This window comes from Nostoc sp. (assembly GCF_036919575.1).
GTDB lineage: Bacteria > Cyanobacteriota > Cyanobacteriia > Cyanobacteriales > Nostocaceae > Nostoc.
The window spans coordinates 57,672-105,545 of sequence record NZ_JBALBY010000052.1 but is presented as its reverse complement, the minus strand read 5'-3'; the positions used below and the strand labels follow the sequence as shown (position 1 = coordinate 105,545).

50 protein-coding genes and 1 pseudogene (1 of these 51 cut by a window edge) are annotated in these 47,874 nt (G+C 43.3%); 34 read left to right on the top strand and 17 right to left on the bottom strand.

Annotated features, from left to right (window positions below; all coding sequences use genetic code 11):
- Positions 1-243 precede the first annotated feature (243 nt).
- Positions 244-642: a VOC family protein gene (locus V7K27_RS15390; RefSeq protein WP_334948590.1), complete on the bottom strand. Its 399-nt coding sequence runs from the start codon at positions 640-642 to the stop codon at positions 244-246.
- A 553-nt stretch (positions 643-1,195) separates the two neighbouring features.
- On the opposite strand from V7K27_RS15390, the gene V7K27_RS15385 reads away from it, so the two are divergent.
- The 16 genes from V7K27_RS15385 to V7K27_RS15310 all read left to right on the top strand — a co-directional run bounded on the left by V7K27_RS15385 (position 1,196) and on the right by V7K27_RS15310 (position 14,532).
- Positions 1,196-2,143 (top strand): zinc-binding dehydrogenase, encoded by a 948-nt coding sequence (locus V7K27_RS15385; RefSeq protein ID WP_334948588.1) that lies wholly within the window; start codon positions 1,196-1,198, stop codon positions 2,141-2,143.
- A 15-nt stretch (positions 2,144-2,158) separates the two neighbouring features.
- On the top strand, positions 2,159-2,506 hold the full coding sequence (locus V7K27_RS15380) for an inorganic diphosphatase (RefSeq protein WP_334948586.1): 348 nt from the start codon (positions 2,159-2,161) through the stop codon (positions 2,504-2,506).
- A 29-nt stretch (positions 2,507-2,535) separates the two neighbouring features.
- Positions 2,536-3,336, top strand: a complete 801-nt coding sequence (locus tag V7K27_RS15375) for an SDR family oxidoreductase (RefSeq protein WP_334948584.1) — start codon at positions 2,536-2,538, stop codon at positions 3,334-3,336.
- 85 nt (positions 3,337-3,421) lie between these two features.
- Positions 3,422-4,336, top strand: coding sequence for a TauD/TfdA dioxygenase family protein (locus V7K27_RS15370; RefSeq protein WP_334948602.1), 915 nt, complete (start codon positions 3,422-3,424; stop codon positions 4,334-4,336).
- Between the two features lie 430 nt (positions 4,337-4,766).
- Entirely contained in the window at positions 4,767-4,952 is a 186-nt protein-coding gene (locus tag V7K27_RS15365) for a hypothetical protein (protein ID WP_334948582.1), read from the top strand.
- Positions 4,953-5,021: 69 nt separating this feature from the next.
- Positions 5,022-5,174: a hypothetical protein gene (locus V7K27_RS15360; protein ID WP_334948580.1), complete on the top strand. Its 153-nt coding sequence runs from the start codon at positions 5,022-5,024 to the stop codon at positions 5,172-5,174.
- A 107-nt stretch (positions 5,175-5,281) separates the two neighbouring features.
- Positions 5,282-5,893 (top strand): glutathione S-transferase family protein, encoded by a 612-nt coding sequence (locus V7K27_RS15355; protein WP_334948578.1) that lies wholly within the window; start codon positions 5,282-5,284, stop codon positions 5,891-5,893.
- 68 nt (positions 5,894-5,961) lie between these two features.
- Positions 5,962-7,344, top strand: a complete 1,383-nt coding sequence (locus V7K27_RS15350; protein ID WP_334948576.1) for an LLM class flavin-dependent oxidoreductase — start codon at positions 5,962-5,964, stop codon at positions 7,342-7,344.
- A 224-nt stretch (positions 7,345-7,568) separates the two neighbouring features.
- Positions 7,569-8,531, top strand: a complete 963-nt coding sequence (locus tag V7K27_RS15345) for a DMT family transporter (RefSeq protein WP_334948574.1) — start codon at positions 7,569-7,571, stop codon at positions 8,529-8,531.
- Between the two features lie 372 nt (positions 8,532-8,903).
- Positions 8,904-9,560: an HAD family hydrolase gene (locus V7K27_RS15340; protein ID WP_334948572.1), complete on the top strand. Its 657-nt coding sequence runs from the start codon at positions 8,904-8,906 to the stop codon at positions 9,558-9,560.
- Between the two features lie 23 nt (positions 9,561-9,583).
- A complete protein-coding gene (locus V7K27_RS15335; RefSeq protein ID WP_334948570.1) occupies positions 9,584-10,360 on the top strand; it encodes a sulfite exporter TauE/SafE family protein in 777 nt (258 codons plus the stop codon).
- Between the two features lie 359 nt (positions 10,361-10,719).
- Positions 10,720-11,973 (top strand): MFS transporter, encoded by a 1,254-nt coding sequence (locus V7K27_RS15330; RefSeq protein ID WP_334948568.1) that lies wholly within the window; start codon positions 10,720-10,722, stop codon positions 11,971-11,973.
- Positions 11,974-12,223: 250 nt separating this feature from the next.
- Complete coding sequence (hpxZ, locus tag V7K27_RS15325) at positions 12,224-12,610, top strand: oxalurate catabolism protein HpxZ (RefSeq protein ID WP_334948566.1); 387 nt, start codon at positions 12,224-12,226, stop codon at positions 12,608-12,610.
- A gap of 46 nt (positions 12,611-12,656) precedes the next feature.
- A complete protein-coding gene (locus V7K27_RS15320) occupies positions 12,657-13,235 on the top strand; it encodes an O-methyltransferase (protein WP_334948564.1) in 579 nt (192 codons plus the stop codon).
- A gap of 39 nt (positions 13,236-13,274) precedes the next feature.
- On the top strand, positions 13,275-13,838 hold the full coding sequence (locus tag V7K27_RS15315) for an NUDIX hydrolase (protein ID WP_334948562.1): 564 nt from the start codon (positions 13,275-13,277) through the stop codon (positions 13,836-13,838).
- Between the two features lie 154 nt (positions 13,839-13,992).
- Complete coding sequence (locus tag V7K27_RS15310; protein ID WP_334948560.1) at positions 13,993-14,532, top strand: GNAT family N-acetyltransferase; 540 nt, start codon at positions 13,993-13,995, stop codon at positions 14,530-14,532.
- A 117-nt stretch (positions 14,533-14,649) separates the two neighbouring features.
- On the opposite strand, the gene hisC is transcribed toward V7K27_RS15310, so the two are convergent.
- Positions 14,650-15,720, bottom strand: a complete 1,071-nt coding sequence (hisC, locus tag V7K27_RS15305; protein WP_334948558.1) for a histidinol-phosphate transaminase — start codon at positions 15,718-15,720, stop codon at positions 14,650-14,652.
- A 217-nt stretch (positions 15,721-15,937) separates the two neighbouring features.
- Here hisC and V7K27_RS15300 point away from each other — a divergent pair, with 217 nt between their 5' ends.
- Both V7K27_RS15300 and V7K27_RS15295 read left to right on the top strand, forming a co-directional pair.
- On the top strand, positions 15,938-16,558 hold the full coding sequence (locus V7K27_RS15300; RefSeq protein WP_334948556.1) for an rRNA large subunit pseudouridine synthase E: 621 nt from the start codon (positions 15,938-15,940) through the stop codon (positions 16,556-16,558).
- A 35-nt stretch (positions 16,559-16,593) separates the two neighbouring features.
- Complete coding sequence (locus tag V7K27_RS15295; protein WP_334948555.1) at positions 16,594-17,268, top strand: gamma-glutamylcyclotransferase; 675 nt, start codon at positions 16,594-16,596, stop codon at positions 17,266-17,268.
- Positions 17,269-17,442: 174 nt separating this feature from the next.
- On the opposite strand, the gene V7K27_RS15290 is transcribed toward V7K27_RS15295, so the two are convergent.
- The 5 genes from V7K27_RS15290 to priA form a co-directional block, all read right to left on the bottom strand.
- Positions 17,443-17,670 (bottom strand): hypothetical protein, encoded by a 228-nt coding sequence (locus V7K27_RS15290; RefSeq protein ID WP_334948553.1) that lies wholly within the window; start codon positions 17,668-17,670, stop codon positions 17,443-17,445.
- Entirely contained in the window at positions 17,654-18,043 is a 390-nt protein-coding gene (locus V7K27_RS15285; RefSeq protein WP_334948551.1) for a DUF120 domain-containing protein, read from the bottom strand. The genes V7K27_RS15290 and V7K27_RS15285 overlap by 17 nt, the downstream gene beginning before the upstream one ends.
- A gap of 28 nt (positions 18,044-18,071) precedes the next feature.
- Complete coding sequence (locus tag V7K27_RS15280; protein ID WP_334948549.1) at positions 18,072-18,704, bottom strand: TetR/AcrR family transcriptional regulator; 633 nt, start codon at positions 18,702-18,704, stop codon at positions 18,072-18,074.
- Positions 18,705-18,948: 244 nt separating this feature from the next.
- Complete coding sequence (locus V7K27_RS15275) at positions 18,949-19,446, bottom strand: GNAT family N-acetyltransferase (protein WP_334948547.1); 498 nt, start codon at positions 19,444-19,446, stop codon at positions 18,949-18,951.
- A gap of 338 nt (positions 19,447-19,784) precedes the next feature.
- A complete protein-coding gene (priA, locus tag V7K27_RS15270) occupies positions 19,785-22,385 on the bottom strand; it encodes a primosomal protein N' (RefSeq protein ID WP_334948545.1) in 2,601 nt (866 codons plus the stop codon).
- A 798-nt stretch (positions 22,386-23,183) separates the two neighbouring features.
- On the opposite strand from priA, the gene V7K27_RS15265 reads away from it, so the two are divergent.
- The 3 genes and pseudogenes from V7K27_RS15265 to petJ all read left to right on the top strand — a co-directional run bounded on the left by V7K27_RS15265 (position 23,184) and on the right by petJ (position 25,558).
- Positions 23,184-24,356, top strand: coding sequence for an RpoD/SigA family RNA polymerase sigma factor (locus tag V7K27_RS15265; protein WP_334948543.1), 1,173 nt, complete (start codon positions 23,184-23,186; stop codon positions 24,354-24,356).
- A 272-nt stretch (positions 24,357-24,628) separates the two neighbouring features.
- A pseudogene (locus tag V7K27_RS15260) lies at positions 24,629-24,886 on the top strand (GNAT family N-acetyltransferase); the annotation flags it as partial.
- A 336-nt stretch (positions 24,887-25,222) separates the two neighbouring features.
- Complete coding sequence (petJ, locus tag V7K27_RS15255) at positions 25,223-25,558, top strand: cytochrome c6 PetJ (RefSeq protein WP_334948600.1); 336 nt, start codon at positions 25,223-25,225, stop codon at positions 25,556-25,558.
- 149 nt (positions 25,559-25,707) lie between these two features.
- On the opposite strand, the gene V7K27_RS15250 is transcribed toward petJ, so the two are convergent.
- Positions 25,708-25,893: a hypothetical protein gene (locus tag V7K27_RS15250; protein ID WP_334948541.1), complete on the bottom strand. Its 186-nt coding sequence runs from the start codon at positions 25,891-25,893 to the stop codon at positions 25,708-25,710.
- Between the two features lie 357 nt (positions 25,894-26,250).
- Here V7K27_RS15250 and V7K27_RS15245 point away from each other — a divergent pair, with 357 nt between their 5' ends.
- The 10 genes from V7K27_RS15245 to V7K27_RS15200 all read left to right on the top strand — a co-directional run bounded on the left by V7K27_RS15245 (position 26,251) and on the right by V7K27_RS15200 (position 33,096).
- Complete coding sequence (locus V7K27_RS15245) at positions 26,251-26,976, top strand: pyridoxine 5'-phosphate synthase (protein ID WP_334948598.1); 726 nt, start codon at positions 26,251-26,253, stop codon at positions 26,974-26,976.
- 25 nt (positions 26,977-27,001) lie between these two features.
- Positions 27,002-27,160, top strand: a complete 159-nt coding sequence (locus V7K27_RS15240; RefSeq protein ID WP_334948539.1) for a hypothetical protein — start codon at positions 27,002-27,004, stop codon at positions 27,158-27,160.
- Between the two features lie 32 nt (positions 27,161-27,192).
- Entirely contained in the window at positions 27,193-27,912 is a 720-nt protein-coding gene (locus V7K27_RS15235; protein WP_334948537.1) for an ester cyclase, read from the top strand.
- Between the two features lie 65 nt (positions 27,913-27,977).
- Positions 27,978-28,307, top strand: a complete 330-nt coding sequence (locus V7K27_RS15230; RefSeq protein ID WP_334758664.1) for an MgPME-cyclase complex family protein — start codon at positions 27,978-27,980, stop codon at positions 28,305-28,307.
- A gap of 535 nt (positions 28,308-28,842) precedes the next feature.
- Complete coding sequence (glyA, locus tag V7K27_RS15225; RefSeq protein ID WP_334948533.1) at positions 28,843-30,126, top strand: serine hydroxymethyltransferase; 1,284 nt, start codon at positions 28,843-28,845, stop codon at positions 30,124-30,126.
- A 124-nt stretch (positions 30,127-30,250) separates the two neighbouring features.
- A complete protein-coding gene (locus V7K27_RS15220) occupies positions 30,251-31,501 on the top strand; it encodes a competence/damage-inducible protein A (RefSeq protein WP_334948531.1) in 1,251 nt (416 codons plus the stop codon).
- Between the two features lie 30 nt (positions 31,502-31,531).
- Complete coding sequence (locus tag V7K27_RS15215; RefSeq protein WP_334948529.1) at positions 31,532-31,816, top strand: CopG family transcriptional regulator; 285 nt, start codon at positions 31,532-31,534, stop codon at positions 31,814-31,816.
- Positions 31,803-32,219, top strand: a complete 417-nt coding sequence (locus tag V7K27_RS15210) for a type II toxin-antitoxin system VapC family toxin (protein ID WP_334948527.1) — start codon at positions 31,803-31,805, stop codon at positions 32,217-32,219. Before V7K27_RS15215 ends, V7K27_RS15210 begins: the two co-directional genes overlap by 14 nt.
- Positions 32,220-32,452: 233 nt before the next feature.
- Complete coding sequence (locus V7K27_RS15205) at positions 32,453-32,674, top strand: hypothetical protein (RefSeq protein WP_334948525.1); 222 nt, start codon at positions 32,453-32,455, stop codon at positions 32,672-32,674.
- Complete coding sequence (locus V7K27_RS15200) at positions 32,671-33,096, top strand: type II toxin-antitoxin system VapC family toxin (RefSeq protein ID WP_334948523.1); 426 nt, start codon at positions 32,671-32,673, stop codon at positions 33,094-33,096. Before V7K27_RS15205 ends, V7K27_RS15200 begins: the two co-directional genes overlap by 4 nt.
- Positions 33,097-33,209: 113 nt before the next feature.
- Here the strand turns inward: V7K27_RS15200 and V7K27_RS15195 are convergent, their stop codons facing one another.
- A complete protein-coding gene (locus tag V7K27_RS15195) occupies positions 33,210-34,922 on the bottom strand; it encodes a DUF262 domain-containing protein (protein WP_334948521.1) in 1,713 nt (570 codons plus the stop codon).
- A 399-nt stretch (positions 34,923-35,321) separates the two neighbouring features.
- Between V7K27_RS15195 and V7K27_RS15190 the strand changes: the two genes are divergently transcribed.
- Entirely contained in the window at positions 35,322-36,116 is a 795-nt protein-coding gene (locus tag V7K27_RS15190; protein WP_334948519.1) for an LmeA family phospholipid-binding protein, read from the top strand.
- A gap of 712 nt (positions 36,117-36,828) precedes the next feature.
- Here the strand turns inward: V7K27_RS15190 and V7K27_RS15185 are convergent.
- The 6 genes from V7K27_RS15185 to rodA form a co-directional block, all read right to left on the bottom strand.
- The gene (locus tag V7K27_RS15185; protein WP_334948517.1) at positions 36,829-38,220 is read right to left on the bottom strand and encodes a UDP-glucose dehydrogenase family protein; all 1,392 of its coding nucleotides are present in this window, start codon (positions 38,218-38,220) and stop codon (positions 36,829-36,831) included.
- Positions 38,221-38,343: 123 nt separating this feature from the next.
- Positions 38,344-39,294 carry a UDP-glucuronic acid decarboxylase family protein gene (locus tag V7K27_RS15180; protein WP_334948515.1) on the bottom strand — a complete coding sequence of 317 codons (951 nt, stop codon included), beginning with the start codon at positions 39,292-39,294 and terminating at the stop codon, positions 38,344-38,346.
- Between the two features lie 528 nt (positions 39,295-39,822).
- Positions 39,823-41,961 (bottom strand): cation:proton antiporter domain-containing protein, encoded by a 2,139-nt coding sequence (locus tag V7K27_RS15175; RefSeq protein WP_334948513.1) that lies wholly within the window; start codon positions 41,959-41,961, stop codon positions 39,823-39,825.
- 138 nt (positions 41,962-42,099) lie between these two features.
- The gene (locus V7K27_RS15170; protein WP_334948511.1) at positions 42,100-42,756 is read right to left on the bottom strand and encodes an HAS-barrel domain-containing protein; all 657 of its coding nucleotides are present in this window, start codon (positions 42,754-42,756) and stop codon (positions 42,100-42,102) included.
- A gap of 79 nt (positions 42,757-42,835) precedes the next feature.
- Positions 42,836-43,033, bottom strand: coding sequence for an NAD(P)H dehydrogenase subunit NdhS (locus tag V7K27_RS15165; protein ID WP_334948509.1), 198 nt, complete (start codon positions 43,031-43,033; stop codon positions 42,836-42,838).
- A gap of 530 nt (positions 43,034-43,563) precedes the next feature.
- The gene (gene rodA / locus V7K27_RS15160) at positions 43,564-44,892 is read right to left on the bottom strand and encodes a rod shape-determining protein RodA (RefSeq protein WP_334948507.1); all 1,329 of its coding nucleotides are present in this window, start codon (positions 44,890-44,892) and stop codon (positions 43,564-43,566) included.
- A 36-nt stretch (positions 44,893-44,928) separates the two neighbouring features.
- Here rodA and V7K27_RS15155 point away from each other — a divergent pair, with 36 nt between their 5' ends.
- Positions 44,929-45,072 carry a hypothetical protein gene (locus V7K27_RS15155; protein WP_334948505.1) on the top strand — a complete coding sequence of 48 codons (144 nt, stop codon included), beginning with the start codon at positions 44,929-44,931 and terminating at the stop codon, positions 45,070-45,072.
- 46 nt (positions 45,073-45,118) lie between these two features.
- Here V7K27_RS15155 and V7K27_RS15150 read toward each other — a convergent pair whose 3' ends face one another.
- Positions 45,119-46,189, bottom strand: a complete 1,071-nt coding sequence (locus V7K27_RS15150; RefSeq protein ID WP_334948503.1) for an Mrp/NBP35 family ATP-binding protein — start codon at positions 46,187-46,189, stop codon at positions 45,119-45,121.
- A 240-nt stretch (positions 46,190-46,429) separates the two neighbouring features.
- Positions 46,430-46,954, bottom strand: coding sequence for an SRPBCC family protein (locus V7K27_RS15145; protein ID WP_334948501.1), 525 nt, complete (start codon positions 46,952-46,954; stop codon positions 46,430-46,432).
- Between the two features lie 452 nt (positions 46,955-47,406).
- On the opposite strand from V7K27_RS15145, the gene hemF reads away from it, so the two are divergent.
- Positions 47,407-47,874, top strand: the 5' portion of a protein-coding gene (hemF, locus tag V7K27_RS15140) for an oxygen-dependent coproporphyrinogen oxidase (protein ID WP_334948498.1). Its footprint extends 576 nt past the window's final position; 468 of the gene's 1,044 nt are visible here — the first part of the coding sequence; it begins with the start codon at positions 47,407-47,409; its stop codon lies off the right edge, out of view.

The window sequence follows — 47,874 nt, the reverse complement described above, 5'->3', positions numbered from 1 at the left end:
GGTTAGGGTGGGGTAACGCGGATCGTGATGAGAAGCCAAAGAATTGAATATCACGTCTTGGCAAGGGTTTCACCTTAAGTTGACACCTATGAGCACTGCTGTGCCCCTACCCGCGTGGTCTATTTACCTGAAAATAGCTGTAAACCCACGGCTGCTAATAAAAAATCAAGAGTTTCATAACCTGCGGAGGCAGGTTTTGTCTGTATAGCCGCGATTTCTAATCGCCAGGATACTTCTTTTTTGTTAAACTTCTCTACCGCCTGTATGTGAGGAAGTTAATGTTAATAGATAGCCGTCCGGTGCAGTCAAAGTAAATGAACTGTGGATTCTGCCTGCTTCGATCTCAGAAACAGTCAGTCCCCACTTCTTAAAAGTATCTCTGGTGGCAGAAACATCATCTACCATCAGATCAAAAGGCGCATTGATTCCAGGCGCGATCGCCTCTGAACTTGTTCTCAAAACTAAGTGCGTTCCTCCCCGTAATTCTAAAACAGCTAATTGTTCTGATTGAGCGATCGGTCGCAGCCCTATCTTGATAAAAAAATCGCTAGCCTCCGGTACATTACTCACATATAATCTCACATGACCAATCGCTACAGGAGGACGGGTATCCTTTTCTTTTGCAATAGTTTCTGGTGACATAGCTTTAATCCAAAAATATTTAGTTACCGTTTAGGGATTTCCAAGAAATAAATTATCCATCTTGTGGGGTGGGCATCTTGCCATTGGTGTCAACTTAACATTAAAAGGGCGGTTAGAAACCGCGTCTACACAAGCAAAACCCACCTCCGTGGGTTAAGAACCCTTGATTTTGCATTAATCCACGAACGCGAACAGCGTCTCGAAGAGAAGGTGGACGAGAGTTTGTGTAGCCGCGTTCTATTCCATTCGCCAAAGCTTGAGTTGACACGTATGGACAGCGACTAGCTTACTACGTAGCAATAAATGCAAGCATTGATGAAACAAATCTTTTCGCGGGATGCTTGATTCTTTTGTCTATATTGTGATAGTTTTCTTTCTACACCCTAAAATTACTATAAGTCTATCGAGTTACAGTAGATTGTTAAATATCATTAACCTAGTTGTGGGAATTTGGGGTTAAGAAGGACTAGCGAAATCTATCGAGTTTATTATTGTAGGCAGTACATCGTGAACCACCGATCTAGAAATTCATTTCTAAGCCAGGGCATTCTCTATGAGTAAAATACGTGCTGTGATTGTTGATCCGAATGTGGTTGGACGTTTGGCACTGAGTGAAGTGACTGCACCAACACCTGCGCCAGATGAGGCACTAGTCAGAGTGGCCGCGATTTCTCTCAATCGGGGAGAGGTGAAACGTTCAACTTCTGCTGAGGCTGGTTGGCAGCCTGGTTGGGACTTGGCAGGTGTAGTAGAAACCCCGGCTGCCGATGGTTCAGGGCCTGCCCAAGGGACGCGTGTAGTTGGCTTGCGCCGCGCCGGTGCTTGGGCAGAACTCGTATCTGTTCCCACCAACGCCTTAGCAGAAGTGCCGCCATCGGTATCCTTTGCTCAAGCTGCCACACTGCCTGTAGCGGGTTTAACCGCGTATCATGCAGTACTAAAAGGTGGTTCACTGTTAGGTCGTCCAGTTCTAGTTACAGGTGCATCAGGAGGCGTTGGTTACTTTGCGATCCAATTGGCGCAACTGTCAGGGGCGCACGTCGTAGCATACATTCGTCAAGCTGGCTATGAGACTCTAGTTAGAGAAGCAGGGGCACAATCGGTGGTGATTGGCGAAGACCTCTCACCCGCCAGCGAATATGGCCCCTATGATCTAATTATAGAGTCAGTGGGTGGCAAGACTTTGGGGGTAGCCCTTAGCTTACTGGCACAGGATGGAAAAACTGTGCTGTATGGAGTATCTGGGGGAGCAGAAGTAACATTCAACGCCGCTCAATTTTTTGGGACTGGTGGCGTGAGTTTGTATGGTTTACGTCTGTTCGATGAACTGAGATTTGAATCAGCCGCAGTCGGTCTCAAACGGCTTTTGAGTCTAGTAGAAGCAGGTAAGTTGCGTCCTCACATTGATTTAGAAGCTTCTTGGACACAAATAGCTGATGTAGCGCAACAACTACTCGACAGGCGTTTTCCTGGTAAGGCTGTGTTACACATTTCCAATTGAGTATTAGCTGATGGCATGGGGAATAGTACTGACTTCTGGTTCAAACTAGATCAACTTGTAGCCGCTAGTAATCTCAAGATAGATCGTCCAAAAGGGACATCACATCCACGTTATCCATACTTCGTTTATCCACTGGACTATGGATACTTGGAAAACACTAGCTCTGGAGATGGAGATGATATTGATGTTTGGATAGGTAGCTTGTGTAGTCAAACAGTAACTGCCGTCATTTGTAGTGTTGATTTGGAAAAGCGAGATACAGAAATCAAGATACTTCTGGGTTGTACATCAGGGGAAAGTCGAACCATTTTCGATATCCATAATACAGGCTCTCAATCAGCAATGTTATTGGTTCGCAAGTAAATTACTTAGATTTTTGAGGGTAACTTTGTATGAGCTTAGAACTAAAACTATCAGGTAAAACAGCGATCGTTACAGGAGGAAGTGCGGGAATTGGTTTAGCCACCGCCAAAGCTCTCTATAGTGAGGGTGTGAGTGTTGCGATCGCAGCCCGCAATCAAGAACGCTTAGATCAGGCAGTAGCTGACATCCAATCCCTACCCACTCCAGGCGCGAAAGTTATTGCCATCAGCGCCGATTTAACAAAAGCAGAGGATATTGAAAAAGTTGTCTCCACAACATTGGCCCAGTTTAATCAGATTGATATCTTGATTAATAATGCAGGTTCAGCCCGTGCTGGGTCTTTCCTAGAATCCACTGATGATTTATTTTTGGATGCTTGGAACTTAAAATTATTGGGCTATATCCGCCTAGTTAGAGCCGTCGTCCCCCATCAAAAAAGTCGCGGTGATGGCCGGATTGTGAATATAGTCGGCGGTGCAGGACGTACCCCTCGTCCTAACTTCCTAGCTGGTGGCACAAGCAATGCGGCTCTGCTCAACTTCACAAAGGGCATTTCTAAAGAGTTAGCTGAGTACAAGATTCGGATTAATGCCATATCGCCCGGTGCTACAGCTACTGGGCGTGCTGAACGTTTAGCCCAGCAGAACGCCCAAGCGCAAGGGATCACTGTTGAGCAAGTGAAGGCACAAAGCATTCAAAGTATTCCTTTAAAAAGAATCGCCCAGCCAGAAGAAATTGCTGCCCTGGCTCTATTTTTGGTGTCTGATCTAGCTGCATCAATTACAGGAACAGAGATTATCGTTGATGGCGGATCTACCCCTGGTGTTTAGCAGACGAGATGAATCGGTGTTTAGCAGACGCGATGAATCGCGTCTCTACTTTTGTCAAAACATAAACTTCTTGGAGATCAAAAACATGGGTTCTCAACACTTTGACATCAAACCAGTTGCAGGACGTATCGGTGCTGAAATCATTGGTCTTAATCTGAGTTCTAACCTCAGCGATGACATCATCAGCGATATTCGCAAAACTCTAGTCAAATACAAAGTGATCTTTTTCCGTGGTCAGCAACAACTCGATGCTGATGGACAGGTCGCCTTCGCTCGTCGTTTCGGTGAAGTCACTACAGCCCACCCCACCGTACCAGCGCTTCCAGAAAACCCAGAAGTCTTAGACCTGAATTATGGTCGCACCACTTCCCGCGCCAATAGCTGGCATACCGATGTGACATTTGTAGACCGTCCTCCTCTCGGCTCTATCTTACGAGCGCTTGACATTCCCCCAACCGGAGGCGATACAATCTGGGCAAACTCTGTGACTGCATACCAAGATTTACCTACCCATCTGCGTAATCTCGCAGACCAACTTTGGGCAGTACACAGCAACAAATACGACTATGCAACTGGATTCGACCTACCTGAAGATGTCAAAGCTTACCGGGCTGTCTTCACCTCGACTGTATACGAGACTCTGCACCCAGTTGTACGCATCCATCCTGAATCCGGCGAGCATGGGCTATTCATCGGCGGATTTGTGCGCCAGTTCCGTGGCTTATCAACAACTGAATCAGATGACATTCTGCGACTATTGCAAGCGTATGTAACACGTCCTGAGAATACAGTCCGGTGGCGTTGGCAAGTTGGTGACGTCGCCTTTTGGGATAACCGAGCTACTCAACATTATGCGATCGCAGATTACGGCGACCAGCCCCGCCACGTTCAACGCGTCACAATTGTCGGCGACCTCCCAGTGGGCATCGATGGTAAACAAAGTCAGGCCATCAAGGGAGACGCTTCTGAGTACAATCGACGTGAGGCAGTGACTGCCTAATAGGGACTCGCCTTAAAAATAAAATACCAGCTAGACAGAATGGCACTAAGAAAAGCCCAAACACTTGTGTAACCTCGTTCCCAGTCTTCAGACTGGGAATGTATTCCCAGAGGCTCTGCCTCTCGTCAAGAAACAGGAGGCGGAGCCTCCCAGAGTGGTTTCCCAGCCTGGAGGCTCTTAACCAGTCACGTCTATATCGTCAGCGATACCATGCGGCACAACAAATCTACTTTGCAGAATCTAATCCTGTGCAGTATGCCGATGCTTTATTGAAAAATAATAATTTGGCAGAACCGATTCTCTTCTTCAGAGCAAATCATCCTAATTCGTAATGGGCTTACGTCCCGCTTCTCTACTCTATCGTGTATACACAAGTCTTTTAGAGTTGCTAGGTAAACGTAGGGTAGGTTAATTTTTACAAGCCGATGCAATGGGATTGTCAGCCGATGCAATGGCATTGTTAGCCGATGCAATGGCATTGTTAGCCGATGCAATGGCATTGTCAACCGATGCAATGGCATTGTCAACCGATGCAATGGCATTGTTAGCCGATGCAATGGCATTGTCAGCCGATGCAATGGCATTGCAAGTCAAGATACCTGTGTGTACACCGTAGCTTTTCTACGAGAGGCTGTGCCAACGGGACACTACGCGAACGTAATTAAGACACACTGTAAACAGGAGAATGAGAAGACAATTAGCCCATGCCCTCGGTTTTTCCGCAGCCGAATTGCTTGCTGTTACCCGTAATGCCATCAAGGTAGCGTTTACATCACCGGAGCGCCGAAACGATCTACTAACCAAGTTGAGCCAATGGAGTGATGCTGATTCAGCTTAGATCGAGACTCAAAGTAGATGCCACTAAAATATCTTTCACACATTTCCTAATTTATTGACCAGATTTTTTCAAATGTTAAAACGATAGACATTTGAACCCAGTATCTAATGACGATCGCGCTTTTTATGAAACTCTTCTATACACCTAACTCGCCCTATGCACGCATTGCACGGATAGCAACACTAGAATTGAATCTCAGCAATCAGATCGAAACGCAAAAAGTCATTGCACGAGATCCGAACAGCGACCTACTGAATTACAACCCTACAGGTAAAGTGCCAACGCTAGCGACTAACGACGGATTTATTTTGAGTGAAACACGTATAATATGCGTCTATCTGAATCACTTAAATCCTGAGATCAAACTAGTTGCTGACATTTCTAATGGCTTTTTACAGCAACTTGAAGGTATGACTGGCGGGTTTATAGATGGCATTGCTGTTTGGGTACGGGAGTTAAGGCGTCCCCTGAGTGAGCAGTCTTTTGGGGTGATCGAGTTTGAGCGATCGCGGGCGTTGAGAATTTTGGACTACTTCGAGAAGATATCAGATAAACTCGACCAAACTCCGAAACTTGCTCATATAACTCTCGCCTCTGCACTTGGACTAGAGATCCGTCTTCCTGATTTGCAATGGCGACAGAAATATCCAAAACTTGCCCATTGGTACGATGAATTCTCTAAACGATCCTCCATGCAAGTAACAATACCAGAGTCCTAATAACTAACACTTTCTTGTTCCAAACAAGAGAACGAAAAAAGCATGAGTACGCCCTCACAGATAGAAATATGAGTACGAAAAAACAACTTAAACTCGGAGCATTTTTACCCGGTAGTGGTCATCACGTCGCAGCATGGCGGCATCCCAACACCCCGGCTGATGGAGGTCTGAACTTCCAACATTACAAGCAGCTGGCACAGACGGCTGAACGGGGCAAATTTGATATGCTTTTCCTCGCGGATGGTTTAGCCGTCTGGGATCGAGGGCAAGGGACTGAGGCTTTTAGCCGTTCGGGACAATTCAGCGTCCACTTTGAACCTTTAACCTTATTGTCGGCTCTGTCTGCGGTGACAGAAAATATCGGATTGGTGGCGACATCATCAACGACCTATGATGAACCTTTTCATCTCGCTCGTAAGTTTGCGTCACTGGATTATCTGAGCGGTGGTCGGGCTGGATGGAATCTTGTAACCTCTGCTGCTGAAGCCGCAGCGCAGAATTTCAGCCAAGAAAACCACCTAGAACACTCGCTGCGCTATGAACGGGCGAGGGAATTTGTGGATGTTGTCACCAAACTTTGGGACAGTTGGGAAGACGATGCTTTCCTTCACAATAAAGAGTCAGGTATTTACTTTGATGCAGAAAAGTTGCATATTCCCCACCACAAGGGTAAATATTTCTCGGTGCGCGGGCCGCTGAATGTGGCGCGTCCACCGCAGGGGTATCCAGTAATCGTACAAGCTGGATCTTCTGAGGCTGGCCAGGATTTGGCTGCTCAAACAGCAGAGGCGATCTTTACTGCACAACAGACATTGGCAGAAGCTCAAGCGTTCTATGCCAACGTCAAGGGGAGATTGGCTAAATACGGACGTTCCCCTAATCATCTGAAGATTATGCCAGGGGTATTTCCGGTAATTGGTAAGACTGAGCAGGAAGCTAAGGATAAATATGAACAACTTCAGGAGTTGATCCATCCTCTGGTAGGATTGGGACTGCTTTCTGGGCTAGTGGGCGGTCATGATTTATCTAAGTATCCCCTAGATGGGCCACTGCCTGATCTGCCAGATACCAACGGTGGCAAAAGCCGCTTGCAGCTGATCACCGATCTGGCCCGCAGAGAGAATTTAACAATCCGGCAACTGTATTTGTGGATTGCAGGAGCGCGAGGACATCGAACGATTCTCGGAACACCAGAACACATTGCCGATCAGTTAGAAGATTGGTTCGTCAATGGTGGGGCTGATGGATTCAACATCATGCCGCCGTGGTTGCCTGGAGGTTTAGATGAATTCGTGGATTTGGTAATTCCCGAATTGCAACGCCGAGGAATATTTCGTACTGAGTATGAAGGTCGAACGCTGCGCGAAAATCTCGGTTTACCCCGTCCGGTAAACCAGTTCAACGCAAATACTGCTACTCCTGAACCTGTGAGCGCCGGTTCCTTGGCATAGTTTTGATTGAACAACTGGCAGTGTTTTTGAAGGACGGCTTTGATTTCCTCAAACTTTATCTGGTTTGTTAATCCAGTGGTTTCAGTTATAAGTTGTTCCACATTCAACTTGCATAATTAGGGCGCTCATGTTGCCCACCCCACAAGAGTTATGTTTAATTCGGTTATGCAAATTAGATGTTTTTCAGCTTACAATCTAAGTCGTCTCTAAGGAAACTTTTTATCGTGTTGGGCATCTTGACGGTTCTTCTATCCTCCTTTGTTTTGACGTTTCACAACGTTACTGTCCGAGTTTTGTTTTCAGAACATCTCGTACTAGGTTTATTTTTACTTGGTGGATACGTTAAACCGGATTTGCAGAATTCCTTCTTGCTGATGTTCATGCGAATGCTGCTAGTGGTTCCACTTATGGCATCTCTATCATTCAAGCTATATCCATCTGCTGGAAAAGAATTAAAAGACTTATTCAATCGCGATCGCAGGGATATTCTGATTCAAGCTTTTGGCTGTGGAGTGCTGATGTTTGTCTATATTGCCTCACTCTACGTTGCCATTGGCTTGATTCCCACAGGTATTGCCTTGACACTCTTCTTCACCTATCCCGTATTTACAGCACTGCTGTCTTGGAGGTTTTTTGGCGATCGCCCCACATTGTTCCGTTGGCTGGTGATGGCTATTATCCTAGTAGGAAGCGCTCTCACAATTCCCCAATCTTCTGCCACCTACAGCAGTCATACCATTGCGATCGGCATTTTCGCTAGTTTTAGCGCTGGGATCGTTTACGCCTTTTATTGCATCATTGCTCAAAAATGTTTAGAAAAATTCCATCCAATTCCCTTTACCTGGATCAGTTTTGCCTCCACTTTACTGCTTTCCGGTATTAGCTTACTGTTTTGGCCAGGTGCGATCGCCCAACTTGACTGGACACCCCTATGGATTGGCAGCATATTTTCGGGTCTTGTCAGCTTTATCGGACACACCCTCAACAATGTGGGGATTCGGATGGTTGGCGCATCTACCGCCTCCATAATCGGTTCTAGCAGTCCAGCATTGACAGCGCTAGTTGCATGGATAACCATTAGCGAAACTTTAAACGTGATTCAGAGTGTGGGGATTGGTGTTGTCACATTGGCGATCGCGTTACTTAGTGCCGAAGGCTTTCTTAAATCGCTCAAAATTAGGAGTTAAATTGGGCGTGGGGAATTTTAGAATACTTTACAGCGCTTCTGTGTTGAGTCGAATACAGACCTAACAAGAACAGCCCCTTCCCTACTAGCGTTGGGGAGTAAGATTCAAAGCCTCTCTCCTTTGAGGAGAGAGGTTTGGAGAGAGGTCAAAATCTATTGTATATAAACGAGAACCGCTTTATTTACAGCTATTTTCAGGTAAATAGACCACGCGGTAAGGGCACAGCAGTGCTGTGCCCCTACGACAGATGTGGTTCAAATACATGAAAACTGCTGTAATACCAATTATCCCAAATAAAGCTAGAGATATAAACCTATAAACCCCGATTAAAATTGACTTTCTTAATTACGAATTACGAATTAATAGTAATATATGCCTTTCTCCGCTATCCTTTTTGATTTAGATGGGACATTAACAGATCCTAAACTTGGCATCACTCGCTGCATTCAGTATGCGCTCTCTGAACTCGGTTACAAACCACCGGATGCTGATGAATTACATTGGTGTATTGGCCCACCACTAAAAGACAGCTTTTCGCAGTTACTCAAGACCTTAGATAACACAGTAATTGAACAGGCTATTTCACTGTATCGTCGTCGCTTTGCCACCATTGGATTATTTGAAAACTCCCTTTATCCCCAGATTCCAGAAATCCTAAAAACTATTCGTTTTGCTGGTTATAAAACTTTTGTTGCGACTTCTAAACCATATATTTATGCTACGCAAATTATTGAATATTTTGGCTTATCGTTGCTTTTTGATGGGATTTATGGTAGTGAACTTGACGGAAGTCGGAGCGTTAAAGGCGACTTAATTAAGCATATTTTATTAACAGAAAAACTTTTACCCTCTACTGTGGTGATGGTAGGCGATCGCTCGCATGACATCATTGGAGCCAAGCACCATCACATTACTTCAATTGGCGTTACCTATGGTTATGGAACTGAGGAGGAATTAAAAGCTCATGGTGCTGACTTAATTGCCCATTCTCCAAGTGATATTCCTAGATTAATAATTCGTAATTCGTAATTCGTAATTCGTAATTCAAAATAATGCCGCCATCTTTAACACTTTTTCATGGCTTACTTCTGTTTAGTACCGCTTTCATTGCAGGCGGGTTAAATGCTGTGGCGGGTGGTGGAAGCTTTATCACGTTTCCAACTCTCATCTTTACAGGTGTACCCCCGATCGCAGCTAATGCCACCAATAATACTGCAATTTGGGTGGCGGCTCTAGCCAGTGCTGGAGCATATCGTCAAGATTTAGGCATCGAGCGACGAGATTTTTTAGTTCTATGTGGTGTCAGTTTAGTTGGTGGCATGATTGGCTCCATAGCTTTGTTATATACATCGCCAGACGTTTTTCAAAAATTGATTCCCTATCTGTTACTGCTGGCAACACTTGTATTTACCTTTGGCGAACCTTTCAAAAAATGGTTGCAGCGTCAAAGTCAAAATACATCGCCTGAGTCTGTACCCTTGTTTAATTTGGTACTGGCTCAACTAGCGATCGCAATCTATGGCGGTTTCTTCGGCGCAGGTTTAGGAATTTTAATGCTGGCAACTCTGACATTTTTAGGAATCAAAAGTATTCACAAAATGAATGCTTTTAAGACATTTTTGGGGAGTTGTATCAATGGTATTGCGATCGTTCCATTTATTTTTGCAGGTGTGATTGCTTGGCATCAAGCTATTTTGATGGCAGTTGGTGGCTCTCTTGGTGGTTACTTAAGCGCTCATTATGCTCGTAGACTTGAACCCCACTTAATTCGGAAATTTGTGATGATTGTTGCCTTCAGCATGACTACCTACTTTTTTATTCACGGTTAAAACCATTTCTTTGTGAGGCTGCGCCAAGCCTTTTTAACTTCTTTCTTTCTTTCTTTCTTTCTTTCTTTCTTTCTTTCTTTCTTTCTTTCTTTGTGTCCTTTGCGGTTCGTTTTCTTTCTTGTACTTAAATATGGTTTAGCGCATCTTGATACAGAACTGGTATAAGAGGATGTTTGAAAAGTCCTCTTCTCGGTAATAAAACGTTCTAGATCCCCCTAAATCCCCCGATAAATTGGGGGACTTTAATTCCAGTTCCCCCCTTTTTAAGGGGGGTTAGGGGGGATCAACAAGTGCCTAAAATCACAGCTAACTACTTTTCAAACAACCTCTAAGGACTGGAAACTACTCAGGCGTGATATATGGAAGCATCAAAAAAATCACAAGTTATGCTTCGTGCTTTTGGTTCCAGAAATTTTCGCCTGTACTACACAGGTCAGGCAATTTCTCTGATTGGTACGTCGATGACTCAAGTGGCTACTAGTTGGTTAGTATATCGCCTCACCGATTCCGCTTGGTTGCTGGGTCTGGTGGGCTTTGCCAGCCAAATTCCCACGCTTGTGTTGATCCCTCTGGGTGGAATCGTCGCCGATCGCTGGAATCGTCATCAAATTCTGCTGGTTGCCCAAATTCTAGGGATGCTTCAGTCTTTAGCTCTAACGTGGCTAGCCCTAAGCGGTACGATTAATATCCAGTACATTGCAATTCTTGGCGTGCTGCAAGGGATTATCAACGCCTTCGATATTCCAACTCGGCAGGCATTTCTTCCAGAAACAGTTGCTAAGGAAAATCTCGGTAATGCCTTTGCCTTGTACTCTTCTCTGGTGAGTGTGACGAGTATGGTGGGGCCTGCGATCGCGGGCTTATTAATTGCGGCCATTGGATCGGGGCTGTGTTTCCTAATTGATAGCATCAGTTACATCGCTGTAATTATTGCCCTGCTAGCAATACGGCTGACATCCAGAAAAGCCGTCATTTCCACACGCAAACCATTAGAAGAATTAAAAACTAGTTTTAACTATGCCTTTGGATTTTTGCCAATTCGATCAGTCTTGATTGGTTCAGCTTTAGTCTGTTGCGTGTGGGGATTTTACTTAGCTTTGGGTCCGATTTTTGCCAAGGATATTTTGCAAGGCGGTCCTAACACCTTCGGCTTCTTGATGACAGCTTCGAGTTTGGGAACCTTAGCTGGTGGTATCTATTTAACTAAACATAGCAATGTACTGGAGTCGGGTAAAGTTCTAGCATTGGGCATAGGTTTTATGGGAGTAAGCTTGATTGTCTTTGCCCTATCCCGTGTGTTCTGGCTTTCACTGATCTCATTATTTACAGCTGGTTTCGGCTTTATTTTGCAGATAATTGCTGGACGCACTTTGCTTCAGTTGTTGGTGAGCGATCGCAATCGCGGACAAATTACAGGTCTTTACGTAATGGCATCTACAGGCGCAGTACCTATAGGAAACTTAATAGCTGGCGCACTAGCAAGTAAAATTGGTAGTAGCAATACTGTCATCCTTGGTGCAAGTATTTGTGTTGCAGGCTCAATTTTCTTTAAACAACAAATCTCCGCTTTCAGTAATCTGGTTCGTCTGAATCTACATACTGAAGGATCTTAAAAGAAAAATAGCTCTGACTATTTGAAAGAGTGCAAAATCAGGAACATCTCACTTTTGTAAAAACACACCTGCCCTGGCGAATGGAATTCGCGGCTATACAGACAAAACCCACCTCCGTGGGTTTGAAATTCTTTTAGTCCGCGTAGGCGGACTTCGTTTGTGTAGCCGCGATTTCTAATCGCCTGGTATATTTGCAAAGGTGAGATGCTTCCTGCATAATCAGCCATAATACCAAAAATTGGTAACAACAATGACTACTATAAATGACCCTACTGTTGTAACTGAAGTAACCGATTTGTACCTCAAATATGAAAAAGCTCTTGGTAATAACAATTTGGAGGTGATGGATAGCTTGTTTTGGGATGCGCCCGAAGTAGTTCGGTTTGGGATCACAGAAAACCTCTATGGCGGCGAGGAGGTTCGTAACTTTCGTCAGAATCGACCAAACCCAAAAATAGAGCGAGAAATCTCGAATCTCAAGGTTGTGACTTTTGGAAAAGATGCAGCAACAGTGACTTTAGAATTTCGCCGCAATATTAATGGTGTAGAACGTTTCGGGCGACAAAGCCAGACTTGGTACAGGTTTACCGAAGGATGGAAAGTGGTTTCAGCCCATGTTTCATTATTGCCAGTGTGAATTTCAATATGACTAGCATTACCGAAATTGCCCCAGATATCTATCGATGACAACCTATCCCATCACATCTAGTCCATCATTAGTGCAACAAGCCGAATTTCTGGCTGCACAACTTGAGTTTACCCAATCCTCACTTCCAGAAGTTGGTCGCCTGTTGCATATCCTCACTAGGCACATCACACAGGGTCAAATTGGCGAGATTGGTAGTGGATGCGGGGTTGGTGCAGCTTGGATTGTGAGTGCATTACATCCAGATAGTACATTGATTACTATTGAAAGCGATCGCCACCTTGCCAAACTTGTACAACAGCTATTTGCAGATAAGTCTAATGTCCGCGCACTTCTAGGTGACTGGCGCGATTTACTCATCTATGCTCCCTTTGATTTGTTATTTGCCGATGGCGGAAAAGCAAAAGTTACAGAACCTCAGACATTGATAACTGCCCTCAAGCCTGGAGGCTTAATTTTATTGGACGATCTCACACCCGAAGAATACTGGCCTCCAGAATGGCACGGAAGAACAGATCCAATAAGGGAATTTTGGCTCAAAGATCCTCGGATTGCTGCCACAGAAATCCGCGTCACAGCAAGAAATTCAGTGATTCTAGCAACACGTATTCAATGAAATAATTACTGCCAAAAGCAGAAAAATAGAGGTTTAAATATGGTACATTCATTTAATTGGATTGTATTAAAATCTAGACATATAGTAAAAGATAGATGGATTTCAGTACGGTCTGATATTTGCCAAATGCCTAATGGAACAATAGTTGACCCCTATTATGTTCTTGAATATCCAACATGGGTCAATGTTGTAGCTTTAACAAAAAATCAAGAAGTTATTTTAGTAAAGCAATATCGCCACGGTCTGAAAAAAACAATTCTAGAATTGCCTAGCGGTGCTGTAGAAGCTGAAGATATTTTACCAGTGGAAGCTACAAAACGCGAATTATTGGAAGAGACTGGTTACACTAGCAATAATTTTATTGAAACTGGTATATTATCACCAAACCCAGCTAATCATAGCAATTTAACACATTGCTTTTTAGCAACAGATGTAGAACGTGTATCTGATTTAAAGTTAGACGTTACCGAACAAATTGATGTAGTTTTATTACCACTAAAAAAGGTAATTGAAGGTATTGATAATGGTATATTGCTGCAAACATTACATATTAGTTCATTATTCTTTGCTCTAAAAAAACTTGGTAAAGTGCAATTTTATTAGTCATTTAGCTATAGTTGCCTTTTTCAATAACCATCATGAAAGGATAAAAGATATATGACTGTAACAATTTCATTTGATCGCGCTATAAACACTGAAGTGCTTACTACATAGCAGGCAAAGATAAACTAGACAATGGCTAAAGGAGGATTCACCAATGATATTGGAAACCCAACGCCTATTCTTGCGGGAAATGACGCTTTCTGACCTCGACGCGCTACTGCTTGTCCTCGGCGATGCAGAGTCGATGCGCTACTATCCAAAGCCCTTTGACCGCGAGATGGTGGAAAAGTGGATTGATTGGCATCGCCGCAACTACGCACAGCACGGCCTCGGCTTGTGGGCGATGGTTCTCAAGACAACGGGCGAGGTAATCGGCGACTGTGGATTGGTTTGGCAGGACGTAGAGGGACACCAAGAACTCGAAATTGGTTATCATGTCCGCCGTGACCAACAAATGCAAGGTTACGCAACTGAAGCCGCATCTGCTTGCCAGGAGTATGCCTTGAACGTTCTGGATAGCGCTCGCGTCATTTCCCTGATTCGCCCTGAAAACATCCCCTCTCGGCGTGTAGCTGAGAAGAACGGCCTCAAAATCGTTCAGGAGACACTCTGGCGCGATATACCGCACTATATATATGCTGTGCAGCGCTCAGAAAGTAAACTTCTTACAACAAGCAATTTCTCAGAAGCATAGAAGTCACACAATTTTGGATTTTAGATTTTAGATTTTAGATTGACCCCATGCTTAAAGTCACTAGCTCTGTCATTTAAAATCTAAAATTCGGTCAAAATTTAAGGCGTAGTCGAGGTTTTAGATTTTCTCCTCGCCACTCTCTAACAAATAAATCAACGCCTCCACTAAAGCCTGATTTTGTTCATTAGTACCAACAGTAATGCGTAATTTATCATCTAATCCTGGCTGCTTGAAGTAGCGGATTAAAATTCCTCGTTTCTTCAGTTTTTGATAGAGATATTCTGCGTTTACTTCTCTTGGCTGCGCCAACAAAAAGTTAGCTTGAGAATCCCAAATATGAAAACCTAATTGTTTTAAGTCTGTTGCTAACTTAGTCCGTGATGCCTTAATCTTTGCTACACAAGCATTTTTATAAGCTTGGTCGGTAATAGCAGCCGTGCCAATTGCACAAGCGATCGCATCAATGTTATAGCTATCTTTCACCTTAAACAATCCCTGCAACAGTTTGGGATTCGCCACCGCAAACCCCAGCCGCAATCCCGCCAATGAGTACCCTTTAGAAAGTGTGCGAATTATGATGACGTTTTCGTAATCCTTTACCAAAGCCAATGCATTCTCTTCGGTAAAATCTACATAGGCTTCATCAATCACTAAAACTCCAGATAAATGGCTGGCTAATTTTCGCAGATCATTTGTTGCTACCACATGCCCTGATGGACTATTAGGCGACGCAATGAATGTCACAGAACCATCGACAGCAACCAGTTCTTCCAAAGGTAAACTGTAGTCCTCACTGTAGGGAATCTCAATAATTTCCGCAGCTTGCATTTCTGTTAATGTGCGATATAGCACATAAGTTGGCATCGGATAAACTACCTTCTTCCCAGGTTCTGCACAGGCTCGAATTATCACGCTCAACAATTCGTCACTGCCATTTCCCACAATTATCCAATCACTAGGAACTCCTAAAACTTTACTTGCAGCTTCCCGGAACTCTCCCCCGAAAGGTTCTGGATATCGCCGCAACCACTCGCCATCGATATTTCGCAGCACAGCTAATGCCGCAGGGGAAGGAGGATAGGGATTTTCGTTGCTGTTGAGTTTAATAATCTGTGTACCGCGTTGGGGCTGCTCACCGGGAATGTAGCTAGCCATTGCATTAACATTGGAACGAAAGTAATTGTTCATAGGGCATGGGGTATGGAAAAAACAGATTTTTATAAGTTAGGAGTTAGGAGTTTGGAGTTGACTAGGCATTCAATCCTTTTTATTTTTATATGATGCCTAAATCCTTGCATAATTTTGCCCAGCAAGCACTCGTCAGCCCCTATGGGGAAAAGTGAGAAGCAAGAGAAGAATAACAATGACAAATGACAAATGACAAATGACAAATGACAAATGACAAATGACAAACCATTACCGATATATTATTTTTTACAAACCCTATGGCGTTCTCAGCCAGTTTACAAAAGATGCTCCCACACATAGCACCTTGAAAGATTATATTAATGTACCTGATGTGTATCCTGTGGGACGCTTAGACTGGGATAGTGAAGGGTTGCTGTTATTAACGAACGATGGGCAATTGCAACATCGTCTCGCCCATCCGCGTTTTGGTCATAAACGTACTTACTGGGTACAGATAGAGCGAATTCCAGATGCAGATGCGATAAAAAGGTTGCAAACAGGTGTGGAAATTCAAGATTACCGCACTCAACCAGCAGAAGTTAGGCTCTTACCAACAGAGCCACAGCTACCTGAACGCACCCCGCCGATTAGATTTCGCAAAAATGTACCGACAGCTTGGCTGGAAATGACCTTGACAGAGGGAAAAAACCGCCAAGTACGGCGCATGACTGCGGCTGTAGGGTTTCCAACTTTACGGCTGGTCAGGGTCAGCATAGCCCACCTACAATTAGATGACTTGCAATTGGGTCAATGGCGCGACCTCACCACATCTGAACTCCAATTTCTGCATAATTTCAATAAATCGAAAAGTTTTCCTCCAAAGGCAAATGCTCTTTAACAGTAATTATTAAAGATTTATAGAAAATCTACATTATGTCACTCAGTCGTAGCGATCTCGAAGCCGGAAATGAACAGACAAGACTCTTAGATGCATCACACTCTGGAATCAAGCTAACTACCCTGAGCGAAGATGAGTTACAGCGATCGCTCGATGATATACTACAACAGCAACCAGCAAAATCTGATATTTGGATATTTGCCTACGGTTCGCTGATTTGGAATCCTCTAATCACATACGTTGAGCGCCGTGCTGGGATCATTTATGGTTGGCATCGGTGCTTCTGTACATGGATGATCCTTGGTCGCGGCACTCCAGAGAATCCCGGATTACTCTTAGGACTTGATCGGGGCGGTAGTTGTCGTGGAATTATTTATCGAATTGCTGCTGCTGATGTACCATCGGAATTACTGCTGATTTGGCGACGAGAGATGGTGGCTGGTGTCTACGTTGCTCGTTGGGTAAAAGTGTTTGATGGTACGGAAGAATTCCAAGCGATCGCCTTTGTTGCCAATCGCCAACATCCCAGGTACGCTGGTAAAATACCATTAACAACCACTGTTAATAGTATTGCCACCGCATCGGGAAAATTGGGTTCCTGCGCTGATTATCTCATGAAAACTGTCGATGGATTAATCGCAGAAGGCATTAAAGATAGACAATTACTTTTGTTACGCAAACAAGTGCTGGCAAAACAACAAGCCTTTTAGTTAATAGCGATCGCTCTACTTTACCGAATTTTAGATTTTAAATTTTAAATTTTGGATTGAAGATTCAAAATTTAAAATTTAAAAAAGTCTGAGAGCAAACAAATTTATTTGTGGAACAAATCCAAAATCTACAATTCTTTATTTAAAGCCCCTGCATTGATGCATCGGGTCAATCTAAAATCCAAAATCTAAAATCCAAAATTGATAATAGACGCCAGCGCCACCGCCAACATCGAAAATCACTGCGGGTGGAGGTGGTAGGTAACGGCTAATAAGTTCTTGGCTTCGGGCTAATTCCAGCAAACCTGCACCTTTTGATAATCGCTTTTGCTCCCGACCACTCGCGTAATGGATTAACGCTTCATCTGCAAGCAGATTGTTTAATTCAGATAAATCTGACATCGGAAATCTCAACTTCAATCAAGTCATTATCTTTAAGATTATATAGTTCACGAAGTTTAACATCGCAAGCGATCTCAATAATTGTTTTCGGATGATCTCCACTCTCAGTATTGTTTTTGTCTGTTCTTAAGATAAAAGCATCTCTTCCAAATATCTCACAGGGAACAATGCTAACAGAAACAGTCCCTTCATATTCTTCCTTTTCCAGACGAATTACATTTTTCGGGAGATGGTAAGGTTGATCTAGCTGAATATTTAAAGTTCCAGGGAAAAATTTCATTCCCGTTTTTCTCAAGTAATATTCCTGGAGTTTCTCAATCCAGTAAGAAAAGTTTCCTAAACCACTGACAACTTTACCTTTCAAGATTTTCATATATCTTAATTATTGTCTAATTTGCCTTCTAGCTTAGAGGCTGTTTGACAACTGAGAGTGGAGTGGCACTGATACCGCGCACAAAAATATTTACACAGGTTTCAATATAGTCCTCACAACTATAGCTGCCTTGATTGAATTTTGCACTGCGGCATAGCATTCCAGCTAACAGCATTCCTTTAAACATATCGACTGCTGGAAATGGATCAAGGTCTGCTCTGACGGTGCCTCGTTTCTGACTAGATTGCAGGTAAGCTACCAGTTTTTCTCCTAAGAGCTTGGCAGCTTCTTGAATCACTTGTTTGGCTTCTTCTGGATGACGTTTAGCTTCTCCAATGAAAGTACGAATTAAGTCTTCCTGTGCCTCTAACATCGTATTATAAAGATTGGCATAGTGTCTTAAATCAATTTTTAGATCTTGCGTCCACGCTTCGGGGTGTGCAAGGGCTTCTGTCTGGAGTGCAAAGGCATTTTCGATTACTGCTGCCAGAAGTTGTTCTTTGCTAGCAAAGTGGCGAAATAAAGTCACCTCATTCACACCAGCAACACGAGCTATTTCACGGGTAGTTGCTCCTTGAACACCTAAACTAGCAAATACCTGCGAGGCGGCTTCTATCAAACGTGTACGGGTGAGAGTTGATGAACGGATGCTTTTATTCATTTATGCTGGCAAGTACTTACTTACATCATAGGTTATCGAACAGAATTCAGAATTCAGGAGTCAGAATTCAGGAGTCAGAATGAATTTTGACCGAAAAAGCGGATAGCGTGACGGAGAGCGAGTCCGCATATGCCTGCGGGGAAACAAGCTACGCGCAGCATCTGGTAGAGAGCGTCTTGATTCTGACGCTTCGGCGGAGCGTCTCCGGTTCCTGAATTCAGAATTCTGACGAATGTATTCTTCTTCAATTCGGTTCGGTAGCTAATGTTTTACTCATTTGAGTAACTGGGACAACTACCCCACTTCTTAAATAAAGAGGCGCTCTTTTGATGGCAGTAAATCCCAGTCGTAAATAAAACCCTTCGGCATAAAGACTAGCAATTGTAATTACCTTATCTATACCTTGCTCAGTTGCTTGATCGCAAAAATGTTGAACTAAAGCACGCCCAATCCCTTTGCCTTGATATTTAGGATGGACATACAGCCCGATGAGTTCATCAACAAAAAAACTAGCAAAACCTATAACAAAATCTCCCTTGATCGCAACCCAGAAAGTTTCTACTTTCATCCTCTTCAAGATATTTGAACCATCAGGTTTATCGCGGTAATTACGCCAAGCTAAAAGTTCTTTTTGGGTGTAGAAAGTTGCAGGCAAAGTTTTGATAGCAGCAATATGAATTGCACTCAGCACCCACGCATCTGTTTCCTGGGCAGGCCGAAGAGATATTTCGTTATAGCTCATAGGTTCAGGGCTGGCATTCAGATTAAATACCTGTTTGACTTTTTAGTATGTTATATGAAATTTTAATTGGGATTGCAACACATCAACTAGCCAAATTCTCAACTACTTTACCGAACAGAATAAAGGCGCCAGTCGTCAGAATTCATGTTAGGTATTCTGAACGAAAAAGCGGATGAATAACCGGAGTTTTTGCACCCCCACAAAATCGTAGATTTTGTGGTGCAACAATTCAGCGACGGGTCCCAATCCCCAACTGATTGATTCTGAATTCTGAATTCTGAATTCTGGATTCTGGATTCTGCATTCTTCTTCAATGATATTAGCCGTTTGCAATTGAGTTACATAATATTGATGGGGTCTACATCAATGGTCAAGCTAACAGATTGGGGACAAAGCGATCGCACTTGTTCCCAATCTGGCAATTGTGGCAATGCATCGGGAGCAAATTTAATCAATATCTGCCAGCGATAACGATTAGCTACCCGTAAAATACTCGCTGGTGCTGGGCCTAATATCTCGAATTCTTCTTCTGTACTCAAAGCTGTGGCAATAATTTGCGCCGTATTCTGCACTTGAATAGGGTCAAGACTACTTAAACGTAACAAAATTAACCGCCCATAAGGAGGATAATTGAGTGCTTGGCGTTGTTCTAACTCAGCTTGAGAGAAAGACAGATAATCGTGCGATCGCACTGCTGTAATTACCTGATGCTCTGTAGTATAAGTCTGCACAATTACCCTACCAGGATCATCACCTCTACCAGCACGTCCGGCTACTTGAGTCAAGGTTTGAAATGCCCGTTCACTGGCGCGATAATCTGATAAATTTAGCAATCCATCGGCAGCAACGACGCCCACAAGTGTCACCTGCGGTAAATCTAAACCTTTGGTGAGCATTTGCGTTCCGACTAATAAATCTGCTTCGCCGTTGGCAAACTGAGTGAGTAGGGTACGATGTGAACCTTTGTTGCGGGTGGTATCGCTATCAAAGCGAATCAAGCGCAATTCTGGGAATTGTCGCGCTAGTTCCTGCGTGACTCGTTGAGTACCGCTACCGAAAAATTTTAGGTAAGGGGAACTACAATCAGGGCAGAATTTGGGATGCGATCGCGCATAGTTACAATAATGACAGCGCAATAATTCCGGTGCTTTTTCTTCGGTGTGGTGATACGCCAGCGATACATCACAGTGCGGACATTCCAACACATATCCACAACTGCGGCAAGATACAAAAGTACTGTGTCCCCGGCGATGGATAAATAAAATTCCCTGTTGTTTTCGCTCTTGCAACTGTTGCAAAGCTGCTTGCAGCGATCTACTAAATATAGAACGATTTCCCTGCTGCAACTCTTGCCGCATATCGACTATTTCCACCGGCGGTAAAGGGCGCGAGTTGATGCGTTCAGGGAGGGAGAGGTAGTAGCAGGGATGAGGGGGATGAGGGGGATGAGGGGGATGAGGGGGATGAGGAAGATTTTGCTCCCTCATCTCCCCCTGCTCCCTCATCTCCCCCTGCTCCCTCATCTCCCCCACACTTACCCAACTTTCCAACGAAGGGGTAGCGGAACCCAACACCAAGGGGCAATTTTCTAATTCGGCTCGCCACTGGGCGACAGTACGCGCGTGGTAGGTGGGTATGGGGGAATCTTGCTTAAAACTGCTGTCGTGTTCTTCATCTAAGATGATTAAACCTAATTTAGGCAAAGGGGCGAAAACGGCGCTGCGGGTACCAATGACAACTTGGGGTTCCCCGGCGAGCATTTGTCGCCAAGTGTCGTAACGTTCGCCGTCTGAGAGGGCGCTGTGATAGACGCTGACTTTATTCCCAAAACGGGCGCGAAAACGGTCAGTTAGCTGGGGTGTGAGTCCAATTTCTGGGACTAAGACAAGGGCGGATTTGCCGACTTTGAGGAGGGGTGCGATCGCTTGCAAATATACTTCGGTTTTTCCCGAACCTGTCACCCCATGCAACAAAACTTGAGCAAATCCATCTAGTGTCTGGATTGTTTCTAAGGCGCTAGCTTGGGCAGTAGTTAAGGATTTAGCGCTATCACCTGCTAATGCTGGCCCCTGTTCTGTTCGTAATACTTCCCGTTCTTCGATGACGATGTAACCCTTTTGAGCGATCGTCTTGAGGGTAGAGGAACTAGCATTACAAATTTGCAATAATTCATTTTGCCATAACTCACCACCACGCCGCCGCAGCACTTCTAAAATCTCTCTTTGGCGAGTCGTTAAATCGTGGTCAATTGTACCGATAAGCGTGACTGCTTTTTGCAGCTTTGGTCGAGTTAGTCGTGGTGGTTCTAAGTAGCTTTCTACTAAACCAAATCGCAATAACTCTCGAATTCCCCGATAAGCAGATTTGACTTTTTGTTGGAGGTAGACGAAACTGTAGTCTCCTGCTGGCTGTGTTTGTAAAAGTTCCCAAATTTGCCGCGCAGTTGGAGTCAGGAAAGCTGAAGGATTGGAAGATGGCAGTAAATAATTACTTCCCTGTGCCCCTGTGCCTCTAATGACGCGGATACGACGCTGCGATCGCCCCAGCAACCCTGGTGGCAGAGCAACCCGGATCACTTGAATCAGGGGCGTATAGTAATATGCAGCAACTCGATTGAGTAATTCCCAATAACCACTTGGGAAAAATCCAACGCTGACTATATCTTCTACTTCCCGGATTTTTTCTGGTGGTAAATCAACATTTGGTTGTGACAGTAACCGAATAGCGATCGCTCCTAATTGTTGTGCCCCAAATGGCACGCTCAGAATATCCCCTGGTTTTATTTCTAACTGGGCTGGCAATCGATAAGTAAATAGTCCTATATTTCCTGGACAGTCTACCAGTACTTCAACCCACCGATTAAGAATTGCACCCGACTGGTAGGATTCACTAGCTTGGGCTACCACTAAACGAGATAACTTTACGTCATTAATATACATATTTGCTGACTTTATAGTTAGACATTTTACTCACATAGCTGGTCAAAATTAGCCTAGCTAACTAAACTCTATTTTTTCGCTTTTTTGGACTCAAATGGTATTTCCCAATACTGTTATTATTCATAATACTTGATAAGTTTCCTCTTATGTAATCTACTAGACAATTTTGCCTCTTCTATACGTGCAATAAATATTTTGTGCCTACCTTACAAATAAAAGCATCTGGGCTAAATCTACAAAAGTTACTCCAACTACTAAATAGGGAGTAGCCTTTTTCCGCCTATCGATAGATATTCAACCCTTTCTGTATATGGGATTATTTTATACAAATAAGATCATTCCGAAATCAAGCTGCCATTATTGTAATTTCTATCATTTCGGTAACTTTAAATCGGGAATGCATAACCCCAGCAGCAGGTTTTCGATTTATCTAGTGACTTCCAACCCCTAAACATTAAAATTATTTAGAAAAATATATGAAAGTTTAGGAAATTGGGATGGTTAGCTGAGATTTTTATATTTGTTAAGGTTGAGAAAGTTTGAGGAGGATTTGACATATTTGATAATTTAGAAAAAAATGAAGAATATATATGCTGTGAGCCTGAGAAAAAAGTTTTGTTGGATGCTAACTGGAGTTTAGTTATAGGTTGTATCTAACTGTAACCTATAGTTGGTAGGTAGATACGTATTTTTATTTCTGAAGAGAATTAGCAGAAGCTTGTATTTCGCTATATAAACGGGTGCATTCGTCCATTAGGGAAAACTACCAAGCCTCAAACGAGTAGCTGTAACTAAATTATGTACCAAACAAAACAACAATCCCTAAAGGAAACTATGAATATTGTTGAATTAGGAAAAATGGAAATACTGGAGAACACTGCTGATAGCGAAGAAGCATCACTCGAAAGTTTAGATCCAGTAGCAGATGAAGAGTCTCCAATTGTAGTAGAAAATCTGGAATCAGACGAACGGGATGGAGATGAGATGGGGGCGGCTCGTCCTTCGGGATATAATAAAACCGAACATGATGATGCTGTAGGCGCATTTTTTAAAGAAATGGCGCGTTATCCGCTTCTAAAAGCTGATGAAGAGGTAGAGTTAGCGCGGCGAGTCAGGTTTCTAGAAGAAGTTAGGGAATTACAAGCTGCCTTACACTTAAAACTGGGACAGGAACCTAGCAAACTAGAAGTGGCTTCCGAGCTAGAAATGACAGAAAAGCAATTAGAAAGTCGCTTGTATCAAGGTAGAGTAGCGAAACGCAAAATGATTCGCTCGAACCTGAGATTAGTAGTTTCTATTGCCAAGCGATATCTAAATCGGGGAGTGCCTTTTCTGGATTTAATTCAGGAAGGAGCAATGGGTTTAAATCGCGCCACAGAAAAGTTTGATCCAGATAAAGGATATAAGTTTTCTACTTACGCCTATTGGTGGATTAGACAAGCGATTACCAGAGCTATAGCTAATGATGCGCGGACAATCCGGCTACCTATTCATATTGTTGAAAAGCTTAACAAGCTGAAAAAAGCCCAACGGGAACTCAAACAAAAACTCTCTCGTAATCCCACCGAAGCTGAAATGGCAGAAGCTTTGGAAATGAGTGTGCAACAACTACGCCAGCTACAACAACTACGGCGTCAAGCACTTTCTCTCAACCACCGCGTCGGTAAAGAAGAAGACACGGAATTGATGGATTTGCTAGAAGATGAAGATAACCTATCTCCAGAAGCAAAAATGAATGAAAACATGATGCGTCAGGAGATTTGGGAAGTCTTGGGTGACGTCTTAACTCCACGGGAGAAAGATGTGATTTCTCTGCGTTATGGTTTGACAACCAGCGAACCATGTACTTTAGAAGAAGTTGGCAATATGTTCAATCTTTCTCGTGAGCGAGTGCGACAAATTCAAAGTAAAGCTATGCGAAAATTGCGGCGTCCTCACATAGCTAAACGTTTAAAAGGTTGGTTGATTTAATGAAGATACAGATACAATAGCTGATCTAATTAGCTTCATTAACGAACATAGATCAAATAAAGTGCAAAACTTTAAATTTAGTCGGGCTACACTCACTCTCATTGGGAGTGTGTGGAGTACGTCACAGAGCTTGTATCTGTATATTTCTTGAGCTTCACCGACTGCAAGTTGCAAAAACCGGACGTTTTGTACCTTTTTTCGGCTTTTATTTAGTTATTACTCCAAAAAAATGCACAGTTGCCTATAGACTATGGACTATGGACTATAGACTAATGACTTCGCGTAGCAATTTGATTGTGCGTTTTGCCCAAGCAGCCGATTACAGCGTACTGTTTAAATTAATTCAGGGGCTTGCAGAGTATCAAAAATTATCTCACGCGATCGCAGGCAATGCTCTGGCACTTAAGGAACATTTATTTGGTTCACGGACGTATGTAAAGGCAATTTTAGCAGAATCTGGGGGTCAAGCTGTTGGTTTTGCCCTATTTTTTCATAATTATTCAACATTTCTGACTAAGCGAGGAATTTATTGAAAGCGGCGGGAAACTCCATCCCCAGGTGTGTGTAGAGGGATAGCCGCCCCGCCGCATTAGTCATTAGTCATTAGTCATTGGTCATTGGTACTAATGACTAAAAACTCCATCCACTCTTGGGATGGAGTTTTTTATTTTTGTAGGGGTTTTAAACCCGATTCTTCATCCGCTTTTTCGGTCAGAATACCTTTCCTGTATTCTGACGACTGATGCCAATATTGCTGTTCGATAAAACGAAGTTTGACAGCTTGTCATTTGACTATGGTAACGCCTCAACTGACAATTATGGAGGACATTGTACCGAATAAGCCGTTATTGCAGAGGGAACACGAAATGAAAAAAATGATTACAGTGATGCTGTTAGGCATAGCAATCTTCACCTTTGCCTTCAGTAGTCCAGCATTGGCAGCAGATGCTGTTAGTGGAGCTAAAGTCTTTAGTGCCAATTGTGCTTCTTGTCACGCGGGAGGTAAGAATCTGGTTCAAGCTAACAAAAATCTGAAGAAAGATGCTTTGGAAAAGTATGGTTTGTACTCAGAAGAAGCGATTATTGTCCAAGTGACAAAAGGTAAAAATGCCATGCCTGCTTTCGGCAGTCGTTTGAAACCTAACCAAATTGAAGATGTAGCGGCTTATGTGCTTTCACAAGCAGATAAGGACTGGAAGTAGACTAAAATCTAACTTCAAGAATTAACAATTAGCGGGGCTTTTTGTCCCGCTAATTTTAGGCTTGCCAAAACTGTCAAATAAGATACTTATATAGGAATCATATTTGATTTCTGAAAAAATCTCGGTAGTCTTGTAGTAGACTGTCATGGCTAAAATGATTGCAAAAAAATTGCTTTGTTGGGGAGCCACTGCGTTGCGCGGGTTAAGAGCGTTGTCGCAAGTGGCGTTGGAGGCTTTGCCAAAGCCAACATCCTGATAATCAGTTGGGTTGCGCTCCGCTCCACCCAACCTACGTCTAATGCACTATTAAAGCCTTGAGAGTCCACTACGTGCATTTCACTAATCTTATACTAGTCCTATAGTTGCTAAAAATATAGACAAATGTCTAACTTAATTAGTTTAGAAGTTTTATTCTTTGGAAGTTCCATTATACCATTATATAGGTATATTTTTACAGACAATCACTACTGTCAAAGTAAATTAGGACTTACGCCCAACTACACGCGCTCAGGGGCAATTCATGAATTGCCCTAAGAAGAAAATCACTCTTTTCGGCTATTGTTTGCGTAAGTCCTGTAAATATTGGAATCCGGCGTAAACGCATAGCTGTACAGAGGTTGTTAGTACAGATAATATGGATAAGGAGAGTGTCAAGAAATTTGGCATATACATCGATTCGGGAGAAATTTGGGGTGCCTACACTTGGCGTTAATATTGACCACATCGCCACTATCCGGCAAGCACGGCGGACGGTGGAACCAGACCCGGTGGCGGCGGCAGTACTGGCAGAATTAGGGGGTGCAGATGGGATTACGGTGCATCTGCGCGAAGATCGGCGGCATATCCAAGACAGGGATGTGCTAATATTGCGGCAAACAGTGCGATCGCATCTTAATTTAGAAATGGCCGCTACAGATGAAATGCTGGCGATCGCACTCGATATCAAACCAGATTACGTGACTTTAGTCCCCGAAAAGCGCGAAGAAGTCACAACAGAAGGCGGACTAGATATTATCGGTAAAATTGCTAGAATAGGTGAGATAGTCGATAAATTGCAAAGCGCTAGCATTCCAGTTAGTTTATTTATCGACGCGGAACTAGCACAAATCGAAGCATCTGTCAAGGTGCAAGCGCGGTTTATTGAGTTGCATACCGGGCAATATGCCGAGGCTAAGGATGAAACAAATCGCCAGCGAGAATTGGCCGTATTAGCTAAAGGCTGTGAACAAGCGATAAAAGCTGGATTGCGAGTTAATGCTGGTCATGGACTCACCTACTGGAACGTCTATCCGGTGGCTGCGCTTCCAGGCATGGAAGAACTGAATATCGGTCATACTATCATCAGTCGGGCAGCATTAGTAGGTATGGAAAGGGCAGTCCGCGAGATGAAACAAGCTATAAGAGGGAATGGGGAATAGGGAATAGGGAATAGGGCATTGGGCATTGGGAAGAAATTTGTTCAATAATTCTCCCTCATCTCCCTCATCTCCCTCATCTCCCCACTCCCCACTCCCCACTCCCCACTCCCCACTCCCCACTCCCCACTCCCCACTCCCCACTCCCCACTCCTTTAAACTGAGGGATTGTCACTGCGAAATCTAGAAATTGGGATCAAATCTTCAGCAAAAACTTCTATGAGCGCAACACAATCTAACGATCTGCCGCTTTGGGTACAGGATAGAGATCAGGTAATAGCAGAAAGCACTGATGTTGAGTGGCGCTATCAGACACCGCCTGATTATTCCCGTTCAAAAGAGAATCTCGCCCAAGAAAGTATCTATAATCACCTTGAAGGTACATTGGAAGCGATCGTGCAAAACTTGGTACGAACCTTAGAGATGGAGGTATCCTTCAAAGCTAACCCGCAAGAGTGGTTATCTATTGCAAATGACAAGTTTCGCGTGAGTAGCAATGGCGGAGTCGAGTACACAGCAGCAGATTTATCAGCCCAAGGTACTTACAATCTATTTATGGCTGATTCAGAACATTACAAGGCTTCAGAAGAAAGTTTTGAATCATCCGCAAAACTCTTCCACACAACATTTCCCCAAGGATTCCCTTGGGAAGTGGTGGAAGTTTTCTCAGGGCCACCAAATGTCACATTTAAGTGGCGGCATTGGGGACATTTTAACGGAGAATACAAAGACTATGCACCGACTGGAGAGACAGTAGAAATTATCGGCATGACCATTGCAAATGTTACCGATGACTTGAAGATCGTTTCCTTAGAACACTACTTTGACAATAGTCTGTTCTTGGAAAAGCTAACATCTGGTGGCAAACAGACAAAAGCTGAAAACCGGGGAAGTGCTTGTCCGTTCAGTTCTTGGTTCAAGAAATCCCCCAAAAGTTAGTTCTTAGGGGTACAGTGCAGCACTCTGTACCCTTGAATTATTCACATAGCAACTAAAGGATGAAAATGCAAACATACTATTACGTTTTGGCTAGTCAACGCTTTCTTCTTCAAGAAGAACCGATACAGGAAGTTATCAAAGAGCGTACCCGTCACTACCACGAGCAAGAAAAACAAATAGATTTTTGGTTGGTTGAGCAACCAGCTTTCTTGGAAACACCTCAGTTTACAGAGCTAAAAGCGAAGTGTCCCCAACCAGCAGTAGCAATTATTTCTACAAATCCCCAATTTATTACTTGGTTAAAACTGCGTTTAGAGTACGTCATCACTGGTGAATTCCAGGCTCCTTCTGAGACAATACCAGATGCTTTGGCATCGTTGGCGACTGTTTCATGATCTTAATATTGGGTTAGGGGACAGGTAATATAGAACGCGAACCGCCAAGCCCTATTAACTCAAGAGTATTTGGTAATTCGGCTTTCTCAGATACAGGACTTACGCAAACAATAGCCGAAAAGAATGATTTTCTTCTTAGGGGCAGTTCTTCCAGGAAGAACTGCCCTTTTTCTCTTGCCTTCCTCGATAAATTAGACTTTATAAACATCCTCTTAAGTTTTCTGGCGTAGAACTTCGCAGTCATGTTCTGCAAGCGTTGTATTACGCACAGTGAATTGGCTCTCGCTTTTTGTCCCATAGAGGCATAGCGATCGCAATTACCCTCTATTTAGCGCAGCTTCAAAAAGCAACGTCCTTATAATAAATAAGTTGGTACAAATAAACCTCAATACTACGGAGACGATTAATCGCCTTTGTAGAGCAGTCAAAATCATTGAACTATAGACTTTGGGCTATAGACTCTTGAAAATCGACTGTTAGGTGCTGTATCCAACTAAAATCAGCCGTTGTACAAATTTCCACAAGGATAATTGAAGTGACTAGGACTAATTCAGATTTTCTTACCTCCAGTGATCCAGCGATCGCGGAGTTAATCAACGACGAACTACAGCGTCAGCGAGATCACTTGGAGTTGATTGCTAGTGAAAACTTTACCTCTGCTGCTGTACTAGCGGCTCAAGGTTCGGTGCTGACAAATAAATATGCCGAGGGATTACCTGGTAAACGCTACTATGGCGGTTGTGAGTTTATCGACAAAATCGAGCAACTAGCGATAAATCGCGCTAAACAGATATTTGGTGCTGCTCATGCGAATGTGCAACCTCATTCTGGCGCACAAGCTAATTTTGCAGTTTTCCTGTCCCTGCTGCAACCAGGGGATAAAATTATGGGGATGGATTTGTCTCATGGGGGACATCTCACCCACGGTTCACCTGTAAATGTCTCAGGTAAGTGGTTTCAAGTTAGCCACTACGGTGTCAGCCAACAAACAGAACAACTTGACTACGACCAAATTCGGGAGCTGGCGCTAAGGGAGCGTCCTAAGCTACTGATTTGTGGTTATTCAGCTTATTCCCGGATAATTGACTTTGAAAAGTTCCGTAGCATTGCTGATGAAATCGGCGCTTACTTACTTGCCGATATTGCCCACATTGCTGGTTTAGTTGCCAGTGGTCTTCATCCCGACCCCATTCCTCATTGTCATGTAGTCACAACAACTACACATAAGACTCTACGCGGTCCTAGAGGTGGTTTAATCTTGACCAGCGACGTAGAACTAGGTAAAAAGCTAGATAAAGCCGTTTTTCCTGGCAACCAAGGCGGGCCATTAGAACACGTCATTGCTGGTAAGGCAGTAGCTTTTGGAGAAGCCTTGAAGCCTGAGTTTAAAACCTATTCTGCCCAAGTGATTGAAAATGCTCGGACTTTGGCAGAACAACTGCAAAATCGGGGTTTAAAGCTAGTGTCAAATGGCACTGATAACCATTTAATGCTCGTGGATTTACGGTCTATTGGTCTAACTGGTAAGCAGGCGGATCAGCTAGTCAGTACTGTGAATATTACTGCTAACAAAAATACAGTCCCCTTTGATCCGCAATCGCCATTTGTTACTAGTGGACTGAGGTTAGGTTCACCGGCAATGACGACGCGGGGCTTAGGAGTAGCAGAATTTACTGAGATTGGAAATATTATTAGCGATCGCCTGCTTTCTCCAGATTCCGACATAGTAACCAAAGATTGTCGGCAACGGGTAGCAGCATTGTGCGATCGCTTCCCCTTATATCCTCACCTGGAAATTCCAGTACCAGCCCTAGCATAAGGGCAATTCAATTTTAGATTTTGGATTGACGATTTTGGATTAAATTTCAATTCTTTAATCCAAAATCTAAAATCTAAAATTCTCACTCCCCACTCCCCACTCCCTACTCCCCTTCCCCAATCTAATGAGTGCAGAAATTATTTGTGTTGGTACTGAACTGCTGCTTGGAGATATCCTCAACGGTAATGCTCAATATCTCGCCCAACAATTAGCGCAACTAGGTATCCCCCATTACTATCAAACAGTGGTTGGGGATAATCCAGAACGGTTGAAGCAAGTTATAGAAATTGCTATTTCCAGAGCGCAAATTCTCATTTTCACTGGTGGACTCGGCCCGACACCAGATGACCTCACCTGCGAAACGATCGCTGATTTTTTTAAAGTCCCGTTGGTAGAACGCTCTGATATCATCGAAGACATAACTCAGAAATTCGCCCAACGTGGTCGGGTTATGTCACCAAGTAACCGCAAGCAGGCTTTGATTCCTCAAGGTGCGGAAATTCTACCCAACCCCACTGGAACAGCACCCGGTATTATTTGGCAACCCCGCCCTGAAATCACGATTTTTACCTTTCCCGGTGTTCCCAGTGAAATGCACCCGATGTGGGAAGAAACAGCCGTCCCATTTCTCAAAAGTCAAGGTTGGGGTAAAGAAATTATTTACAGCCGGAGTTTAAAATTTTGGGGTATTGGTGAATCGGCTTTGGCGGAAAAAGTTGCTTCCTATTTGAAGTTGCCAAATCCCACAGTCGCCCCTTATGCAGGTAAAGGGGAAGTCAGATTGCGAGTTTCTGCTAAAGCAACTTCAGAAGCAGCAGCAGAAGCCTTAATTGCGCCCATTGAGAAACAACTTAAAGAAATTGCCGGACTAGATTTTTATGGTGTCAATGATAATACTCTTGCTTCCGTGGTCGGTCAATTGTTGCGGGCATCAAAAGAAACGCTTTCGGTGGCAGAATCTTGCACTGGTGGCGGTTTAGGGCAAATGTTGACTGAGATTTCTGGAAGTTCTGATTACTTTTGGGGTGGAGTAATTTCTTATGACAATTCCGTGAAGGTTGGGCTGCTGGGGGTTAACGCAGAAGATTTAGATAAATTTGGGGCGGTAAGTGCGATCGTTGCAGAGCAAATGGCTGTTGGGGTGAAAACCCGGCTTGCAACAACTTGGGGATTGAGTATCACTGGTATTGCTGGCCCAACTGGAGGGACAGATATTAAGCCGGTGGGTTTAGTTTACGTTGGTTTAGCTGGGCCAAAAGATGAAGTAGCAAGTTTTGAGTATCAGTTTGGTGCAGCGCGAGGTAGAGCTTTAATTCGTCATGTGAGTGCGAATGCAGCGTTGGATAATTTGCGGCGGAAATTGTTGACCAGGTAGAAGGTATGTTATGTTTGTCATACAATTTGTATGACAAACGAACCTAACGATACGATGCGAATTAATGCACGGTTAGATGAAGAGTATGCTGACAAACTAGCTTACATCCAACAGCAGACTAATCAGGCAGTAACGGATGTGATTAAGTCTGCTATTGAATTGTATTATCAGCAGCTTCAGCAGGAGCAAAAGAACGCGTTGTCGATGCTAATTCAAACAGGCTTTATTGGTTGTGATCAGGCAGATCCGGATCTGTCTGTAAATTACAAATCAATTTTGAGAGATGGCTTAGAAGCTAAATATGATTATCGTTGATACTGGCTTTTGGTTAGCCTTAGCAAATCGAAATGACTTGTACCACACTCAAGCAATAACAGTACTTGCCAATATCAACGAACCTCTGATTACGACTTGGGCTGTTATTACAGAAACTTGCTATCTATTGCTAACAAAGATGGGCAAGCACGCGCAAGTAAGTTTTATCAATAACTTATTTTTAGAGGTATTTACGGTTTTTGATTTGCAATCGCATCATGGTAAGCGCATTTCTGAACTTATGGCAAAATATGCGGACTTACCAATGGATCTTGCCGATGCTTCGTTAGTGGTTTTGGCAGAAAATCTGGGACATGGAAGAATTTTGTCGATAGATTTTAGAGATTTTAATACTTACCGTTGCAAAAATCAGCATCCATTTGAAAATCTGATGCTATTTTAAAAAAACTTAATTACGAATTACGAATTATTTTAATTATGCAGCTATGAGCAAAATTCCCATCCTTCTGGCAAGATGGTTATCGTATTTATGGAACTACACTACTATTTAATAAAAAATCATCTTATGCCATAGTATTTGCTCCTGTGGGCTTTTTGCCCTGCATTGGGATGCTCCCCGCTCTCCACAGATAGATTTATAATTAAGCTAAAGTAGATATAAGTAGGAAAAAGCTAATGACATTGCAAGAATTGCAAAAACAAGCATTGCAATTACCAATTGATAAACGCTGGCAGTTGGTGCAAACCTTACTCGAATCTTTAAAGCAAGAAACTTATTCAGTACAGAAGAAAGGGAATTTATCTCGATTGCGAGGTATTGCTAAAAGTACAGCAGTATCAATTAATGAAGATATTGTAACAGATTATGTTACTTGTCTCACCGAAAAATATAAGTGATAAAAGTCCTAATTGATACAAACATAATTATTGATTTCCTACAAGACAGGCAACCTTTCGTAGTAGATGCGGTGAGACTTTTTGAGAAGGTTGACACTGGTGAGGTTGAAGGGTTTATCGCAGCAACAACAATCACCAATATTTACTATATCGTTCGCAGAGCCGCAGGTGTGCAAGCTGCTCAAGATGCGATCGCTCAAATATTGACTGATTTACACATTTGTGCAGTTGACAAAAGTGTATTGGAACAGGCACTGTCGCTAAATTTTCGAGATTTTGAGGATGCCGTACAGTATGCTTCTGGAGTAGCGTATGGGGTGGACATAATTGTAACTCGTGATGCTTCTGGTTTTGTGGATGCAGAAATTCCAGTTATGTCACCTGGAGAATTAAACAGAACATTAGATAGTAAATCAACTTAGTCAGATAGGCATATACAAACTGCTAATCCCACAAGCGCAAACTGACAAGTCAGGGCTTCGCGATCGCACTACTATCTAATTTAAAATCTAGTAGAGGTTGCGATCGCCTCACTTCACATACATGGAGAAGACCAAACTTTAACAGCCATATCTGCTAATGATTCTGCTCTTTTATTGATTTCTGTTTCGTTCCATTGTTTCAGATGTTGCAACCCCCGATTCAGACGTAGAGGACTATCTGCGAATCCACCATTTATATCCCGCTTCTCTATAAACGGGCGATCGCTCAACTCCGGGTTATATCCAGTTAGAGTTAGATTGCCAATAGTGTGTAGATACTTAGCTCGAATTTCTTTCCATTGTTCTCCCAAATCTGCCTGCCATTCTAAAGAAAGATTGGAATTTTGTGGCATGATATGCTCAATAGTATATTTTGGAACATTGACTAACTCTTTATGCTCATAATTTTCTAGTTTACGAAGTAGATAGTTGCAACCGCGAAAGTTGTAAATATCCTTAACTATCAACTCTCGACGAAACTCTTCATCACCTGGAAATCTTTTGTAACTCTTTTTACCACCCAAAGCAATCTGTAAACTTTCTAGGTAGTTTTCTCGGTCAATTTCTCGGCTTAAAGTGGCAAAACTCTTGTTCATAGAGCTAGTAGGAATGCCACAGATACTCCGCCGAAATACATAGCTTTCCACAAGCCTGAGAATGCTAATAAATTCTTGCCGTCCTATTTTATTTTGAATGTAATCATCATAAACTTCTATTAAAAATGGATAGGCAACATCTACCCTAAGAGTATTAATATCCGTAATTAACTGCTTAATTTCTTGGTCAGTTTCCTGAGCAAAAGCTAACTTTACAAAATATTTAGAGTAAAGGTAAACATCTGCTACTATCTCTTTGATCAAAGTATCTTTTCTATCTTGTACATAAATCTTAAAGCTACTATACACATCTCCAATATTAGGAATAGTTCCTGATCTAGATTTGATGGTCAGATAGTCCCGAATGAAGCGGTCAAATAGCTCAGAATATTCGGTTTTATGAAAACTTTTCTCAGAATATTCGGTTTTATCAAAGCTTTTCTCCATTGGACGCCAATAGAGATTGTAAATTTCGTCCTGCTTCTCCGGTTGAAGTCCCATCAATACATAGTTCCGAATCTTGTCTGCTTCTGAAAGCTTAAGTCCTGTGGAATTTAGACTTTCAAATATTAATTGTGGATTATCATGATCGCGCTCTAGAGAAATTTCTACAATCATTAACTTGCATATCCCTCGATACAGAGCATTGAGGTCAATGTCTGGTTTATGAATTTGACTCTCAAAATGTTGGTAATTATCAACAAGTTGCTGAGATTTATCGTCAGGTATTTCTGTACCTTCTAGCAGTCTAATTAAAGTTTCTCTATCCTTCTGATTTAAAACTAACTTATATCGTTCACTACCTTTCCCAAATTTATTGAAAAGATAATAATACTCTAGCGCTTCAGAACTAATATCAATTTCTTCATTGCTTGCTCTAATAGCTTTACTTAAAACAGAAAGCAGTAATGAAAGCGTTGTTAAACGTTGCTGACCATCAATAACTAATAATTTAGGTATTACTGCTGTCAGATACACACTATCTACCATGTAAACTAACGAACCAATGAAATGTCCAGAAATTGTATTATCATTTCCAGCACGCAAAATATCATTCCATAGCTGCTGGCATTGGATAATTTTCCAACTATAAGGACGCTGATAAATGGGTATAATTAATTGCTTGTTGCCTTCTAAGAACTTGAGAAAGTTGGTTTGAGTAGCTTTCATGGTTTTAGTATGTTACTGGGAAACTATAGGTATCAAAGCTTCAGCACAAACCGCTCTTACGTAATCGGCTAGGCTAGATTTAGCTATGTCATGGTTAGCAGTGGTGAGAAGCTGTCTGATATCCTAGTTCAAGTATTCCCACTAATAAGTTATTGATAACTTTCCTCACTGAAATACCAGACTTCTGCTGCATTTCCCGTTTAAATTCCTCAAGAGAACGTGTTTGACCTGCGTTTACGTCCTCCAGCACCTTTATGAATAGTAATATTTAATACATTACCTCATTAACCATCAGCCATTCTACACCTACGCATCAGCACAATTAATCTGGGGATCGCTTGCTGTATTCTTGACAATTTGTTACAAAAGTACAAAGAACTTCTAGAGACCCAAAACCACATGTTCGGCGGACTTACTGGTTTACAAGATCCTAAAGGCACAGATTGGGGAGAGCGAATGCTCAACACAGTCGCCAGCCAAACGATTCGCCATATGTTTACCCAAAGCGAGTCAGTAGAAGTCTTTGTGCGCTGCTACCCCTCCAGCAAGCTCTTGCAAGGCAGCATTGATAGCTTTAAAATGAGCGGTCGTGGCTTGGTGATTCGGAAAGATTTCGCAGTAGAGGAGATGTCATTTGAAACCGATGCGGTGGCTATTGACTTCGGCTCAGTTTTAAGTGGCAAACTCAGTCTTAAGCAACCCACTCAAGCGATCGCACAGGTAATTTTATCAGAAGCAGGCATCAACCAAGCCTTTAATGCGGAACTGGTGAAAAAGCGCCTGCTTAACCTCACCGTACCATCCCTGACAGCATTATCTGGCGGTGAACCAGTCTCATTTACCGAAGTTCAGGTACAGCTATTACCTGAAAATCGCTTACAGCTTGTAGCAAAAGCTGATTTAAACAATGGCGAACTCGTCCCCCTGAGCATGATCCTAACTATAGGCATTGAAAGGCGGCGGCGGGTTTCTTTCAAAGATCCGAAAATTCAACTTGACCAAGTGCCAGAAGCCCAACGGGAAATCTCGCAAACCTTGAGCGTGGCGTTGGTAGAAATTTTAGATAATATGGTCGATTTGGATCGCTTTGACCTGGATGGAGTGAAAATGCGGCTAAACCGATTAGAAACTGAAGGTCAAAAACTTATTTTCAGTGGATATGCTGAAATTGAGCGTATTCCACATAGCGCTTGACATGAAATTACGCAAAAACGCAAAGTAAATTAAACAAATTAAATACCGCCTAGAATCTTCTAGGCGGTATTTTAAATTTTTAGGTTTTGAAGGGAGTTAGGAGTTATTGGTTATAGGTCAATACGCTTGGGTTAAGGCTAAAACTCCAGGGCTATTTCATTCTAGACATAAACCGCCCGGAACTGAAGTTCCTTTTCTTATAGCTAAAGTCCGTTAAAACGGACTATAACCAATTCTTAAGTCGTCTTTAGACGACTTTCGCTATTAGACTCAGAATTCATTCTGAGGCGGGCTAGATGAGAATGAAATAGCCCTGGCTAAAACTCTTTGTGAAAGTTAATTTTTTTTAACGAACCGCAGAGGCGCAGAGAACACAGAGAGAAGGAAGAAATGCTTAACTGAACTGTATTCGATTATAGGTTGTATTAAACCTCCTCCATTTTGAACTCTGGAGTAGTGCGGGCATCTTGCCCGCTACTACCACCAGGGAGCTCTGGAGTAGTGCGGGCATCTTGCCCGCTACTACCACCAGGGAGCAAGATGCTCCCACTACTTTTAAAAACTATGGTTCTCAAAATAGTGTGGTTTAATTTTTATTTATCACTCCTAACTCCTAACTCCTAACTCCTAACTCCTAACTCCTAACTCCTAACTCCTAACTCCTAACTTCTAACTCCTAACTCCTAACTCCTAACTCCTAACTCCTAACTCTCTACCGTCCCACGCCTACATATTGGAATCCAGCCCGGATAAGTGTTTCAGGGTCGAGGAAGTTACGACCATCAATGATAACGGGGTGCGCCATCAGTTTTGCCATCTTCACATAGTCAAGAGTGCTGAACTGCTGCCATTCGGTGACGAGTACTAAAGCATCGCAGCCGTCAGCAAGTCTTTCGGCATCGGTTTCTACTAGCACGCCAGAAAGACCATGACGCATACCTGTTTGGGAAATAATCGGGTCGTAAGCTTTGACTTTGGCTCCCAATCGGTTTAGCTGCTCAATTAAGATGAGTGCTGGGGCGTCGCGCAAGTCGTCGGTATCTGGCTTGAATGTCAATCCGAGTAGTCCGACTGTTTTGCCTTTGAGAATTTTCAGAACTTGTTGAAGTTTCTCCAAAGCAATCAACCTCTGGCGCTCGTTGACACTGACAGCAGCTTTCAATAGCTGGGCTTCATAACCATAGTCATCAGCAGTGTGAATCAGGGCGGAGACATCTTTGGGGAAGCAAGAACCACCCCAACCAATACCAGCTTGTAAAAACTTGTTACCAATGCGAGAATCTAAACCAATACCTTTGGCTACTTGGGTGACATCAGCACCGACGCGATCGCAAATATTAGCAACTTCGTTAATAAAACTAATCTTAGTGGCTAAAAAGGCATTAGCGGCATATTTGATCATCTCTGCCGAACTCAGGTCTGTTGCCAAAATTGGCACAGGGGGTAAAGATTGATCCTCAGCGTACTTACGTTCCACAATTGGGGCATACAGTTGCTGCATTAAGGCTACTGCCCTTTGACTATTGCCTCCTAGTACAATGCGATCGGGGTTGAAGGTGTCGTGAACTGCCGAACCTTCGCGCAAAAACTCTGGATTGCTCACGACATCAAACTCGGCTGCAACCTGAAGTAATTTCTCATCACTCGATACCCCACCTGCGGGTACCAATGTTTTCTGCCGTTCAGCAATACCATCTAGAACAAGCATCCGCACCCAGTCACCTGAGCCAATGGGTACTGTGGATTTATTCACGATGACTTTATAACCACCGTTGAGATTTTCCCCAATCCCACGGGCTACAGCTTCGACGTAACGAGTATCACTTTCACCAGTGGGTAAAGGTGGTGTTCCCACAGCAATAAACAGAATTTCCCCGTGGGTAACTCCGGCAGCGATATCACTAGTAAAATGAATCTTCTCTGTTTGAATGGCAGACTGCATAATTTCTGAGAGTCCCGGCTCAAAAATTGGCGACTGCCCAGACTTCATTAACTTAACTTTTTCTTCGTTGTTGTCTACGCAAATTACATCATGCCCAACATGAGCCAAGCAAGCACCTGTAACTAAACCAACGTAACCAGTACCAATCACGCAAACACGCATTTTTTAACTCCTCACTTTTTTTGGGTTAGTCTTTTATACACTGACAGTCAACTCAGCCACTAAGCATACTAGCTACTGATAGGGTCAGCCTGGATGAAAATTCCCAGGGACGCTGGGCGCCACTTAGGTGGTTGAATTCTTGGCATCGCCTTGAATGCGATCGCTAAAATCTTCTATTGTTAGTTTTAGTCCCTCTTGCAGAGCAATGGTAGGTTCCCAATTTAACCAAGTTTTTGCTTTGGTAATATCAGGCTGGCGACGTCGGGGATCGTCTGAAGGTAGTGACTCGAACTTAATTTGCGCGTCCGGGTTGATCATGTTTTGCACAGCTTGCGCCAATTGTAAAATCGTGTATTCACCAGGATTACCTAGGTTTACTGGGCCAATGTACTCCCCATTCATGAGGCGGATGAATCCTTCCACCAAATCGGAAACGTAGCAGAAACTACGAGTTTGCGAACCATCGCCGTAAACGGTTAAAGGAGTACCCCGCAAGGCTTGAACTATAAAGTTGCTCACCACCCGACCATCGTTTTCTAACATTCTCGGCCCGTAAGTGTTGAAAATCCGAGCAACTCGAATATCAACTTTATTTTGCCTGTAGTAATCAAATGCTAGAGTCTCAGCAATTCTTTTACCTTCGTCGTAGCATGAACGTATGCCAATGGGATTAACGCTACCCCTATACTCTTCAGGTTGCGGATGAACTTCTGGATCTCCGTATACTTCGCTAGTTGAAGCCAAGAAAAACCTCGCTTTCACCCGTTTAGCCAGCCCCAACATATTCAGCGTTCCAATCACGTTAGTTTTAACGGTTTTAACTGGGTTGTACTGGTAATGTATCGGTGAAGCAGGACAAGCTAAATGATAAATTTGATCCACTTCTAACCGAATTGGTTCGGTAATATCGTGGCGGATCAGTTCAAAGTACGGATGACCTAACCATTTAAGGATGTTGCGTTTATGACCAGTGTAAAAATTATCCAAGCATATTAATTCATGCCCATCGCTCATTAATCGGTCGATGAGATGGGAACCAATAAACCCAGCACCGCCCGTCACCAAAATTCTCATAGTTTCCCAGTTACTTACAAATATTTTCAGTAGCGATCGCACTTACTTTTAGATTACCCAGCTTGGAGACAAAAATACAAAACGAAAAAAAATAACAAGGCTCAATCAAAAAGTGTTGTTGAACTTACTTATTTTTCTACGGATGTAGTTTTGTAATATTTTTACCTTTTTGCTTAACAATTTAATTAGCAAAATACCAAATTTAGTCTCAAAGTTGTCAGTCTTCCACCTAAAGTTCATCAAATCTTCAATAAAATAGAGTGTTTTTATGGTTAGTACACGCGATGTGCAACTTATTCTTAAAACCCCGATTCCATTCCTTTCCCTAAAAGGCTACGGTGTACACACAAGTTATCGAATTACCCAAAAATATTGAAAAACCTCACCCTGGTTCTGCTACGCAAAACCTGTCCCTCTCCTTAGTAAGGAGAGGGAAAGATTTACCCTTGGGTAATCTTGGGTGAGGTTTTGATGCCCTGAGCTACTTGCCGAAGTGCGGGCTACGCGATGCAGTCTAAATCCACTCAATCATACAGCAGATGTAATGCTGGTAATCGTGTTCGACATAACTACATTTGTGGTTTGAGTGCGTTGCGGTTCTCCAAGCATGACAATGGAGCAGTTGATTTGTCTGGCTAACTGGGTTGTGACATCGCTAATGGCGAACCCTCCAGGACTGGTACGATTACGTATAAAAGGTAAAACGACTAAATCATATAATCGTGCTGCTTGCAAAATTGCTTGAGCAACATTTTCATGAGCGATGATTTGAATTTCTGGGGTATTGGCCAAAGCTAATTTAGATACCAATAGGGAGAGATGCGATCGCCTCCAAGCAATTTTACTGGAACTAGTGCGGCGATCGCACACATTCAGCACCGTAATGTGGCTCTGATTTGCCTCTGCCAACATCTGGGCAAATAGCACAGGCTGTAATGTCGGTGCTGTTAAGTTTTCTACTGGTACTAAGATGCGCTGAATTTTTTTCGGTGATTCTACTAAACGTGTCACCGCGACTGGACAATGGGATGCCCAAAGCACACCATCAATCACATTCCCAAATAAACGCGCTCGTAATCCAGTCCGTTTACCCCAACCCATAACAATTAAATTAGCCTTTTGTTCACGAGCTGCTCTGCTAATTCCTTGAGCAAAAGCATCATCAATTCGCAGCATTGGTTCTGCGGCTACGCCCAATATTCGACTGTGTGCCGTGGCTTTGGTTAATAACCGCTCACTCCGTTGTAGAGACGTTTCTAACTGGGGTGCATCCATGTGAGCAGCAGCAGTAGCGATCGCCAGGGGTATAATTTTACCATGACACTGACGCGCTAATAATGCCGCCATTTCAATCAAATACTGCTCGGTCTGAGGATTATACACAGGTACGACTATAGTAAAAGCACTGTTTGTCTCTGATGCCTTCTGTTCAAGTAGAGGTGGTGTTGGATCTTCGGCTGGCGAGGAATTCAAACCAACAGCTATTCGACTGGTCATCAACGGCCCCAAAGTTGATGTGACAAGCATTAAGATAATCACACTGTGTAATACTTCTAGTGGCAGCAACCCAGCCCGATATCCCACTAAGGTTGCTGCTAACGTTGTACCAACCTGGGGAAGTGACAGCGACCACATCGTGAGCATTTCTTGCCACTTATAGCGGTAAACCAGTTTTGTGAACAAAGCTGCAATCAATTTACTGACAATCAAACCGACTATCATCAACAGTGTTAACTTCAGCGTGTCCAGGTTGTTCACAAAGGCGGGTAGATTGACCAGTAAGCCAAGGTGAACAAAGAAAATGGGAATGAACAGCACACTGCCAATAAATACCACCTTTTCTTTGACTGGGCCTTCACCCACAGCTTCATTCACCGCCAAACCCGCTAAAAAAGCACCAACAATTTTTTCTATCCCCATCAATTGAGCGCCTACAGCCGCCACAAACAGAGAAAGCAACACAAACAAAAACTTGTTTCCTTCGTCGTCTCCAGACCGCTTGAAAAATTCTTTGCCTGCCCAATCAAAACCTGTGACAACGGCAACTGAGTAAATAATTAACCAACCCGACAAGGTGAGTAGTTTAGCAAAGCTGAATGTTCCAGCATCAGCGACAGCTACACAAAGGGCTAAGATCAGCACTGCGCCAATATCTGTAAAAATCGTCGCTCCAATGGTGACGCTAACAGCTTTGTTGTTTACTACTCCCAAACGGCTGATTATCGGATATGCCAAAAGGGTATAGGAAGCGAATAAAGAGCCAATTAATATTGATATATTCCAGCCATAGCCTAAAATCAGCCCTACGAAGGTTCCCATCACTAGGGGTATACTGAAAGTCAAGCTAGCAAACCCAAAAGCACGACTTTTCTGGCGGCGGAACTGTTCTAGATCAACTTCTAGCCCGGCGACAAACAGCAAGTAAATTAACCCAATGTCTGATAGCAGGTTAATCATCGGCGAATCAGACTGAAGTAGATTCCAGCCTGAAGGCCCAAGTACTAGCCCTGAGAAAACCAAACCCACTAATCCTGGTAATCTTAGCCGCTCAAATATGATCGGTATAACTAAGATAACCACCAGCAAAATAGCAAAGGGAACAATTGGTTCCTTGCCAAGAACTTGGGAAGTTGGTTCCAGAACAAGAACTTGTGATATGAGTTCCATAGGTAGGAATTGAAGGGGCTATGGGAAAACTGCGATTACCTTGGGGCGATCGCCTGATTGATAAATCGAGAAGCCACCTGACGAACAATCAGAAATCTTAATTTACACTAACTAGGTAATTGTCTGAGAATTAACTATCTACGGGTGGATTTGACTCAGAATGAACCGCAAGCGATCGTAGTCGTCTTTAAGTAGCACACTCAAGTTACGTCCAGCTTTAATTAGCCATTCTCGGTCAGCTTTGCGTAACTGGTAGACATCTCGAATTGCAGCTGCGGTCAAAGACTCTATTGGCGCACCATTAATACAAAGCAGTGTCCGCAAAAAATCTAGTTCTTCAGTAAATTTAACGATCGCTTCTGGTTCGCAACGATAAACGGCTTGATGAATTTGTGGCGGACGGGGTGGTAGATACTGATATATTCTTTGGTTATAACCTTGATTCTGAGAAGACTGCTCAAATCCCACGATCGCAGCCCGGAATTCTGTTCTAAGCATGGCAAATATTTGGGGTTGTTCCTCCCGTAAGTCTTGCAAAGATAACCCCAAAGCTCTCGCCCGGTGTACGGAATCTATGGGCATAGTTGTGGCATAATACACTACAGCATAAATTTGATTGCCAGATTCTTCATCTACAGAACAAACCCAACTACCAAAGGGTGGCATCGAGGGAAAGCTCAAATCTTTTGGTTCCAAACACTGAGCTAAAAATTCCGTACTAGTAGTTTCAATCACCTCCGCAATGTGGTTGGGATGGCGATCGCCAGTAGCAAACTGTGGTAAGGGGAGGCGCATGGTAATTTAGTCATTAGTCATTGGTCATTAGTCATTAGTTTTTGTCAAATGACAACGGACAAATGACTAATGACTAATCTTATTTGGCTTTTTTACGTCCGGCGGTAGTTTCTACGAGTGACAATTCGCTCAGGCGGAAGGTAACTAATTTATCCCAGTTACCACCTTCAAATAATACGGCTACTTTGCCATCACTCACGCGTTGCACGAGTCCTTCATAGCGATAATAGGTATCTGCGGGATTCTTGACGCGAACAGTTGCTCCAGGCAGGATCATGTTTTTAGCCTCGCTTGTTTCCTTTCACTAGCTTAATACTTCTTATTAGTCATTGGTCATTGGTCATTGGTCATTTGCAAAGGACAAATGACGAATCAAACCGCAACGCGAGAGTCATTAGTCATTAGCTACTTAGTAAGAAAGTCCTTGAGTACCACACCCACTCTTTAACGCAATACGCTTGGGTTAAGGCTAAAACTCTTAGTCAAAGTCAATTAACGAACCGCAAAGGAGAGGCAGCGCGTTGCGGGGGTTCCCCCTGTTGTAGCGACTGCCGTCGCAAAGAAAGATAAGGAAGAAATGCTTAACTGAACTGTATTGCTCTTTAACGTGGTTTGAATTAGTCCGATGAAAGACAAAGTTTTTTTCGCCCACGTAAGCGTTGCGGGACAAGGTATGTACCAAAAACTCTTGTATCTTTGACTAATGACCAATGACTAATGACCAATGACTAATGACCAATGACTAATGACTAATGACTAATGACTAATGACCAATGACCAATGACCAATGACTAATGACCAATGACTTCAATAATACTTTTGTCTTTGTCGAAAATTTGCTACTGATTCTACTATTCCCAAGGAAATGAAGTTAGTCAGCATGGCAGAACGCCCATAACTCATCCAAGGAAGGGGAATTCCTGCCACAGGTGCCAAACCAACAGTCATGCCAACGTTCACAATCACCTGAAACATGATCATACAAAAAACGCCAATAGCCAACAAGGAGCCAAAGTTATCTTTGGCGGTTTGGGCAATATGCAGTAGACGCAAGCAAATTAAGGAGAAGACAAACAGTACTACCAAACAACCAATAAAACCGAATTCTTCCCCCACTGCGGAGAAAATAAAATCTGTATGCTGTTCCGGTACGAAATTCAGTTGCGTCATTGGCCCCTTGAACAAACCCCATCCCCAAATTTCACCAGCACCAATCGCAATGCGAGATTGAATTAGGTGATACCCAGCACCGAGGGGATCGTGATCGGGGTTTATGAATACAGTTAGCCGATTTTTTTGATAGTCTTTCAAAATATGGTTCCAGGCGAAAACTCCTAATTCGCCACCCAAGATATTCAGACTCCACGCACTAATAGCGCCAAAACCAAATCGATGCCAGGGGAGAGTTCGCCAGCCCACAATAGCCATCGCCACTGACCAAATTAGCCCTAATGCGCTAAAAGCTAATGGGCCAAAAGCTAATCCTTTAAATAAAACTATCGGCTCTGCTAAAGGCCAAGATATACTAAACAAAATGGCGGCAACCACCGGAGAAATCATCAGAATTAACCAGCCTGGGTTAGCATTTGCCCAGTAAAGCATTCCTAAAACGATCGCACCAAATACCAGTGATGTTGCTAAATCTGGCTGCAAAAATACTAATCCCCAAGGTATAGCAGTAATTGCCAGAATGCGGAAAACACCTTCGATGCTAGAAGCAGTGCGCCTGTGTAACAAAGCTGCTAAGGTGATGATCATGCCGACTTTGGCAAATTCTGAGGGTTGAACGTTAAAGCCGGCGATACTAATCCATCGCTGCGCCCCCTTAGCGCTAGTACCAGCAATCATCACAGCGATTAAGCTGAAGTTAGTCAGTGCATAAGTTACCCAGTGCCATTGCATCAGGAACTCGTAACGGGTGCGAGATAAAAACAGGGCTATAAGCACGCCGATAGCCGCTACCATCCAGTGCCACCACCAGTCAGTTACTGGCTGCTTCAGTTCCGTACTGAGGATCATGACGCCGCCAAAGATGCTGATAGCAATCGGCAAACAAAAAAGTAGCCAATCTACATCATGCCAGGGTTTAACCCAAGACTTCCAGCGAATTTTGGGGAGCGATCGTTTTAACAACATTGTGCCAGTTTAGACTTTAGCTTTTACATTTAATTATTGGGCATTGAGCATTGGGCATTGGGCATTGGGAAGAGACAAGGAAAAAACTTGTTCAATAATTCTCCCTCATCTCCCTCATCTCCCTCATCTCCCTCATCTCCCCCACTCCCCACTCCCCACTCCCCACTCCCCACTCCCTAATATTCCCAGGCTATAGCCCAGAAAGCAGATAGAAATTAAAATTAATTTATGTCAAGGCTGCAACTGATACTTTACCAGCAATGGTAAGAGCGATCGCTGTTAATGCTTTTGCCGAAGCTGAATCTGGCTCACCAACCACTATCGGCACACCACTATCACCACCAACTCGCGTAGAAATCTCTAGGGGTACGCACCCCAATAGTGGCACTCCCAATTCTGCGGCTGTTTTGGAGCCACCACCGGAACCAAAGATGTCATACTGCTTATCCGGCTGATCGGGGGGTATAAAATAACTCATATTTTCCACAATTCCCAATACCGGGACATTCATTTGTTGGAACATCCGCAATCCCTTGCGAGAATCTAACAGGGCTACAGTTTGCGGCGTGGTGACAATTACTGCCCCTGCCATCGACACTGCTTGGGTTAAAGTTAACTGAGCATCTCCGGTTCCTGGTGGCATATCTACAATCAGATAGTCCAGTTCTCCCCATTCAACTTGATAGAGAAACTGACGAATTACACCATTGAGCATAGGCCCCCGCCAAATTACTGGTTGATCTCGGTCAATCAAAAAGCCCATTGAAACTAATTTGACGCCGTGATTAAAAGCAGGTTCCAGGATGTCACCTGTTTTGGTTGAGCGCACAGTAATTTGGGCATCAGCTAGACCCAGCATGGTCGGGTCATTGGGGCCATAAATATCAGCATCTAGCAAGCCGACTTTCGCCCCAGTTTGAGCTAAAGCCACTGCTACATTCACCGCCACCGTACTTTTACCAACGCCACCTTTGCCACTGGAAACAGCAATGATATTTTTCACCCCAGAAATACCAGTGCGGTCAGGTAAACTTTTTTGTTGCGGTGTTTCTGCCGTCACTTCTATGCTGACATCTGTAACGCCTGGGAGTTTTTTGACAGCTTTCTGACAGTCTTCAACGATAAATTCACGTAAAGGACAGGCAGGAGTGGTCAAGACCAAAGTAAAACTAACCTTACCATCGTCAATTTTCACGTTGCGAATCATATTCAGTTCTACCAGACTTTTGCGGAGTTCTGGGTCTTCCACTGGTCGCAACACTTCTAAGACAGAGCGGGAGTTGAGGACATCGTACATAAAAATTTAAAATTCAAAATTGAAAATGAAGAAATACACTCGTGGCGAACATCTTAGCTATTAACTGGATGCTTTCTTAAGCAAGGTCAGGTTAGTGTTTTCACTGTGACTGCCGTAATAAAACTTAGCAAATTGCATTATCACCTAATAGAATCTTAACTTTCTTTAGGCATTGGGCATTGGTTATTTCTACCCCCTACCTCCCTCATGCCCCACTCCCCACTCCCTACTCCCCCTGATCTAAAAATCAAAACAACTATCATTAAGGGATTTTTTCTTACCAGATACCGTTGGCAATGCCGTCTTTTCTACTGCCTCTACTAAAGACCGTGCTACGCGGTCTGCATAAGGACGGGATAAAGACCAAATCAGGGGCGATAACCAACCCCGTAGCGTTACAGAATAAAAAAGACAAGTACCACAAACCGTTGACTCTACTTGATAAGTCACACGTTCCTCTATCCCAGGAATCGCCAGCACTCGGATACTTAGCATCTCTCTAGGATTGACGCGTTCCACAAAAATCCGAATGGGAATCGGCGAAAAACGTGTTACAGCTTGAAAAATCAATCCTGGTTTGGGTACTAATCCGTATGGGACATTAGTACTCTTAAGTAGTGGATGCCAGGAAACATCTGTTAAATCAGCGACTTTTTGCCACAGTTCATCTACAGAAGCAGAACTAATCTCTCGATATGTCCGCACCAGAGAAGCGCAAAACCGACGACGTTTGCGGTGGATGAATTTGGATAACCAACCTTGCATTTTCCTAATCCTCCTCCCTAGACACTTTCTGGTAACTCTGGTATGGTGGCCAACTATGCTCAACCCCTAAATTAAAACTTTCTCGAAATACCCTAAACATCGCAAGCCTCGATTCCGCACAGACGCCAAGAGCCAACATAGCAATATGGCAAAGAAGTTTTGAGCAAGGGAGTCAAACCCTTGATACTTCAAGGTTACGACTAAAGTCTAGTATTTATACCAAAATATTCCAATTAAAAATAAAATTTCAAAAAAAACTCAGTCAATATACAAGCGTATACGCATTTGAGGGAAAATAACTCTAGTGATGCCCATCAATCGTATAAATGCTTAACCAGTAAGAAAAAAGCGGGTTGGGCAAATAGAGCTTGATTGTTGGCGCGTGTTTCCCCCAAATTTTAAGATAAGAAATTTGTGGCTTTCTGGAATTTGTAATTTAGGTTCGGGAATCTATGTTGACCAACTCGCAAACACCAACTGTAGCAGCAGAATCATCCAAGTCTTTGCCAGCAACTGACGCTCAGACTAGAGTCAGTCAGTTTATGAAACAGCTGCAAGACGAAATTACCGAATCATTGGCAAAACTAGATGGTGTGGCTAAGTTTCTCGAAGATAGTTGGGAACGCCCAGAAGGAGGCGGAGGGCGATCGCGCGTGCTACGTGATGGTGCAATATTTGAACAAGCAGGTGTAAATTTTTCTGAAGTTTCGGGTGATCATTTACCACCCTCAATTTTAGCCCAACGCCCGGAAGCAGAGGGGCATGGCTTTTATGCCACGGGCACTTCAATGGTGTTACATCCTCAAAATCCTTATGTGCCAACAGTTCATCTAAATTATCGCTACTTTGAAGCGGGGCCAGTGTGGTGGTTTGGTGGTGGTATTGACTTGACACCTTATTACCCCTTTGCTGAAGATGCG

What these genes read in the sequence shown, in the direction of transcription:
- V7K27_RS15390 (WP_334948590.1), bottom strand. Translation starts at nt 642, where the DNA reads ATGTCACCAGAAACTATTGCAAAAGAAAAGGATACCCGTCCTCCTGTA.
- V7K27_RS15385 (WP_334948588.1), top strand. Translation starts at nt 1,196, where the DNA reads ATGAGTAAAATACGTGCTGTGATTGTTGATCCGAATGTGGTTGGACGT.
- V7K27_RS15380 (WP_334948586.1), top strand. Translation starts at nt 2,159, where the DNA reads ATGGGGAATAGTACTGACTTCTGGTTCAAACTAGATCAACTTGTAGCC.
- V7K27_RS15375 (WP_334948584.1), top strand. Translation starts at nt 2,536, where the DNA reads ATGAGCTTAGAACTAAAACTATCAGGTAAAACAGCGATCGTTACAGGA.
- V7K27_RS15370 (WP_334948602.1), top strand. Translation starts at nt 3,422, where the DNA reads ATGGGTTCTCAACACTTTGACATCAAACCAGTTGCAGGACGTATCGGT.
- V7K27_RS15365 (WP_334948582.1), top strand. Translation starts at nt 4,767, where the DNA reads ATGGGATTGTCAGCCGATGCAATGGCATTGTTAGCCGATGCAATGGCA.
- V7K27_RS15360 (WP_334948580.1), top strand. Translation starts at nt 5,022, where the DNA reads ATGAGAAGACAATTAGCCCATGCCCTCGGTTTTTCCGCAGCCGAATTG.
- V7K27_RS15355 (WP_334948578.1), top strand. Translation starts at nt 5,282, where the DNA reads ATGACGATCGCGCTTTTTATGAAACTCTTCTATACACCTAACTCGCCC.
- V7K27_RS15350 (WP_334948576.1), top strand. Translation starts at nt 5,962, where the DNA reads ATGAGTACGAAAAAACAACTTAAACTCGGAGCATTTTTACCCGGTAGT.
- V7K27_RS15340 (WP_334948572.1), top strand. Translation starts at nt 8,904, where the DNA reads ATGCCTTTCTCCGCTATCCTTTTTGATTTAGATGGGACATTAACAGAT.
- V7K27_RS15335 (WP_334948570.1), top strand. Translation starts at nt 9,584, where the DNA reads ATGCCGCCATCTTTAACACTTTTTCATGGCTTACTTCTGTTTAGTACC.
- V7K27_RS15330 (WP_334948568.1), top strand. Translation starts at nt 10,720, where the DNA reads ATGGAAGCATCAAAAAAATCACAAGTTATGCTTCGTGCTTTTGGTTCC.
- hpxZ (WP_334948566.1), top strand. Translation starts at nt 12,224, where the DNA reads ATGACTACTATAAATGACCCTACTGTTGTAACTGAAGTAACCGATTTG.
- V7K27_RS15320 (WP_334948564.1), top strand. Translation starts at nt 12,657, where the DNA reads ATGACAACCTATCCCATCACATCTAGTCCATCATTAGTGCAACAAGCC.
- V7K27_RS15315 (WP_334948562.1), top strand. Translation starts at nt 13,275, where the DNA reads ATGGTACATTCATTTAATTGGATTGTATTAAAATCTAGACATATAGTA.
- V7K27_RS15310 (WP_334948560.1), top strand. Translation starts at nt 13,993, where the DNA reads ATGATATTGGAAACCCAACGCCTATTCTTGCGGGAAATGACGCTTTCT.
- hisC (WP_334948558.1), bottom strand. Translation starts at nt 15,720, where the DNA reads ATGAACAATTACTTTCGTTCCAATGTTAATGCAATGGCTAGCTACATT.
- V7K27_RS15300 (WP_334948556.1), top strand. Translation starts at nt 15,938, where the DNA reads ATGACAAACCATTACCGATATATTATTTTTTACAAACCCTATGGCGTT.
- V7K27_RS15295 (WP_334948555.1), top strand. Translation starts at nt 16,594, where the DNA reads ATGTCACTCAGTCGTAGCGATCTCGAAGCCGGAAATGAACAGACAAGA.
- V7K27_RS15290 (WP_334948553.1), bottom strand. Translation starts at nt 17,670, where the DNA reads ATGTCAGATTTATCTGAATTAAACAATCTGCTTGCAGATGAAGCGTTA.
- V7K27_RS15285 (WP_334948551.1), bottom strand. Translation starts at nt 18,043, where the DNA reads ATGAAAATCTTGAAAGGTAAAGTTGTCAGTGGTTTAGGAAACTTTTCT.
- V7K27_RS15280 (WP_334948549.1), bottom strand. Translation starts at nt 18,704, where the DNA reads ATGAATAAAAGCATCCGTTCATCAACTCTCACCCGTACACGTTTGATA.
- V7K27_RS15275 (WP_334948547.1), bottom strand. Translation starts at nt 19,446, where the DNA reads ATGAGCTATAACGAAATATCTCTTCGGCCTGCCCAGGAAACAGATGCG.
- priA (WP_334948545.1), bottom strand. Translation starts at nt 22,385, where the DNA reads ATGTATATTAATGACGTAAAGTTATCTCGTTTAGTGGTAGCCCAAGCT.
- V7K27_RS15265 (WP_334948543.1), top strand. Translation starts at nt 23,184, where the DNA reads ATGTACCAAACAAAACAACAATCCCTAAAGGAAACTATGAATATTGTT.
- petJ (WP_334948600.1), top strand. Translation starts at nt 25,223, where the DNA reads ATGAAAAAAATGATTACAGTGATGCTGTTAGGCATAGCAATCTTCACC.
- V7K27_RS15250 (WP_334948541.1), bottom strand. Translation starts at nt 25,893, where the DNA reads ATGCACGTAGTGGACTCTCAAGGCTTTAATAGTGCATTAGACGTAGGT.
- V7K27_RS15235 (WP_334948537.1), top strand. Translation starts at nt 27,193, where the DNA reads ATGAGCGCAACACAATCTAACGATCTGCCGCTTTGGGTACAGGATAGA.
- V7K27_RS15230 (WP_334758664.1), top strand. Translation starts at nt 27,978, where the DNA reads ATGCAAACATACTATTACGTTTTGGCTAGTCAACGCTTTCTTCTTCAA.
- V7K27_RS15220 (WP_334948531.1), top strand. Translation starts at nt 30,251, where the DNA reads ATGAGTGCAGAAATTATTTGTGTTGGTACTGAACTGCTGCTTGGAGAT.
- V7K27_RS15215 (WP_334948529.1), top strand. Translation starts at nt 31,532, where the DNA reads ATGACAAACGAACCTAACGATACGATGCGAATTAATGCACGGTTAGAT.
- V7K27_RS15210 (WP_334948527.1), top strand. Translation starts at nt 31,803, where the DNA reads ATGATTATCGTTGATACTGGCTTTTGGTTAGCCTTAGCAAATCGAAAT.
- V7K27_RS15205 (WP_334948525.1), top strand. Translation starts at nt 32,453, where the DNA reads ATGACATTGCAAGAATTGCAAAAACAAGCATTGCAATTACCAATTGAT.
- V7K27_RS15195 (WP_334948521.1), bottom strand. Translation starts at nt 34,922, where the DNA reads ATGAAAGCTACTCAAACCAACTTTCTCAAGTTCTTAGAAGGCAACAAG.
- V7K27_RS15190 (WP_334948519.1), top strand. Translation starts at nt 35,322, where the DNA reads ATGTTCGGCGGACTTACTGGTTTACAAGATCCTAAAGGCACAGATTGG.
- V7K27_RS15185 (WP_334948517.1), bottom strand. Translation starts at nt 38,220, where the DNA reads ATGCGTGTTTGCGTGATTGGTACTGGTTACGTTGGTTTAGTTACAGGT.
- V7K27_RS15180 (WP_334948515.1), bottom strand. Translation starts at nt 39,294, where the DNA reads ATGAGAATTTTGGTGACGGGCGGTGCTGGGTTTATTGGTTCCCATCTC.
- V7K27_RS15175 (WP_334948513.1), bottom strand. Translation starts at nt 41,961, where the DNA reads ATGGAACTCATATCACAAGTTCTTGTTCTGGAACCAACTTCCCAAGTT.
- V7K27_RS15170 (WP_334948511.1), bottom strand. Translation starts at nt 42,756, where the DNA reads ATGCGCCTCCCCTTACCACAGTTTGCTACTGGCGATCGCCATCCCAAC.
- V7K27_RS15165 (WP_334948509.1), bottom strand. Translation starts at nt 43,033, where the DNA reads ATGATCCTGCCTGGAGCAACTGTTCGCGTCAAGAATCCCGCAGATACC.
- rodA (WP_334948507.1), bottom strand. Translation starts at nt 44,892, where the DNA reads ATGTTGTTAAAACGATCGCTCCCCAAAATTCGCTGGAAGTCTTGGGTT.
- V7K27_RS15150 (WP_334948503.1), bottom strand. Translation starts at nt 46,189, where the DNA reads ATGTACGATGTCCTCAACTCCCGCTCTGTCTTAGAAGTGTTGCGACCA.
- V7K27_RS15145 (WP_334948501.1), bottom strand. Translation starts at nt 46,954, where the DNA reads ATGCAAGGTTGGTTATCCAAATTCATCCACCGCAAACGTCGTCGGTTT.